This is a genomic window from Acidicapsa ligni (assembly GCF_025685655.1).
In the GTDB taxonomy this organism is placed as follows: Bacteria; Acidobacteriota; Terriglobia; order Terriglobales; family Acidobacteriaceae; genus Acidicapsa; species Acidicapsa ligni.
Genome location: NZ_JAGSYG010000001.1, coordinates 1,152,460 through 1,210,130 on the forward strand (window position 1 = coordinate 1,152,460; position 57,671 = coordinate 1,210,130).

The following is a 57,671-nucleotide window of genomic DNA, read 5'->3' on the forward strand; positions in this document are numbered from 1 at the left end:
CGAAGTTGAGGTAATCAACATCGGTGAGTGCTGCTGGGGGAGGTGGCGTAACAGTTATTGGAGTGCTGCTTCCGCCGCAACCGACTGCTGTAAGTGCAGCCGCAGAGCCTGCACCGACAAGGAAATTGCGCCTGGTTAGCGCGTTGAGTAATTCATCAATCTTTTGCACTGCCGTACCTCTTTCGCTTCGGGGGTTCACGAACATTTGCTGTTGATTGCCCGCTGCCGCAGGAAAGTAGACACGCACATCTTCACTTGCCTGGCAGGCAACTATCGGTCGACAAAATCTTGTAAATTCTGGGTGGTGCCGATGCGTTTACAACCTAGGAACGTAGGACAGGCTTAACCGGATGTAGACTCTGGCAATTTATTTTCAGGGGGGCAATTTTTCCGCCGCGAAGATTCGTAGTGGAATGCGTAGTCTTGATTTATCCACCAGAGTGCGATTGCGATACTTTCGATACTTTATTGATCGGTCAAATGTATGTTGAACTTGAGCTATATATAAGCGAGAGGTTAGTCATCCCTGGGATAACTAACCGCCCATCTCCTGAATGCTTTCTACATGCACCAACTTGATTCCTTCGTCGACCTTGCCCGTGACGCGAACAGATTTGTTCTCAAATTGCGATGCCTTCTGCTGATTGTCGAGGCGATAGACAGATCCGGAAGAGGCGCGCAGAACGAAGGTAGAACCATCCTTGACAATCGTGCCGTTCAGCGACCTGGATAAGGGTACGGAGCGATCCTGGACTGGCGACAGGACGATCGATCCATCGGTAACCGTTGTAATTGCCTGCGAGGGCCGGGCTGCCAATGCGGATACGGCGGGAAACAGCAGTGCGAAAGAGAGCGCCAGAATACTTCCAGCAGAAACGATTCGAAGGGCAGATTTTTGGGGGTGCATTGAAAATCACCTTCTTGAGATTTAAATGCTCCAATCCATTTTAGATTGCAGATCGGGATAGCGATGGCGATTCGAGAACCATACCGGCTTAGAGGGCTGGCCCCACGGGTCAATTCGCAGAGGGAATGGGATTCTCGGGTTGCGTGACTGATATCCTTCTTATTTAGGCAGACTCATGACAGACATGACACAACGCGCGACCCGTTCTCATCGATCTTTTGTGCTGGCAGCCTGGGTTTTGCTGTTAGCGGTATTTTTTGCGGTATACGCGGCGGCGCTTTTTACGCCTCCGCTGTTGGATGATGCAGATGCAACTCACGCACAGGCTGCGGCACATATAGCCGAGACCGGCGACTGGGTTACGCTCATGGTAAATGGCGTCCGGTATCTGGAGAAGCCTCCGCTGCCGTATTGGATCGCCGCAGTCTCATACCGCATCTTTGGCGAAAACACCTTTGCGACACATCTGCCCAACACGCTCGCCGTCCTGGGCTGCGCATGGCTGGCATGGCTATGGTGCCAGCGTGCCTGGGGAGACCGGGCAGCGTTATATGCAGCCCTGGGTACTCTGACGTCGGTGGGTCCGTTCCTGTACACACGGTTTGCGATTCCCGAGGCGATCCTGACATTTCTGCTGTTGCTGGCTCTCTATTGCCTCATCACCGGGCTTGAGAGTCGGCGCCCCGGACGCTATTACGTGGCCTGGGCCGCACTGGCGTTAGCCATGCTGACCAAGGGATTGATTGCGCCGGTTTTCTTTTTTGCCGCAGCTATACCGATGATGATGTTGAGCGGCCAGTGGCGACGTTGGCGTGAGCTCAAGCTGTATTCGGGCCTGGCATTGTTCCTGTTAATTGCGGCGCCGTGGCATATCCTGGCCGGACTGCGCAATCCTGACCAGGGCCACCCGGTGGGCAATATCCCAACCATGGGAAATGTTCACGGCTTCTGGTACTTCTACTTCCTGAACGAACACGTCTTCCGCTTCCTTGGGACGCGCTATCCACACGACTACAACCGTCTGCCGTTCTTGGCTTATTGGTTTCTGCACCTGGTATGGATCTTCCCCTGGAGCCTGTTCGTTCCGGCAGCCCTGCTGGTGGCCTGGAAGACAAGACATAGCTGGATGCAGCATCTGAAGCGCGATGCAGGACAGACTGTTGATTTCTACCTCGACAATTCAGGCCGCGAAGATCTGGCAAGCCATGTAATCCGGCTCAAATTTCGCTCGCGAACGGTCTGGTTGCTGGGCCTGTTCTCTGCCTTCACGCTGCTGTTCTTTTCGCTCTCGACCAATCAGGAGTACTACACCTGGCCTGCCTGGATCCCAATGATCATTTTGACGATGGGCGTACTGGCCAGCATTGAAGAAGCAGAAGAAGATCGCCGGGAAGGTCGCAGCCAGTTGCGGCTCGGTGGTACGGGTTGGTTGGTGACGGCGCATGCTTTGTTCGCTGTTGCCGGTGTGATCATAGCCGCAGCACTGGGCTGGGGGCTCTGGGAGTCGCGGAATCTGCCCTTTGTGTCGGACATTGGTTCGCTTCTCGCGCATCGTGGAGTAGGGGACTACTCGTTGTCGACCTCTCACCTCTTTGATCTGACAGGGCCTTCGTTTGCTGCACTTCGCCTGCCTGCAGGGATTGCCGCAGTCGCATTGCTGGTTGGCCCGCTGACCGGGTTGTTGTTGCGGTTGGCACACCGCAATAGGGCAGCGACAATCAGCGTAGCGCTCACTTCGGCGGTCTTCCTGATAGCGGCGCATATCGCCTTCGCCCGCTTCGAACCGATGCTGAGTTCCAAGCAGCTTGCCGATACGATCCTGCAAAAGGCCACGCCTGCGGATGAGTTTGTGATCCTTGGGGATCAGTCGGATGCATCTTCGATCATCTTCTACACGCATCGCTTCTTCGGGCATCCGGCAGAGCTGGTGATGGAGCAGTGCTCGCAGCATAGCAATGGCTCTTCTATGCTCTGGGGTTCCTGCTATCCCGATGCGCCGAAGATCTTTTTGAATGAAGATGAGCTGGAGTCGAAGTGGGGCCAGGGGCCGCGTCACTGGCTATTCGCGCAGGATAAGAACCGCAGCAAAGCAGAGCAACTGCTGGCAGGCAAGCTGATTCCCGTGCAGACGATTGCAGATAAAACGCTATGGACTGACAGACCTTTGCAGTAAGGCACCCATAATAAAAAATAAGCGGCGCTCCTGTCCGGGGCGCCGCTTTTGTTTGCGTATAAGTTCTTCGTTTATCGGGTTAGTCGGCAGCTTTCATCCTGCCGCCGGAGAGAAGCTGATAGACGCGGCCTCGCCACAGGATGCGGCTGGATACGTAGCTGGCAGCCCAGAAGCCGAAGCCCATCAGGTCCCTTATCGGGTAGAGCATGAAGAGCCCAAAGCTGCTCTCATCGTGTACTACAAGCCGACCTGCTGCCCATGCAATGGCAAGACGGGTAAGAATGCCCCATGTGAAAAGACTCGCGGCCAGGATGGGGTGGCCAAGCGCCAGAGCAGAAAACAGGGCCAGCAAAGCAAACGGCATGCTGAAGGTGAGCGCCGTGCCGAAATGCCCTTTGGGGCGAGAGAAGCGTGTGGATTTCATCCAGCGAACCTGGTGCTGGAGCGAGTCAGTAAAGCTTTCGTTGAGGATGATGTGATCGATGGCGTGATGGCTGAGAACTACGGTGTGCCCCTGTTGAAAGACGGAGTTGCCGAGCAGGTAGTCGTCGGAGCAGTAATCGCCTAAAACTCCAATGCCCTTAATGCTACTTGCCAGGGCGATGCCGCCTGCCGGGGCTGCCTGATCTATCTGCCCTATTTCATTTATCTGGCCCATCTCATTTATTGGACCCATTTGCTCGACACACTCGCGACGCACCGCCATCGTGGGGCCAAGAACAAATTTCATACCCTCAAGCAGGTTGGCAACGAGAACTCCAGCAGTCATTTCAACGGACATGCCCGTTGCTTCAAGACGCGCCCAGATCCCGCCCTGCGTGGCGACTCCGCGATAGAGGCAGGTCATGGCACCGACTTGCGGATCGGTAAACGGAGCAGCAACGGCGCGAAGATAATCCGGGGTGACGCGAACATCGGAATCACTGATGACGAGGATCGAGTTCGCTGCGGCCGCGGTCATTACTTCAAGAGAATGGACTTTGGCATTGATGTACTTAGGTTCGCCGGTGGAGTAAAAGCGCGTGGACACCTGGGGATAACGGGCAGCGACATGACGAGCTATTTCAAGGCCGGGATCGCGCTGATCGGCAGCGCAGAAAAGAATCTCAAAGTTGGATGAGGGATAATCCTGCTCGAAGAAAGTTGCGAGATTGTCTTCAAGGTCTGGCTCGATGCCATGCAGCGGCTTGAGCAGACTAAGCGGAGGCGTAAAGCTGGGTTTGCCTGGGGACGGCTGATTGCGGAGATGATGCCGCGTACCCGCCAGCACCAGGCCGGCGAAGACTGAGGAAGTGAGCAGACCAAAGCTGCCGAGTGCAAGTAAGAACAGGAGCATTCAATATCCGTAATATGAGGATACTTGTTTGTACGGACTATGGCTTTGGCTGAATACGCGCGGCCTGATTTTTCACAGACGTGGAGCCGGTCCGAACGATCATCGGCTTGCGCAGGGGCACCATCGCAGATTTGGACTGCGGTCCGGCGGCCCGGTTGATATGCGAGAGCATCTCAGAGCGAACATATTCGACGAAGCCCTGCATCTGGCGGTTCATCTCTTCCATGCGTTCGCGCATCTGCAGGATGATGGCAATCCCTGCGATGTTGACGCCGAGGTCGCGGGCCAGGTTGAGAATGAATTCAAGGCGCTCAAGGTCTTCGTCGGTATACAGGCGCGTGTTGCCCTCAGTGCGCGAGGGTTTGAGTAGCCCTTCGCGCTCGTAGAGGCGTAGGGTCTGCGGGTGAATCTCATACATCTCAGCAACCGCCGAGATCATGTATGCGCCTTTGGTTTTCCGTTTGGCTGTCATGGTTGTCTGCTCAAGTATGCACGGCATTCATTGCTGTTCATCGGAAACTTATTGAACTTCGTCCGACAATCAATGTAAATTGCCGGACAGTTAGCGTTGTTGATCTGCATTACAGCTTGTCGAACAAAGTTACACGTGGGTCTTGATTGTTGAGTTTAGCGAACTCGCGCATAATTTCGCGGCTGCGCTCGTCATTGAGTTGCGGTACGACAACTTCGACAGTCACGATCTGATCGCCGCGCTGTCCGGGTGCAGATGCGCTTTCGACGCCGCGCTCGCGCATGCGGAGTTTCTGGCCGCTCTGGGTGCCGGGTGGTATGCGCAGTTGAGCACGCCCATCGATTGTTGGTACATCGACTTTGGCCCCGAGAGACGCCTCGGCGATGGTGATCGGTACGTTTAGATGAATGTCGTCTGCAGCCCGCGTAAACACCGGGTTTGTGCAGATGCGGACGATGACGTAGAGGTCGCCGGGTGCACCTCCGTTCGTGCCGGCATTCCCTTTGCCCTGCAGGCGAATGCGCTGTCCATCGCGCGTGCCGGCCTTGATGCGAAACTCGATGGACTCAGTGCGATGCACTAGCCCTTCGCCTTGGCAGGTGGGGCAGGCGTTGGTGACGCGGCCTGTGCCGCCGCAACGAGGGCATTGGATGTTGAATTTCATGCGGCCGCCCATCTGCGTAACCTGGCCGGTACCGTTGCACTCGGGGCACTGTTTGGGTGCTCCTGAAGATGCCTGGCCGTGGCAGGTGGGGCAGACTTCCTGGCGGTGAATGTCGATGCGGGCGTTGCCGCCGCGAATGGCTGTCCAGAACTCGATGGGTGCTCGATATTCAAGATCGGTGCCAGGCTGCGGTCCGCGGGCCTGCTTCTGCTGGGCGGTTTGGGCCTGTTCGTTGCCGGAGAAGATTCCTGAAAAGATGTCGCGGAAGTTGCCCCAGGACTGGCTGCCCTGTCCAGTGGCTTGCCCTGGACCTCCGCTTTGAAAGCCGGAGAAGTCGAAGCCGCCGAAGTCAACCGGCGGTCCCTGGCGCGGATTGGCCTGTTGGCGCGCATAGGCCTCTGCCGTCGCGGGGTCGATCTGGTCGGAGTAGAAACCTACCTGGTCGTAGACCTTTCGCTTCTTCTCGTCCGAGAGGATGTCGTTGGCCTCGGAGATCTCTTTGAACTTCTCTTCCGACTTCTTGTCGTTAGGGTTTACATCGGGATGATACTTGCGCGCGAGCTTACGAAAAGCCTTTCGGATTTCATCCGAAGTGGCCGTTTTCTTCACGCCGAGAATGCCGTAGTAGTCCTTGTTTTGGGTAGTAGACATGTTCTGTTGAACTCGATTCCTTTTGGAGTGCCGTCAAGCGGCTTTCTGTTCGCCTTTTCCTTCATCGGCCATTGGCGCGATGGAGTGACTTCTTATCTGATCTGGCTCATAGATGTCTCATGCGATGCGTAACGCTTTCTGAACGGCTTCTGGTTCGCGATCGATGACCAGGAGATACGCGCGCGTTGGGCCTTCGGGAATGCGGCGGCCTTGCTCCCAATGGCGCAGCGTGTTGACGCTGAAGCCAAAGCAAATGGCGAACTGCTGCTGCGTCATATTAAGGCGCACGCGAATAGCCCGCACATCCACCTGCTCCGGAATATGCACCGCGAACGCATCCTGTTCCTGCGCTAAGACAAGCGCTTCTTCCAGGCCGCGACGTAGCTGGTCCGCGATAACTTTTCTCATAACTACACCTCGACTGCAGGGCCCTTCGTAACGCTCCGGCTGCTTAAGTCACTCTAGTTATTGTAGTGCATTGCACTAGGTATGGCAACGAGCTCTGAGCCATGAATTGCAAGCTGAAACCCCGGTCATTTCGCCGATTTCCTTCTCTTGTGAAACTTGGAGCAGCCTCACTTTACATGCAGGGATATGTGTCCGTGATATGTTGCCGATTATGAGGGTTTTGATGTTGAGTTACTTTGGCCGTGCTTGGGCGCGGATAGGTGTTCTATGGGCGCTTGGTTTGATGGCGGTTTGCGGGGCTAGTATGTCTGCGGCTGCGGCTCAGGTTCCAGTGGCGGAAGACCCGACTGCGCTGATGGTGTCTGCGGCGAAGTTGAATGGGTTGGTTGACGATGAGATGAAGCCGTGGCACTTGAAAGCCAGTTTTCAATTGTTGGATGAGAATGGCGCCAGTAAGGATCAGGGAACAATCGAGGAGTTCTGGGCAGGGGCACATAAGAACCGGGTGATCTACACAATCAATAGGCTTACGCAGACCATGTATGAAACCGAAAAAGGTGGAATGCAGTCAGGAACTGCGGGCCAGATCTCCAACTTGGTTTTGCAGGCGCAGGCTGGATTAGTTCAGCCGCTACCGGATGTGGGGATTATTCAACATCAGGGGTTCGAATTGCATGAGAAGGATGCAGGTGGCGCGAAGCTGAGAACGCTTGCAGCTAAGGGAGCACCAGGTTCTATCTCGTATCCCGGTTTTGTCGGCGTCACGTATTTTCTGGACACCGACAAGCCGGTCCTGCGCGTTCTTGCTACCGGTCGAGGCGCAATCGAGGTGGTGCGGAATAAGGTCGTGATTTTTCAGGGGCGTTACGTGCCTGAAGAGATTGTGATTGCTCATTCGGGCAAGGTTGCGCTGCGAGCGCAGGTCGACAAGATCGAATCTCTCGCAACTGTCGATGAGGCTGAATTTACGCCACCGGCGAACGCTGTAGCTTTGCCTAAGACGATCAATGTATCTGCCGATTTCGCAAAGGGACTTCTCGTCAAGAAGGAGTTGCCGGACTACCCGATGGCGGCCTTGCAGGAACGTATTCAGGGGACGGTAGTTCTGCAGGCGACGATCGGAACGGATGGGCATGTTAAGGGTCTGCGAGTCATTGTTGGGCCATGGGAGTTACAGCAAGCTGCGATGGATGCAGTCCGAAAGTGGGTTTATAAACCTTACCTGCTGAATGGTGAGGCGGTTGAGGTGAATACTACGATCAACGTTGTGTTCTCGCTTGGATAGGTCGTTAGAGTATTTGAATGTTGATGTTGGAGGGGGTTCAAGCAGATTCCCTGCGGGAATGACAGACAGAAAAGCAAAAGCTTTATCTCAAATTCCACTGAGTTGTCCTAAGGGATGGACCAAGGCCGAATCGAAGTGGACGATTGAGCCGATGCGCTCACCGGGCATCACTCCAGATCTGGCTAGCGAGTCAGTCTTTTACATCAGGAGCCGCTAAGCCTATCGAGTATCCCGAGAATTTTATAAGTTTCGGATTCGATCTTTTTGCCATCCAGGCTGACTGGCCAACTCAATTTTGCCTTGTCGCTCTTGAACTCCACTTGGATGTTGTCGGCTACGGGCATGCGGCAACTTCGATGATTCCCTGCAGCTCCGGCCATATGTTCTGCAAATTTGCTTTCGCAATTGACGACGACAAGCCTTCCGTCCGGTATTAGTAGCGTGAACGTTGCATCGTGTACCTTAAAAGTTTTCCCCACCGCTACATTGTTATAGATAGCGGCATAGTCATAACGATCCTCTTTGTCTTGGCGGTTCAATATCTTCACATCTGGATCCAGTAAATTATGAAAAGGGTTAGTCCACTTCGAGTTGGATCACCAGCTTCGCTCCCAGCGCTTCGGCCACCCTTCTCAGTGTTTGCATGCGAGGCTGAGTCTGTCCGCTCTCCAGTCGCGCGATCGCCGACTGAGTTGTTCCCGTTCGCCGAGCCAACTCCGCCTGAGTCCAGCCTTTCTGGAGCCGCATAGCTGCGATTTCGCCATGTAACCTGCGCTCGCCTGTCCCTCCGTTATGCATTCCTTTCAGCAGCTGTGCAAAGGCAGCATCCCGCTCCTCGCGCTGTCGTCTTGTCATAGTCATCGTGTAAGGAATATAGCGCCATTGCTATCAATTTCACGCAACACAAATTGCAGGCACAAAGGAGTAAAATTCGCTGCAAATCGATCCCGAATTAAATTAGAGGGTTGCATCGTGACCGTCTTGACAGCGGCGCACCGCCCGATAGAGCCAAGCAGGATGTTCTACGAGGAACAATGCGTGGAACATAGCAACCGGAAGCAATTCTGATCTTTCAGGCAAACAAAAGGGGTGGGCGACATTGCTATCGCCCACCCCTTTTGCTGCTTTTGTTTTTCCGCTGTTAGGCGGGATTGCCCGGACGGCTAGTCCTAGCTCTTCTTTTCTTCTACGTCTACGTACTCGGCGTCGATTACGCCTTCGTCCTTTTTGGGATCTACTGGCGGTTCGCCGGTTGCGGTTTCGCCTGTTGGGGCTGGGCCGGCGGCGTTGGCTTTGTAGAGGACTTCGGCCATCTTGTGGCTGGCGGCGGTCAGCTTCTCATTCTCAGCCTTAAGTTCGGCTGCGGATGGGGTGCCTTCGAGGAGCTTGCGGGCGTCGCTGAGGGCAGATTCTACCTCGGTACGCTCAGAGCCCTGAACCTTGTCGCCAGCTTCCTTCAGCATCTTGTCGATGTTGTAGACGAGGGAGTCGAGACCGTTGCGAGCCTCAATCTGCTCGCGCTGTTCTTTGTCCTCGGTTGCATGGGCTTCGGCTTCTTTCGCCATGCGCTCCACTTCTTCCTTGCTCAGACCCGAGCTGGAAGTGATGGTGATGCGCTGGTCCTTGCCGGTGGCCATGTCCTTGGCATTGACGTTGAGGATGCCGTTGGCGTCGATGTCGAAGGTGACCTCGATCTGTGGCACGCCGCGCTGCGCTGGAGGGATTCCGGAGAGCTTGAACTTGCCCAGAGTGCGATTCTGCGCGGCCATCGGACGTTCACCCTGAAGGACGTGAACTTCAACCTCGGTCTGCGAATCGGCAGCCGTGGAGAAGGTCTCGGACTTCTTGGTAGGAATGGTCGTGTTGCGCGGGATCATAGCCGTGGCCACGCCGCCCAGGGTTTCAATGGCCAGGGTGAGCGGTGTCACGTCGAGGAGCAACAGGTCCTTTACATCGCCCGCGAGTACGCCTGCCTGAACGGCTGCGCCGATGGCAACGACTTCGTCGGGATTGACGCCGCGATGCGGCTCTTTGCCGAAGAGTTCCTTGACCATCTCCTGGATCTTGGGCATGCGGGTCTGGCCGCCGACGAGAACGACTTCGTCGATCTTGCTGGCGGTGATGCCGGCATCGGCGAGAGCCTTTTTGGTGGGCTCAAGCGAACGCTGCAGGAGGTCGCCGACTAGCTGCTCCAGCTTGGAGCGGGTGAGTTTGCGGACGAGATGCTTTGGTCCGGTTGCGTCCGCGGTGATGAAGGGCAGGTTGATCTCCGTCTCCATGGTGGTGGAGAGCTCGATCTTGGCCTTTTCGGCTGCGTCCTTGAGGCGCTGCAGGGCCATTTCGTTGCCCTTAGAGCTGAGGTCGAGGCCTTCTTCGGCTTTGAATTCGGAGATGAGCCATTCGACGATGCGCTGATCGAGGTTGTCGCCGCCTAGGTGGGTGTCACCGTTGGTGGACTTGACTTCGATGACGCCTTCGCCGACTTCGAGGATGGAGATATCGAAGGTGCCGCCGCCGAAGTCGTACACGGCGATGGTCTCTTCCTTCTTCTTGTCGAGGCCGTAGGCGAGCGCGGCTGCGGTGGGCTCGTTAACGATGCGGCGGACATCGAGGCCGGCGATCTTGCCTGCGTCCTTGGTGGCCTGGCGCTGGGCATCGTTGAAGTAGGCGGGGACGGTGATGACGGCTTCGGTCACGGTCTCGCCGAGGTAGGCTTCGGCGGCCTTCTTGAGCTTCTGGAGGATCATGGCCGAGATTTCCGGGGCGGTGTAGGGCTTGCCCTGGGCATTGACGACGATGTGGTCGCCCTGCTGCTCAACCTTATAAGGAACCATCTTCATTTCATCGTTGACTTCGTCGTAGCGACGACCCATGAAGCGCTTGATGGAGAAGATGGTGTTTTCGGGGTTGGTGATGGCCTGGCGCTTGGCAACCTGGCCGACGAGGCGTTCGCCGCTCTTGGAGAAAGCCACGATGGAGGGGGTCGTGCGCGCGCCCTCTTCATTGGCAATAACTTTAGGCTCGCCGCCTTCGAGGACGGCGACGCAGGAGTTGGTGGTTCCGAGGTCGATACCGATGATTTTTCCCATGGTTGTGTTTACCTGCCTATGTAGATGGACTGCTGTACTTTTCAAGAATGACAGGTGAGTGACTTATTGTCAAGTTTAAGTGAGTGTGTTTGTGTTAGGTTGGCGTGGCTGGTTAGGGGTGATCCTGTTGGGTGGATGTCCCTGGTTGGGTTTATGCCTATGTTGCTTATTTTAAACGGGTTATGGTTTTGGTGATTCTGCTGTTTACTTTGATGCTGAATTGTTCGTGGAAGTCGGTTTTCTGGGTAGTGGGGTCTGGGGGTGATCTTGGCTTTTATTTCGGCTTCTGGGTGCATGGCAAAAGCAGATTCCCTTCGGGAATGACAGCTAGAAAGGCAAGTGCAAGTGCAAGAGCCGGAAAGGCAAGTGCAAAAGCCAGAACAGCAAGGGCAAGTGCAAAAAGCGAAGGCGAGGGCACGGGCGAGCGCGAAAGCGAAAGCAAATGATGAGGCTGGGGGTGCTGGCGGTTTAGTCGGTTGGGGGGAGCAGGGGGAAGAATTTGTCTTCGCGCTCGTTGTAGACGTCTATGTTGCCGGTCATGATGTCGTAGTACCAGCCGTGGACGGTGAGCTCGTGGCGGGCTACGGCGCGGGCTACTGAGGGCTGGGCGTGCAGGTTGGCGAGTTGGGCGATTACATTGCCTTTGATCAGGGAAACGAGTTCGGCGTTTTCGCCGTCGGCGGGGTTGAGGGGCTGGCGATGGGTGAAGGCTTCTTCGACGTGGCCCAGCCATCTGGCGGCTTTGGGCATGAGTTCGAGATCGGGTTTGCGCAGGGCGGCTTTGAGTGCTCCGCAGTCGGAGTGGCCGCAGAGGATGGCGTGCTTCACTTTGAGGGCTTCGACGGCGTATTCGATGGTGGCGGTGGCTCCATCTTCGTCGGTGGAGACGGGAATGACGTTGCCGGCGTTGCGGGTGATGAACAGGTCTCCAGGACCGGTCTGGAGGATGAGGTCGGGGAGGACGCGCGAGTCGGAACAGGTGATGAAGAGATATTGCGGGTTTTGCATCTCGGCCAGGAGATGGAATGTTTCGCGTTTGCGGGGGAAGACTTCATCGTGAAAGCGCTTGTGTCCTTCGAGTAATCGATCCATGTGCGGAACTCCTTCAGTGAGCCAACTTAGCCAACCTATCTTAACGGATGGATGCGGGAGGAGCGGGTAAGGGCGCATCTGAAATGAGACGGCCTCTCGGAGGCGGTGATTGGCGTGGTGGTTACTGGGATAGACTGATCGGAATTGCAGGCTCGATGGGGCATTGAAGCAAGTGGGACAAGGGGATTCGTGACAGAAATTACGGCGGCGGCTGAGGGCGATTTAAAAGCAGGGCATTTGCAGGCAGGGCATGGTCTGAAGCGGGAGTTGAGGTTGCGGGATCTGGTGCCGATGCAGATCCTGCTGCTGGTAGGCGTGAGTTGGGCGGGGATTGCGGCCAAGCAGGGTTCGACGCATCCGATGATCTGGATTGCTGGCTGCATCTTCTTCTTTTTGCCGCAGGTGGCGGTGGTCACGTATTGCGTTCGCCTGTGGCCGATCGAGGGTGGTGTCTATCAGTGGGCGAAGTTTGCGTTGGGGCCGCTGGTTGGTTTTCTTTCGGCGTGGAACTATGCGTTGTATGCGGTGCTGACTGTTTCGCAACTGGGCATTTTGACGGTAACGAGCTTGAGTTATGCGCTGGGGCCAAAGGCGGCGTGGATGGCGGATAGCCAACCGTTGACGTTTGCGTTTGATGGTGTGCTGCTGGCGGGAGTGTTGGCGATCAATGTGTTGGGGTTGCACTTTGGCAAGTGGGTGAGTCACTTCGGCACCGGGCTGATGATGTTGCTGACCTTGACATTTTTTGTACTGCTGTTCTGGCACCCATCGGCGACGGTTGTACATCCCCATGTGAATCCGCAGATGCCGTTTGCGTTTGGGTGGCCGGTGTGGTCGCTGCTGACGCTGAACCTGTATATCAAGGTTGCGTTCAATGCCTATAGCGGGCTGGAACAGGTGGCTGTCTTCGCAGGCGAGACGAAGAATGCCGGGACGACGATTGCGTTGTCAGCGTGGATTGCTGCTCCGGCGGCGGTGTTGATTTATGTGTTGATGACCGGGTCGCTGCTGACGTATGTGCCTGCGGGGAAGATCGATCTTGCAGGGGCGATTCCACAGACGCTGGCAGCGGCTTTTGGTGGCGGTGCAGGGGTCTGGATTGGGCGTGGAATGATCCTGGCGTTGTCGGCGTTTGCGTTCTGTTCGTATTCGCTGATCACGGCGGAGACGAGTCGCTTGCCGATGGTGGCGGGGTGGGATGCGATTTTGCCAACGTGGTTTACGAAGCTTAGTCCGCGGTATGGCACGCCGGTGCGGAGCCTGGTGGTGATTGTGGGGATTGCCGCGGTGGCTGCTGTTACTGCAAGTATGGGGGCGGGACGGCAGGAGGCTTTTCAACTGCTGATTACGAGTGGCCAGCTTTCGTTTGGGCTGTATTACTGCGCGATGTTTGCTGTGCCTTTGTTTACGGGCGCACGGTTTGGAAAGCGGCCGGGACTCTGGCTGAAGGCTTGTGCTGTTTCTGGCCTGGTCATTACGATAGTGCAGTGTGTATTGGCTACGGTGCCGATTGTGGATGTGAACAATACATGGGCTTATGCAGGTAAGGTTGCCGGGACGGGGTTGCTGATCAACCTTGCAGGCATTGGTATTTATTGGCGTGGACGGCGAGCGGTTGGGCGTTCAAGTGCACTTAGGGCGTGACAGGTAGATTGTCTTAGAGAAAGATTGGAGCGGATTAAAAGCATGAAGAAATCGTTGTTGGTAATTATCGGTTTGACGAGTGGCCTGGTTGCCGCTGGTATGACACAAGTTCAGGTACAAGCTCAGGCAGTAGATACGATTGACCCTGTGTTGCGCGGCCGCATCGATCGCATTGCATCGCAGGTGCTGGAGCAGCGTGGAGTGCCTTCTGCTTCGATTGCGGTGGTGAAGGGCGGAAAGATTGTTTACACGCATGCTTATGGGCTTGCGCATTTGAATCCGGATGTGAAGGCAACGTCGGAGATGCGGTATTCGATTGGGTCGGTTTCGAAGCAGTTTACCGCGGCGGCTATTTTGATTTTGCAGGAGCAGGGAAAGCTTTCGCTGGATGATGTGGTGGAGAAGTATGTGCCGGGGTTGACGCGCGGGAATGAAGTGACGATTCGGCAGATATTAAGCCACACATCCGGGTATCAGGATTACTGGCCGGAGGATTATCTGATGACTCCGATGATGAAGCAGGAGAGCGCGCAGCAGATTCTGGATACATGGGCGAAGAAGCCTCTGGATTTTGAGCCCGGGGCAAAGTGGCAGTATTCGAATACGAATTATGTGATTGCCGGCGAGATTGTGGAGAAGGTCAGCGGCCAGAGGTTGATGGAGTTTTTAGGCGAGCATGTTTTTCATCCGCTGGGGATGAAGTCGGTGTGGGATTCGGATGAGACGAAGCTGACTTCGACGGATGCTACTCCGTATGTGAGGGCGGCGCTGGGGCCGTTGCGACCTGCTCCGAAAGAGGGCCGCGGGTGGATGTTTGCGGCGGGTGAACTGGCGATGACTCCGCATGATCTGGCGCTGTGGGACGAGAGCCTGATTGCGCAGACGGTGCTGAAGCCGGAGAGTTATACGCAGATGTTTACCGAGGTGAAGCTGAAGGATGGCAAGGGCAGTCGTTATGGGCTGGGCGTCGAGGTAACGCAGCGGGATGGACGCCGGTCGATTGAGCATAGCGGCGAGGTTACGGGCTTTGTTTCAGACAACGAGGTGCTGGTGGATGATGGCGTCGCGGTTGCTGTGCTGACCAATCATATGGCTGGCGGTGCGGAAGAGATTGCTCAACTTGTGGCCTCCACTGTGGCGGGCGCGGGTGCGCAGACGGAGGCGGAAAAGCAGACGTTGGCGATCTATCGCGGGCTGCAAAATGGACAGATCGATCGGGGGTTGCTGGCTCCCAATTTGAATGACTATTTTTCCGAGCAGACGGTTGGGGATTTCAAAGACAGCCTTGCGCCCCTGGGAGAGCCGCTTACGTTCAAGCAGATGCATGAGGAGCTGCGTGGAGGCATGACTCTGCGCGTGTTTCGCGTGGTGTATCCGGGGAAGAGATTGAGTCTCAGTACGTACACTTATCCGGATGGAAAGCTGGAGCAGTTTCTGGTGTCTCCGGCGGACTGATGGCGCTGCGGTTCAGGGAGTGGTTGCGGGGAGATATTGCTTCCATTCGTCGCTCTCGGCGATCTTCCGGATGAGGGCAAATCTTCGCCTCATGAGGGCGTGGATGTCAGGCGAGAGAATCCACTGACCGACGAGGGCGCCTGCCCAGCCGAGTGGCATGGTGAATCGAAGTTCATCGTGCAGCAGGACGGCGCCGCTGGGCTGTTGGAAGAAGGCATGGTCGTGTTCGAAGGTGGCGAATCGGCCTGCGATCATGCGGTCGCGGAAGAAGAAGGGCGCCTGAAAGTCTTCGATGAGGCTTTCGTGATACTGGGGCAGGCCCAGATGCCATCCCTGCCAGCGCACGGTGTCTCCATTGACGACGAGGCCCGAGGTGCGTCCGCGGACCGGGCGCATGTGGAGTTCGCGTTGGACGATGGCGAGGCTGGTCGAGAGCAGGAAGCAGCGCTCGATGGGGGCGTGGACGGTGGTTTCGTGTTGCAGGGTGAAGAGGCGGGCCATGGTTTCAGTTTGCGCTACGAGAGTTGGATGCAAGGACGGACTACACTGGTCCTCGTTGCGGTTCTGAAAAGGGAAACATTTGGGAACTCACGCAACCCCTGAGAGCAGCTTCAGGCCCCTTCTCGCGTAGTGATCCCCTATTATGTTCTTCAAGTGCTCGTTGTTGGGAGAACCAATGCGCCTGAGTGTTGCAATTCTGTTGTTGCTACTGTCTGCAATGCCGTCGCATGCCGCAGACGCGTGCTTTACAATCCACGGTCGAGCGATCTCATATTGTGGCGATGGGCAGCTTCGGATTTGGCACATTGGAACGCATCACGAGTTTCAGCCGGACGATTCTTCCTGGGCTACCGTGGAAAAGTGGCTTGAGGCCGGTATTCGAGAGCCTGAAAAATCGCAGATGGCCTGCCCTGCAGGGTCGATTTCCCTGGTTGCGGATTTTGTGATCTGTCCGACCGAGCCTTTTAAGAAGGGATCCGTACAGACTGCAAAGATCGTCAGCGCGCAGAATCGGCACTATGTTCACGTTAAGTAGTTCTGTCGCTGCTCGGCGTTTCAAAACGGCTGCGCCGATTTGTATCGAAGAGGGTCCTTTACGGGACTGACACAATATTTTCGAAAAGGCGAATTTTCATGAAGTGCGCGAACTCGTCGCAGCGTGAGGCTTCGGAATTCTCCGAAAGATGAATTTGCCAATAACCCATCTAGCTAAGATGTGTGTATGAAATCTTTGTGGATTGCAGTGATTTTGGCGGTTTGTCCGCTCTGGGCGCCGTTTCGGGACTTCCCACCATACAAGATTTATCAAGGTCTTCTAGGCGAGGACAATCAGCCGATAAGTGGGGCGCGGCTTTGCGCGAATGAGGAAAAGTCTCATTGCTTCGCTCTGGCACATTCTCGCACGGGATCCGATGAAGATAGTTGGCTTTACTATGGCCTTCGTGCCAAATCGCAACGCTTAAAGTTGGCCGGCGGAGGGGGTGTAGTGCTCTTCAATGCCAATTCCGGCGGAGGCAGCGGCAGCAGTGACAGATATGTTTTGCTGCGTTCTGAGCCGGATCGGCAATTCAAAAATCTGTTGCCGGAAATTATCGTCACAAATCAGGCCGACGTCGCAGCGTGGAACCTGCCGACCGTCTCGTCTATGCCAGTGTTTTTAACAGCAGACTATCTTTGGGGAGCGATGGAAGGGCACTATTCGTCGCACTTCTTCGAGGTGCGGATATACGTTTACGATCCGGTGGCGGATCGGTACAAATTACGGCACAAGTATCAGACGGCACATAAGTATCCGGGCATCGATAACTGGGAGCAGGCACCTGAGGTTTTAGATAAGGAAAGAGGCAGGATTCTTGAAGTGTTGAAGGCGCAGTGAGCAGAGGACCTCGGCTAGTACCGCGATCTAGCAACTGTGCAACGACGAGGTAGCATTCTTCAAAATCGGAGTTTTCGGAAGCTTCCGATCGTGCCGCAAAGGGTAAGTTTCGGGACTATTCGAGGGCTGCGAAAAGCGCAGGCTTGCGTGTCCAGAAACTCTGTTCTCACAATGGGGGTATGAGATGCTATGCGCGTGTCGAGCCTCGTATCGACGCGCGTATCTACCGATGACCAGAACACCAGCAGGCAACTCGCCGCGGCGGGCTGTTCGATCAACGTGGGATTCGCGATACTGATATTGGCTTGTGGCGGTCTTGTGCTGAGAGTCAATTGTGCCTGGTTGGTCTTCTGCGGGGATGGGTGGTTCTGAATGCATCGGGTTCTTTTTACGGCGACTGCATTGTCTGTGACGCGGCTTTGCGTGATGAGAGATCTGCGCGCCGGCACGATCACTGCGGGCAATCTTGGCAAAGACGCGGAGAGCCGTGCATCGCGGCATGTTATTCCGAGCGGACGAAATCTACTGGATGCGGTTTTTGTCGAGCGTGCCAACGGGGAGCATCAAGCGGCAGTATTGATCTGCCATGGGATCGGTGAGGTGGTTGAGCACTGGGTTGGGGTGCAGCGGTTGCTGGCGGAGGCTGGCGTTGCTTCGCTGGTGTTTGATTACTCGGGGTATGGGGGCAGTTCGGGATGGCCGAGTGCCGCGCAGTGTGAGCGCGATGCGGTGGCGGCGTTTGCATATCTGCAGGCGCTGGTGCCGGAGATGCCGGTCTCGTTACTTGGGTTTTCATTGGGGAGCGGAATCGCTGCCGAGGTTTTGCCGCAAGTGAAGGCGAATCGCCTGGTGCTGTTTGCGGCATTCACGTCGTATCGAGCGGCGGCGCGGAGCCTGGGGGTTCCGGTGCGGTTGAGGTTCCTGGTGTCCAATATCTGGAATTCGATGGAGAATCTGGCGAGTTGTCCGGTGCCGGTGTTGGTGGTGCATGGGACTGGAGACGGGCTGTTTCCGGTACAGATGGCTTTGGATTTGCATGAGCGTGGCGGGGCAGACTCGGAACTGGTGATTGTGCAGGGATTGGGGCACAGCGAGCCGTTTTACCGGCCGGACCCTCAGTATTGGGGCATGATTGCCAGGTGGCTGACCAGGAAGCGGGCACAGGGCGCCCGATCGGACAGGCAGCCGCGATACACTTAGATTGAGACAATTATGTTTGAGAATTTGACAGATAAGCTGCAGCGCGCCTTTAAGCATTTGCGTGGACAGGGTGTGCTGACTGAAGAAAACATTGGCGAGGCGTTGCGGGAGATCCGTGTGGCGCTGCTTGAGGCCGATGTGAACCTGGGTGTGGTCAAGGACCTGATCGAGCAGATTCGCGTCAAGGCGGTTGGGACCGAGGTGCTGACGGCTCTTTCGCCGACGGAGCAGGTCATCAAGATTGTTCGCGATGAGCTGGTTGCGTTGCTGGGCAAGGACACGGCGCGATTCAAGTTTGCGTCGAAGCCACCTACGGTCATTCTGATGGCCGGGTTGCAGGGCTCGGGTAAGACGACGACCTCGGGCAAGCTGGCGGTATGGCTGAAGAAGGGCGGGCATCGTCCGCTGCTGGTGTCGGTGGACGTGTATCGTCCGGCGGCGCGTGAGCAGTTGAAGGTGGTGGCCAAGTCGGTCGACGCACGCATCTATGAAGGCGATACGAAGGGCGAGGCTCCGGATACGGATCTGGTTCTGCGGCTGGCGAAAGAAGCCAAGCGTGAGGCGATGATTCTGGGCTGCGACACGCTGATCGTAGATACGGCTGGCCGTCTGGGCATTGACGAAGAGTTGATGCAGGAGATGGAGAAGCTGAAGAAGCTGCTGGATCCGCAGGAGATTTTGTTTGTTGCCGACGCCATGACGGGTCAGGACGCGGTGAACTCTGCACAGGACTTTCACAAGCGGCTGGGGCTTACTGGCGTTGTGTTGACCAAGATGGATGGCGATGCGCGCGGTGGTGCGGCGTTATCCATTCGGCATGTGACGGGGCAGCCGATCAAGTTCATTGGCGTGGGCGAAAAGCCGGATGCTTTTGAGCCGTTTCATCCGGACCGCATTACAGGGCGCATTCTAGGCATGGGCGACATGATGACGTTGCTCGAAAAAGCCGAGGGCGCGCTGGATCGCAAGAAGAGCGAGGACTTCGCCAAGAAAGCGCTGATGGGCGATGGGTTTTCGCTGGAGGATTTTCGCGATCAGTTGAAGCAGATCAAGAAGCTGGGCTCGATGGAATCGATTTTGAAGATGCTGCCTTCGGTGGGTCCATTTGCCGGGTTGCAGGAGGCTTCGAAGAATGTAGATGAGAGCCAGTTCTCGCGGCTTGAGGCGATCATCAATTCGATGACCAAGAAAGAGCGGCTGAACGCGGATATCATCTCTGGTTCACGACGGAAGCGGATTGCGGCTGGGTCGGGAACTTCAGTACAGGATGTGAACCAGATGCTGCGGCAGTATGCGCAGATGAGCAAGATGTTCAAGCAGTTCGGCAAGGGCGGAATGGCGAAGAGCATGATGCGCGGGGGCATGGCTGGGTTGATGGGCGGTAAGCAGAAGTTTGGGCGGTAGGCATCAGGAATGACGGAACTATGACGGATCTCTCACTGACTCTGCAGGACCAACTCGACGAGATTACTGCGAATACACGGAAGCTGGTGCAGGCAGATCGGCTTGCTATCGGCGAGCGGGCGCTTGAGGAGTTATTTGCTACCGGTATTGAGGATCGGATTCTGCCGGTGGGGGCGCTGGCGCCGGAGTTTGCGCTGAAGGATTCTTCTGGGAAGCTGGTGCGGAGCGCGGATTTACTGGCGGTAGGGCCGTTGGTGATCAAGTTTTTTCGCGGACGCTGGTGTTCGTACTGCGTGACGGAGCTGGAGACGTATCGCGATCTGTATGGGCAGATTCGCGAGCGGGGTGGATTGCTGGTGGCGATCAGTCCGGAGACGCAGCGGCAGTCGGACTTTGCCGTGCAGCAGCACGGACTGTCGTATCCGCTGCTGTTTGATCCGGCGGCAAAGCTGGCGGAGCAGTTTGGGCTGGTGTACACCGTGCCTGAATATCACCAGCGATATCTGAAGTCGATCCTGGTAAACCTGCCGTTCTTGAACGGTGAGCATAGCTGGCGATTGCCGATGCCCGCGACATATGTGATTGGACACGATGGGCGTGTAGTTTTTGCTGAGGCTCATGCTGATTTTCGCGTGCGTCCTGAGCCGCAAGAAGCGTTGTTGGCACTCTTCGCTGAATAAACTTGAACTTATCCGAAGAAACCATGCGCACGACTTAGGCAATTACCTTTTCTGTGAGGGTAATTATCTTATTTAGCCCAATGTATTCAACGGTTTAAGTTAGATATCAGAGTTAGCTGGCTTCGTTTGACCCTGCCCACCACGCCTTGTTACAATCAAGTTGCGGGGTGGAGCAGCCCGGTAGCTCGTTGGGCTCATAACCCAAAGGTCGTAGGTTCAAATCCTACCCCCGCAACCAATCAAACCTACAATTGATGAAAGCCTAGAAGTGCTGACAGACTCCTAATAGTAAAAAGTGGAGTTTAGGTGCTTGGTTCTATCGTCTTGAGCACCATCTCCAAAACCTTTCCATTTGCCTCTCTCTTCGATGACGACATAGTCTGTCGGCAGATGTTCATCGTCTGGATGGAGGCATGACGCATCAATTCCTGTTGCACCTTCACCGAAGCGCCTGTCTCGTCCTGCCACGAACGGTACCCGCGTAATCGCATGGCAAGTAAACTTTGTCGCAGATAGTCTGTGGGAGGTGGTAGCAGATAAAAGTGATGGGTGTGGGCATTCTCGCCGCACTTGTTTTTGCCGGGCAGATTCTGATACGAAGTGCCGTTGCCTGCGAATCGCTTCAGCGGGCGTTCTTTACAGGGCTTCGAGGTAATTTAGTTCAGGCGATCCGTGTCTTTACTTTTTCTATGAGCTATTGCCAAGAGGTTAAACCTAAACATCCGCGCGACATCGTTCTAATTGTCAGATTTTTGTCTATGGGAGGTTCCCGTGTGCCTGACTGCGACGCGAGGGAACCGCCCATAGGCGTTGGGTTAGGTTGAATTAGAAGAGAATCTTGGCGCCAAACTGGATTTGACGGGGCTGATTGAGGGTACTGGAATTTATCGTTCCATACCCGTCCCATGCGCCTGGTTGATTGGGATTCGAGACGCTTGTGACTCGCTGAGGCGCCTGGTTCGCATTGCCACCGTTCAATCCGAAGATTGGAGTGTTGGTGAGGTTGAAGGCTTCCGCTTTGAACTGCAGCTTTGTTCCCTCGGTGAGTTTGAACATTTTCTCGAATCCGAGTGTTGTCTGCTGCGCCCACGGATTGCGAACGCTCTCTGTAGTGGGCAGAGCTGTGACGGTCGTATAGGGAGCGAAAGACTGGAAGCAGCCTGGGTTGGTGTTATTCAGGTAGCTTTCTGATGTGCGGTGTTGCGACACAATGTTGTAGTTTCCGCAGGTATAGGTGTAGTTGTTGGGATACGAGACAGCCGTACCGCCATCGTTAGTGAAGATCCACTCCAATTGCCAGTCGTTTAGAAGCTCTCCTACCAGGCCATGAGCACTGCTGGCTATCAATCCACCCTTGCCGATAGGCAGACCATAGAGCCCGCTGAATGCAAAGTCCCAAGGACGATCGGTTCCATCAATGGCCTTGTAGGGATTTGGATCGACTAGCCCGGCATTTCCGTTATTCAGGCGATTGGTTGCAGAGAGAGTCTTCGACCAGGTAAACGAAGTCAGCATGCTGAGCCCCTTGATCAGGGCTCCGTTGCCCGACAGGCGCTTCTCTAGCTTGGCGACCATCGAGTTGTAGTCCGTATAGCCTTGAGGGTCTGCATAATCATAGACGCCCCCTGACGGTCCCGAAAATTGCGGATACGGAGTCAACAGATACTGCTGCTGAATCGTTGGGCTGGAGGCGAGTTCTGTCGCAGAGGAAAGTACTCCATAGAACGGGTTAGGGACATTTTGTTGCAACAGGCCGGGATTGGCGTGGCCTGCAGCCCACTCAGCTGGAGTAAGAGAGTTGAGTTGAATCCCAGCACGCAGGCGGGTTGTGTGAGTGCCTACGTATTCGAGATCCCAGATAATTCCCAGTGGTGCTTCGCCCTGGAAGCCGAAAGAATACTGCTGTACCCGTGGAATCTTGCGATCTCTGCGGTCAAACGACTGTGCGCTACCTACGCCCGAAAGCAGGCCCTGCGTGTTTCCTGGAGGCGTGATAAAGCCGCCCGGATAGGGTGTACCGCTATTGAAGTAGGGGCTAGGGGTCAGGCCGCCGTCTGTTGAATCGGTGTAGTTGGTGGTTTGCTGCCAGGTGGATTGGGCTCCAAGCTCAATTCCCAGAGCAGTACCCAAACCGTAGCCACCACGCATCACAAGACGCGGGCTTAGTCCAAGCGATACACCTACCTTGGGCAGGAGGGTACCGAAATAGTTCTGGTATGCCGAGAGTTTGTTGCTGGCGAACTGTAGACCACCAAGGAGCGGGTTAGGCAGGTTGGGGAATTGCGCGTAGTCGATCTGATTTGTGAGGGGATTGGTGCAAGTGGTGCAGAAGCCCGCGGTAAGGCGGTCGTTGCGATCGTGCGGAGAAGACTCCGTCTCCCAGCGCAGGCCGAGATTGACCGTCAAATTGCGGCGGAGCTTCCAGTCATCCTGTACGAAGCCTGCGTAGTAGTTATAGCTCTCGTAAACCGATTCGAAATCCTGAATGGAGCCGTTTTCCGGAATACCAAGGAGTAACTCCGCGATTGCGTCGCCGTCATTGTTCCCCTGGTAGGGATTCTGCTGCGTAAGGCTTGACTGAAAGGTGAATTGACCGTTCGGCTGGCCGATACCTGTCGGTACGTCGTGGAAGAGCATGAACTCAGCGCCAAAGTGGAAAGTGTGAGATTTCAGGGTCCAGATCAGCGATGGTCCCAGATCGTAGGTTTCAAAGAGACTCGGCGAGACAGTATTGCCAATGATGTTGGCAGTACAGCAGTTGTAGATGTTGATCTCGGGAGGGAGATCGAGCGAGGTGGTCGGGATGGCGGGCATATTCAGGCCCAGGCTCTTGGCCGTGAAACCAGGGTACGCTCCAGTGGCGGCTGCACCGTCAGGGCTGACGTTCCAAGCGCGATTGAAGGAAAGACGTACGTCGGAGAGGATGTTCTGAGTGAAAGTGTGGGTCAGATCGAGAATCTGGGTCAGGGAAGAACGGTAGTTGTTGATGTTGCCCTGCGCAATTTCTCCTGGCAGACCAGAACCGTTCTGGAATTCTGTTCCAGACCACCACGCAAACATTGCATACAAGCGCGTTTTGTCAGTAAATACCTGATCTACCCTGGCGATAGGCATTTTGTATTGATATTTGCCTGGATCGACTAACACATAGTTGCTGGAGTAGCCGGGACGATTGGGAGCTGGATATAGCTTGGCAATATTCAGACCAATCGCGCTGAGTCGGTTCGCAGGGATTGTGTTGTTCGGGAATGGATCGCGCACATATTGGTTGCAGGGATTTTGACCTGCAACGGCGCAACGGGTTGTCTGGGGATCGTAGATATTGGTTTCGTTGACAGCTGCCAGGTAATTGGAAAGATTGACGCTGCCGTCCGGCCCAGGGAGCATGTCGGCCGTAAATGTTCCGGTCTGTGCGCTGGTTGGACGAATCTCGTTGTAGCCTTCGTAATTAAAGAAAAAGAAAGTCTTTTTCCGATAGACGGGGCCGCCTACCGTGCCTCCATATTGATGTTCGTTATGGAAAGGCTTCGGCAGACCTTGCTGGTCGTCCTGGTACATATTGGCGTCCAAAACCGCGTTGCGCCAGAAATCGTAGAGGGTGCCGTGGAAGTTGTCGGTACCACTCTTCAGCACAGTGTTGACAGTGCCGCCAGCTTCGCGGCCGTACGAGGCATCATACGTATTGGTCATCACCTTGAATTCGTCTACCGCATCGATGCTCGGAGCGATGTTCCAGGTTCCGGCGCCGCCGCCGCCTTGCTGGGATACTGGAGCGCCGTTCAATGTGAACTGATTGTAGTTGCCCGATTGACCGTTGATATAGATCTGGTTGGTTTCATCCCATCCGCGTGTGCCGGAGAAACCGACAGTGTTCTGTTTGACGCCGGGGGTGAGCGCGAGCAACTGATAGACTTGGCGCCCGTTCAGCGGCAGATTCTGGATTTTTTCAGGATCCATTACTGTGCCGACTGAGGCGTCTGCCGTGTTCAAACCGGCTGAGTTCGCCGCGACGGTTACCGTTTCGGAGGCTTGGCCAACCTTCAGGCGAAAATTCAGGGTGATTTTTGCGGCTACATCTATATGAACGCCGTCCTGGGTTTGAATGCCAAAACCGGAGGCTTCAGCTTGCACTGAGTAGAGACCGAGTTCGACGAAGGGAATTGTAAAATCACCGTCTCGCCGGGTGATCGCAGAATAGGTTTGCTGTGGACCTTTGGCTGTCACCTTCGCGCCCGCAATTGCGGCTCCAGATTGATCCGTCACCTGTCCAAAGATGGTTCCTCGATATTCCTGTGCTCTGCCGTTCAGGGCAAGCACGAAAAAAAACATAATGAAAAGACCTATGCGGGTACGCATATATGTCTGTCGTTCTGAATTGTGCATTTCCCAGCCTCCAAAAGTTCTACGTTACAGGTGCTTCGAAACGCCATAATTGGCATTTTCGTGAGGCAACTATAAGGATTGAAGAGAGGTAAAGTACTGAGGAACTCTGAAATATTTATGAAATCAATGCAAAAAACATGAAACTTGCCGATAACCAAATCGGATTTTACGCGGAATATATAAAAGTTTACCCCTGAATCGGTGAATTTAGGCTTTTTTGATCATTTTGATGCTGCAGAGGTAGAAGCCCCACGCGGCGATCTTTCTTCAATTTGGATCTCGCGATTGCCATTACCCTGCCAAATTCCACCCTACTGGATTGGAATGAATTTCAGGTTTAAACTAATGTTATTGTCTGCCTGCGCCGTGGCCTACGGTGCGGCATCATATTTTCCTTCCCCCAACCAATGTGCAAGAGGTTCTGCATTGAGTATTGCTCCAAATCATGGGAACTACTTTGATTTGGCTCCTACCATCGCTTACAGTGTTGACGGAATAGACATTGACATCGCTCGTGGCTGTGTCAAACGTCTGGGTACGGAGCATTACCCACGGCGTCAGACTTTTCATGTGCTTTTGTACCTGCTCAAAAATCATGGGCATCTGGTCTCCAAAGAAGAGCTGACCACTGAGATCTGGCAAGATACGGCAGTCACCGATAATGCACTAGCGCAGTGTATCGCCGAAATCCGAAAGGTTCTGGGCGACGACTCTCGCAATCCGAAATACATCAAGACTGTATCCAAGGCTGGTTATTGTTTCGTAGCGCCGGTGAAGGAATTCTTTGAGAGCAGATTCCCCCTCCAGGAGCTGCCCGGTGTATCTGTTTCCTCGCCTCTGGCTGAGGTCGCACAAATCTCTCCCGTGGTTCCAGAGGTCTCCCGACCGTCGAGCAAGCCCTCCATCTTCGTCTCATATTTCCCTCGCTCTCCCAAATCAACGGCGTATTTCCTGCTTATCATTTGCGTTTTGCTGCTGGTCGCGGGTTGGATGGTCTGGCTGCGCTTGAGGCCGGTCCCGATGGAAACGATGGTAGGGAATCTGAATAATCGCAGTCTGGCGGTGATGTACTTCGAAAATGAAACTCAACATCAAAACTATGACTGGCTGAGGCAAGGCTTTACGGACATGATGATTACCGATCTGTCCCGTTCAGGACAGCTTCATATCCTCAGCCGCCAGCAGTTATCACAGCTAGTGGGCTCAGAGGGAAAGGATGCGGAGGTCTCGCCAGATCAAGCCATGCGAATCGCGCAGTCGGTGCGCGCTGCGGACTTTGTCACGGGCAGCTTTGCCGAGATTGACGGGCACTTCCGAATCGATATTCAGCTTCACGATACGAGGAATGGACAGATCGTTTTTGCCGATCACAGCATCTTCGAGCATTCTAGTGAACTTTTGAGCCAAGTCGATGTACTCGCGGAACACCTGTCCAACGCCATGGAGTTGAATTCTGTTCCAAAACCCAATCTCGGCGAAGCAATGACGAAGAATGTTGAAGCCTATCAATACTATTCTCTCGGCGTGCAAAAGGCGCAAGAGTTCGAGAATGCCGAGGCTCTGATCCTGCTCAAGCAGGCTGTGGAATTCGATCCACAGTTTGCCATGGCCTATGCCAGAATCGGTTATACCTATGCTCTCTCCGATATTGCCCCAGAAGAAGGTCGGCCATATTTAGAAAAAGCTCTGCAGCTCTCAAGTCATCTTTCAGAAAAAGATCGTCTCGATGTCAGCGCCTGGTATGCCATAGCCAGAGCCGACTACGGCACGGCCATGCAAACGCTCAACAAGATCAACCAGCTTTATCCAGAGGAAATCGAGGCCTATTGGCGTCTGGCGCGACTTCTGCGTGCCGAAGAACGGCCAGAAGAAGCTATTGCTGTTCTGCGACGCGGCATTCAGGTGAACCCAAGTGACAAAGACCTCAACAACACGCTGGGGTTTGTCCTGCTAAGTATGCATCGCTATAGCGAGGCGATCGCTGCTCACCGGCACTATGTTGAGTTGGCTCCCAATGAGCCGAATGCCCACGATAGCCTCGGCATGTCGTATCAGCAATCCGGTAATTATGCGACAGCCCTCTCCGAATACAATAAGGCTCTCGCGCTCGATCCGGACTTCGAGCCTTCGATTGTCCATCTCGGCGACGCCTATTATCAGACCCAGCAATACGGAAAAGCCATCAATCAATATCTGCGTTATATCCAGGTAGCCCACACAACAGGCGCACGCGCATTGGGTTATGGCAATCTCGCAGCAGTCTATTTTGCGACAAACAGAATGGGTGATGCGGAACAAGCCGCGGCTAAGGAACTCAAAAATGACCCTAGATTTGTCTGGAATTCTCTGGTCATCGCCCTGAAGAAATCTGACGCAACGACAGCAGGCCGTCTGGAGCGCGTTCTGTTCAAGGAGATTCCCAGCCAGGAGCGCGGCGCACCCGGCAATCAGAGAACCCGATTCTATTATCAGGGCTACATCGACATGCAGAGTGGAAAGACCCAGAAGGCGTTGGAGGATTTTAAAGCCGCGTTGCAGCATCTCCCGCCGAGTTCAAGCATGGACTCCTATGAAGACTGCCTAGCGAATGCCGAACTGCAGCTTGGGCATTATCAGGAAGCAGAAACGGAATACAAGCGGATATTGCAATTTGACCCAAACTATCCGTTAGCCCGCCATCATCTGACGGAGACGGAAGCGCATCTGGACAATCAAAAGAACGATATATCGAAGTAAAGACATACTACAGATTGCGTGCCACACACCTCTTCTTTTATTCCAGTTTGCATCAATTCCACTGATGTTGAAACCCATTAAAGAATGACTCGTTGTGGTTGGTTGCCTGTAACTCCGCAATAACTAGCGAAGCTAAATTAAGTTTTGAACCTTGCCCGTCAATGGCTAGGTTTTTAGTTCCTTTGATTAACAGGTGGTTTGCGCTTGAGGGTTTTGGCGCTATGAAGTTGTAAGTGGCTGTTGGGAAAATTATCGCTGTGTGTGCCTGGTCACAATGTCTTATCGTCTCCGCTGGCTGGGCGATAGAGTCTCCGGAGGTTGGCCAGGATGCCGGTGTCGGGATGCAGGAAGCTCACGCTGCCGGGCACGATCACGGAGATATGCGTTCCGGATTCAGGGGAACTGAGGATCGTCAGTTTTCCCTGGATGCGTTCAGCGCGCTCGCGCATGCCTTGCAAGCCATGATGGCCCTCTTTTCCCTTTGTGGCATAGGCTGGATCGATGCCGACCCCATTGTCCCGTATACGGATCGTCAGGCTCTGGCTGTAGGTCAGGTCGATGTTCAGACGGCTTCCGCTGGAATGGGATTTTGCATTCTGGATAGCTTCGGCTCCGATTCGGTACAGTTCATCGCGAACGATCGGGTGCAATTCTCGTGCACTTCCAATGACTGAAACCGAGATTGTCATCCCGTCGGGCACAGTTCCACTTTCAGCAACCTGTCGTAGTGATGGTCCAAGCTCGTTTTTCAATGTCGTCGAGGACCGCAGCGAGTTCAGTGCAGCGCGGCCTTCCGCGATCGCCTGCTCCAGCCAGCCGGAGACTTGGCCTAAGGCGCGGTGCATCTTCTCTGCGTCCAGCGGTTCCTCAAGACCGTCATCAACGACGAATTTGCTGCCTTGAATCGTCTGAAGAAAGGTATCGTGGAGTTCTCGTGCCATGCGCGTGCGTTCTGAGAGTCGTTCGTCAAAGCGCGCGGCGCTCGCTCGCTCCATTTGCCAGACACGGATTCGATAGAGGCTCCATACGCTGACAATTCCGAGAGCGATGCACAAACCAAGAAACCAGTGTGTCTGATACCAGGCTGGCTCGATTGTAAAATCCACGGAGTCGCCCACTTCATTCCAGACTCCGCCGTCGTTGCTAGCGGTGACGTGGAAGCGGTAATGACGTGGACTAAGGTTGGTGTAAAAGGCTTGGCGACGCGTTCCGACATCTTGCCATTCCTGGTCGGATCCTTCCAGCTTGTAACGAAAATGAACGCGTTCTGGAATGGATAGATTGGGTGCGGTGTATTGAATCTGGACGTTCGTAGTACCTGCTGTGAAGGTGACCCGGCCTGCACCTTCATGAGTCTGATTGCCGGAATCGACCGATCGAATCATCACGGATGGCGGAGTTGTATTGCGCAACAGGTGTTTCGGATCAATCTGAAAGATTCCTCCCATCGTCAGGAACCATAGTCGTCCATCTGTACTCTCCACTAACGTGGGGACTGGTCGAAACTTCACGCCTTTGCCCGAGAGACCGTCCAGAACACCGAAGTTTTCGCAATGCATGCGATAGGTGGGATCCGTGATGGCGCGGCCAACCTCGGCAGCGGATATGTGGACGATGCCGGGCTCGGCATTCATCCATAAGTCACCATTCGAAGTTTCGACGATGCCGGTTATGTTTACGAATGCATCGTTTTCGTCGGCGAGCAGCGGCTGAAAACGGTCATTCCTGAAGAGAGAGAGTCCACGCTCTCCGCCTACCCAGAGATGCCCAGCCCCTTCCGCCATCACCTGGCCACTTGTAATTTGAGGCCCGTCCGTGGTGGAGAACCTTCTGACGTGATCTCCATCGAGTACGGCCATTCTTAATGTGTCTTCTTTGCCCTCCGGATAACCAAACCATATCCGGCCGCTGGAGTCGGGGAAGATGAACATGACGCTTGCTCTCGGCAGGCCCTTTTGATTGCCTAAGAGGGCCCATACGCCATCCTTGAAGCGGTACACTCGGCCCTGGATAATCGCGACCCACAGCCCTCCGAAATGATCCAGGACAACGGCCTGAACACCCTGCGGAGGGCTTTGCTTTGGGAAGGGGTATCTTGCCAGCCGGCCCTTGGTGTAGCTGGAAATTTCACCATAGCCGCCCATCCACAGGGTTCCATTTGGGTCACGATCAGCGGCGGAGGGATTCATATCGAGGGGTTGGCTCGTTGCTGTCAGTCCGTGGAGATGAAGCAGGTAATGATGTGGATAGCCTTCGCGGAAACTCCAGACATCTCCATTGGTACCTTTAGTCAAAGGCGTATAGCCGCCAAAATCGGTGATTGGTACAACATCGGACTCACGGAAACGGTCCACTCCAAGATTTGAGGAAAACCAGAGATTGCCGTCGCGGTCTTCCATCTGTGCAGGGCTCGTGGCTTCACCGGTCAAGCCGTCTGCCTGGGTAAAGCTTTCGAAGGATGGCTTTTTAAAAGGGGAGGGCTTATTTGTTTCCAGAGGTTTTGGATCGCGTACGCGAAAAAGGCCGTCCTTGCTGGTGGAATTAATCCAAAGGCCGCCTGCATGATCGACCAGGACGGTGCTTCCACCCATGATTTCATAGACCTTTGGAAGGCGCTTATCCTCTATTCCCGACTCTGGGGACATAGGTCGGATCAAATGAAGTTTTCGAATCCTTGAGGTACCTTCGTCCTGAGCCGCCCACAAGGTTCCATCGGGGGTTTGCCCTATGGAATTGATATAGCCTGCGTGGTCTTTATATATGCGGAAAGTTGTTTCGCCTCGAGGAAGGAAGAACAGCGTGTCTGCTGAAGAGACCCAAAGGGTTCCGGCACGATCGACAAAGAGTAGCTGGGCTGACTTCGCAACAAATCCGGAGTCCTTCTCAATGCGATGCCAGCGCGATCCGTCAAACCTGACGAGTCCAGCAAGAGTGCCCGCCCAGAGAGTGCCTTGTTGATCGACTATGAATTGAAGGACAGTAGTTGTCGGCAGTCCTTTTGACTGATCGTAAACGACGGCATGCCCATCCTTCAGGAAGACTGCTCCGCCCCAGTTGAGGCCGATCCAGAGGCCCCCATCGGGTGTAGCCATGAGAGCTCTAGCATCGCCAACGTGGGAAGTAACATCGGCGGGCAGCGAATAGGGTTCGAAGCGAATTCCGTCGAAGCGATAGAGGCCATCGTAGGCGGCCATCCACAGAAAACCGTCCGTCGTTTGTGCAAATCCGAACATCGGCGAAGGCGCGCCGTCTTTTGCTGTCCACCTCGAATGTTGGAATTGAAAGATAGTTCGCTCGCTCCGTTGTGCAGGCAGTGTCCTGGAGCAAACGATGCTGAGTAGCAGAATCAGGATTATCTTCGCAACGGAGATCGGTTGCATCATGGTCGGAGGAGACGCAGGCCCTGATGCCAGCGCCTTCACTCGTACCGATCGTTGAAAAGTCGTCAATGTTGCCCCTCAGTTTATTCCTGGAAGCGAGGTAGTCAAAACTCTAATTGGGAGACTGTAATTTGATACTATTTGCAGTCAGACTTTGGGCAGACTACGTCGAGTGGCAAGAGTGGCCACCCATCCCGAAGATCCTCAGTATCATAATTGTAATGGTCTATTGTTTCGCTGAAAATATCTGTTCACGCCGATGACGGTTCGTATCGAGATTACATCTTAAATAAACGATGATCGTTATTCCTCTATCTATGCTGAATAGCGGCTCTTCTGCTCTTCCATCTGCTTGAGTGCCTGAAGGCTTCCAAGCCCTCTTCGTGAATCGGGACGCTTTCTCGTGCGCGTTTGGAGTTATATCCTGGGGAGGTTGGAGAAGCGGTGTTTATATTCGAGGCTCTTTTAGTTGCCAGTAATTTCCCTACTGCCAGGTAGATCTACAAAGAGAAATTAGTCACGACGTGAATCCTGTAAGAAGCTAGAGTGTGCAGCCTATTCCTTATTCCGAGGCCTTCTCGGCTAATATCGCAACCACTGCGATATTTTTCAATAGTTGATCGGGAATTCCGTGACGCTGCATGAGCCAGTCAGGGGCATTCCATGAGAGAAGAGTTTCCTTATTTTCTCCCTCTGCAACGAGAATACGGAGGGGCAAATCGAGTGCAGCACTCGGCGATGCAAGCATCAATGGTGTTCCAGCTTTGGCGTTTCCGAAGATTAATAGTTTTGTTGGAGGCATCTCGATCCCGGCTTTCAGCGCTTCGCCTGAATGATCTATTAGACAAAAGAGCTTGATGCCCTTTTCCTCTAGCAGGCTTTGCAGGCGTACAACAGTTTCGTCGACTGAATGACGGCTTACGAGCATCTGGATACCTTCACGCATGCTGAGACTCCTTGAAATTAAAAGCAATACATACAAATCAACTTCAGTTTAAGCCTTGTCGTTGCTTTGCCTGGATTTTTGTCTCATGGGACGATCTACACTTTTGCGAGCAAGGGGATGCGTTCTACGAGAAGGCTTGCTCTGCAGAGAATGGCTCCCACCTTAAATGAAGTGGGAGCCATTCTTGTGAAATGAGTTTGCCTGAGTGGTATTTAGAGCTGCAGGCGGATCTTTGCCTTGGTGAGTACGGTTGAGATGCATAACATCAGTGCTGTAAGGATCAGGGTTTTAATTACCCCGGGTAATCCGTAGTCCCAGCCCTGGAAGATGACCAGGCCGCCCAGAGTTACATCGAAAAGATCCGGCAGCAGATAGGTCAGCAGTGTGTTTGAGCCTGCAGATTTGACTGGTAGCGCCCAACGGGTATGCTTGTGGACATCGCAGATCCAATAGAGCAACAGGAAGCACAGTGTTGCTGCACCGGCTGAGTAAAGGCCCCATGTTGGGGTGGCGCGAATCTTGGAGATGCCAAGTGGTGTCAGCAGAAATCCGCTGAGAAACAACAGGGCAGCGAATCCCAATGCTACGGTTGCTTTTTGCTTGAATGTTTTTGCGAACGAATCCGTGAGGAAGATTTGCGAAGTTACAATTCCTGCGAAGACGAGCAGGCAGAAGCAGCCTGAGTTCCAGGGCCAGTAGTAGAAGGGCAGTTCTTCTGTGAAGCTCGTCCAATGCGCCATGGTGGTTGCATTGAGTGCGGTCATGATGACGAGCCACGCGAACGGAGCCCAGCGCCATTTGCGTGTGGGAATGTAGAGGATGGCGGCGGCAAAGTAAGTCCAACCAATGAGGCCGAGTATCTCCCAGTATCCAAAATCAAGCCACGCTGTATTGCCGCTGCGAGTGGTACGTCGGAAGAGCACAAACATGGCGACCATCAGGATGAGGCCGACGACCTTCATTGCTTTGAAGAGCGACTGATACGAACTTGCCCGCGGGTAGACATTCCAGAAAAGGATGGCTCCGAGGAGTGTAAGCGTGAGCCAGAGATTGCCGCTGACGTGGGTAAGTGTGGCGTTTACTCTGTCGAAGTTGGCGAGGGCCATCCCGAGAACTATGAGCGCAAAGGAGCGCGCCAGGATGTGCATCCATAACTGGAATTGCGTGTCGCCTTTGGAAATGCGATGACGGATCGCCAGTGGGAACGAAAGTCCTACGATGAAGAGGAAGAACGGAAAGACCATGTCGACATATGTCATGCCGTTGACGTTGCCGGGTAGATGATATGTCCACCAGGGAAGGCCTTTGACCTCGGAAAGAAAGTTGACGAAGATCATGACCATGATCGTGAGGCCACGGAAGATATCAACGGAGGCGATGCGCGCGCCGGTTCCGGTCGATGCGCGATCCGTATCTGGAAAGGGTACGGTGGTGGTGGGAGTCGCCATGGTTAGTTTGTCCCCTTTGTTGATGTGCTGTTTTGCAGCCCTGCGTTGATGGCATTGAGAAGAGCATGGTCTGCGGTGTCTCCAGCGTAGTCCCAGAACATGATGCCCGACAGGTCGTGACTTAAAACGTACTTGCATTTCAATGCAAGGGATTCGGGGTCTTCATAGGAGACCCATGTGCGTGTACTGGCGTTATAAAGATAGGGTGCGGAGGAAGCGCTATCCCAATAGCGGGTGTAGCCATTCTTGAGCAGAGTGCCGACGACGTCGTGATAGTTGGACCAGATGTTGGTCTTCTTGCCGGGCTGATAGAGTCCGTGATTGGTGTCACCTACATCGGACCAGGTGTGTCCGTAAAAGGGAACTCCGAGAACGATCTTGGATGCCGGAACACCTGCTTGCTCATAGAGCTTGACAGAATCATCTGCAGAGATGTGTTTGGGATCAGCGGGGTTTGTGAAGAGCGGCGCGTGATGGCCTGTCGTCGTGTCAGAATCAGGCTCGTAATAGTCGTAGGCCATGAGATTGACGGAGTCGAGGTAGAGCTGGACCTTTGCCATCTCGGTATTGTCGAGAAACTCTTGTGAGCTTCCAGCGGCAATCGATGTAATGAGATGACGATGCAGAAGCTTCTCTTCCTTATCGAAGCGCTCGCGGAGTTCTTTGAGTAACAGCGTGAAGTTTTGTTTATCTACGGGGCGATGAACATTGCCATTGCCGACGAGAGATGGGTATTCCCAGTCGATGTCCAGGCCGTCAAGATTGTTATCGCGAATGAACTGGACTGCGCTGTCAATGAACAGCTTGCGGCTTGCTGGTGTGAGCACCATGTCAGAGAACGGACTGGACCATGTCCATCCGCCGACGGAGATTACGACTTCAAGACTGGGATTCTTCTTCTTGAGGTTGTTGAGAGCCTGAAAGTTTTCGCGATCATGCGCGAAGCCTTCGATGATCTTGCCGTTCGCGATGTTTGCGAACGCATAGTTGACGCGTGTAAGCGATGTTCCGACGACTTCATCGGGGCCGAGCAACTGATCTTTAGCGAAGACATAGGCTATGATCACTTTTTTGGCGGGCGTTGCGGCGAGAGCAAAAGGGGCTGCGAGGGTGCATAGAACGAGTGATTGGATAACTATGCGGACAGCCCTGCGAAGAAACAGGCGAATAGGCAGGCGAGCAAGCGGGTGAGCTACGGTGCGAACGGCATTCTTCATAAAAGATGCTCCAATACTTACGGCCCATTTTACGCGCCTATTCAAATGTGAGGGACGAGAATTTATCTTGTTCTTGGTGGTGTCATTTCGAGCGCCCAAATTGCAGTCGGACGCATGTACATGCCGGCGCGGAAGTTGCCGGTAACATCCCATGCCTCGGGTGTTCGGAACCAGTAGCCTTTGCTCTCGTAGATGACATGATAGAGGCCATGCGTGGTCTTGTAAGCTTCGTCTTTCATGCCTTCGCTCATGAGCAGGCCAGCGTAACCGAGCGTCGTTCCGGCCCAGACTTCCTTGCCTTGTTCGTTGTCGAAGATAGAACCGTCGGCGTTCATGCCGTTGGCTGCACCCATATCTCCATCGCCGAATTTGCGTACGTTGTAGTCATAAATCTTCTTGAGTGTGGAGACCTGCATCTCATGCGGAACGATGTCGCCAAGACCTGTGAGATTTGCATACCATTGGCCTGCTAGTTGGTCTGCCTGGATGGCGTTTGTGGCACCGCTGCTGGTGTCGTAGCGGAAGTATTCACCGTTCCAGAGCAACGAGATATAGGTCTTCTGCCCTTTGAGAAAGAGTGCGTGGTACTCGGTAGCCGTCCTGGTGTCGCCGAGTATCCGTGCGGTCTCTTCACCTGCACGCAGGGCCGCGAGCCAGAGTCCGCCGGAGTAGGCGCTGACGCCTTTCACAACCCATGAGTCATAGGTCTGATCAGGATAGCCGCTATTTTCGGGTACTCCACCACCGTGATCGAACTGACGAAGATACTCGATGGCATCTTTCACTGCGGGCCATGTTTCGCGTAGGAAAGCCGCGTCGGTTTTGCCTGTAAGCACGTAGTCGCGATAGACCATGAGAACGAATTTGGAGTTGAGGTCTTTCCAGTCATTCGTGTCTTGCCAGCCAGGTTCGTTTACGGCAACAAAGGGGTCGGCCTCAGGCACTCCGAGATCATGCGGGACGGCACCGATCTTCTTGCGCTTATGACTGACCGGCGTGCCTGTCTCTGCTGTCTTGGCAACCCACAGCCCTTGCTCGGGCCACTCTTTAGGAACAGTGTCGGCGAATTCGCGGAGCACTTGCTTGTCTATCTTTGGCCAGAATTTCAGCAATGGAAGCGATGCGTAGAAGCGTACATCAAGCGTGGCGTAATATGCGTAATCGAAGCACTCCAGCAATGCGAACGAGGGCTCGGTCTTGGGATTGGAGCCCTGCTGCCTTCCCCAGAAAGTACCGCCATCGGTGAGTGCGTACAGTTCGTTGAAGAGCATGCCTCGATACCAGAGTGGCTTGCTCTCGTCGTTGATATACGGCGCTTGCCATTTGTCGATGGATTCGCTCCACGCGGTTGCATTGAGCAAACCATCGCGCGCGATCTTCCATGCGCTCTGACCAGATGTGCCGTAGAAGTCTGTGTAGCGGCGATCCCACTTGCGCCCTTCGCCAAACTCGACAACAGGGAAGTCCCAGGCAATGACCATGGGAATAATTTTGTGTTCGCCGGGTTGCAGCGTGAACCGGAGAGTAATTGCACCCGCCAGCTTTTCTTTATCGCTGACCCACGACTTCTGATCGTTGGCGAGGCGGCCGTCTTTTGCAAAGGGAGCCCAAACTGCTTTGCCATCTCCGGCTGCCAGAAATGTCGTTTGATAACTGACTTCAACTCCCGGAGAATCGAGTGCGGCAATTGCGAACTGACCATCCCATTCATTGGGCGATGAGCCTTCGTGATTTCTGCCGAAGACGATGCCTTTCATGGTGCCGGCAGCACCGGCAGGCTCGCTCTTGAATTCGTTGTGGTTGCCCTGATTGGGAGTACCTTTGAAATCGCGGGTATAGGTGCGAAACCATCCTGCCATGTTCGTCCAGGAAAGAAGGACAGAGACAGTTACCGGCTTGTTGGTGGGGTTGTCAGCGTGCCAGCGGTACACGGCTACGGGATAACTCGACTCGCGATAATTGTCGGGAGTTATCGGAGAGAATTGTTCGAGTACAACATGCGCGGGGAACTTATCCCACTTATAGTCGTACCAGGATTTTGGATAAAGCGCGTTGTAGTCGCCAGCGCCAACCGGGTAGTTCCATTGCCAGCTTGATAGTTCTCCATTGTGGGGATGATCGGTCATCAGAACGCGTGCAGTGCCTTGCGGTTCGCCTTCCGATTGCTGAAACATAGCGAACTGATTGGCGTTGACGGGCTCATATTTATGCACACCAGCCTTGATATGCCAGCGGGCGAAATCTCCTCGATAGGTGCGCGAGAATGTGCCTGCGCCGAAGCCTCCAACTGGTACTCCCTGCCAGTAGCCATCATCAATGTCACCTGGGACGCGCGTCACTCCGGGGTTCTCTAAAGGCAGGCCAAGTGGGCGTTTCCACGCTGCTTTTGGAATCTCATTTTGAGCGAAGCTGATGGAGGCTGTTACGAAAGAAAAAGCACAGGCAATAAGAGCAACAGTGAATCGCTTCAAAAGACCTCCCCGAATGAGAGCGGCCGCTGAGAAAAGAGCGGCCGCTTGGTGCAAAACTCTATGGCTTGTTCGACGAACCAAGCCATAGGATGGAGTTTTCAATGAGCTTGTTTTGAATTGGGCTGGTCATGATTTTGCTGCCGTGTCCCATGTTCATGTAAATCATCTTGTACTTCGTATTCGTCCACACGACGGGCAGATCGCCACTGAGGAGAACATCCTTAAATCCGATGGGATAGTTCTCTGGATCGAGCGTTAGAAGCACCTTCACGTTGGGACTGAGGCGAGGGCTGGGCTTCCAGATGTACCATTCGTTCGCCGGGGAAGTGAAGGTTTTCGGAAGGCCTTTTGCGATTGGATGATTTGGGTCATCGACGATTAGCTTTGCTGGTAGCGGTGGCCAGCTATTGGTGTAGAAGACGGCTCCGCCAAGGAAGTCAACGAACCACGGCCACTTGGTGCTTTCGTCGTTGTATCCAGCAGCGTGGAAGCCGAGCCATGCGCCGCCATTGGCCATGTATTTTTCAAAGCTGTCGCGTTGCGCCTGAGTATGCGGCGAGTCATCGAGCCACAGCACGAGCTGATACTGCTTCAGCGTAGTGTCGTTGAGATCGTCCCAGTTGGTCGAGGGAGTCAGTTCAAAGTGATCGCGTGGGGCGATGGACTTTAAAAAAGCCAACCCGTCATTCGCGAAGTCAACATGATCGGCTTCGACGTTGGTGGAGTAAAGAGCCAGTACGTGAAATGCATCATGATTTGCTGGCGCAGCATACGAATGAAAACTGAAGGCCAGCGCCAGGGTTGTGCAGAGGGCAGCAGTAAGAATGGAACGCTTCATTGGCCGGCCGCCCAAAGAATGGAGTTGTGAAATAGCGCGGTGTACGCCGGGTTTTGAAAGTGCTCCGGCCGATGGCCCATAAAGATGTAGATATTGCGAGCCTTCTTGTGTTCGTTGGTCCAGACCACTGGGTGATCGCCCATCTTGATCTTGCTGTCAGGCGTGTAGGTGTTTTCGTCTACGCTGGCAAGCACATGCACATTCGGCCGGGGATCTTTGTCGTAGGTGTAGAACTCTTCGTCCTTGATCTCGAAGGAAGAGGGAAGCCCTTTCATCGCGGGATGAGCCTTGTCTTCGACGTTGACCTTGCCGGAAACAAAGGTCGCGATGTAGTCCTTGAATCGAATGCCGCCCATAAAGTCAGAGAACCACGGCCATATCTTGGTGCCGTCAAACTCTCCGAGAAGAGTTGCGTGATGGAAGCCGATCCAGCCGCCGCGGCCTTCATCGATGTATTTCTGAAAGGCAGCAACGGCAGTGGGCGTCCACATGTATGGTGGGTAGTTCAATTGAATGAAGAGCTGATATTGCGAGAGAAATGCATCGTCGATCTTATCGGTGTTCTCAATGTAATCAATCGTGAAGTTGTCTTTGATCGCTTCCTGTGCAAGCCATATCTTTGCCGCATCGACAAAAGGTTTATGTATGCCGCCTGCTTCAGCGATTGCAATTACTTTGAATTTAGGCTGCTGAGACTGAGCCTGAAGACCGCGTGAACCGGCCAGGACAAGCATGAGCAGGAGAATGGCGATGTAGACGCGACGGAAAGCGCTGGATGATTTGAACAATGACGACAGTGGGAACACGGATACGTTACTCCCTTACCTCTGGTGTGCAACTGCGGAAAAGTCAGACATCGCGGAACAGGACAGAGGTCTGTTTCGCTGAGCGTGAGACTTGATAGGGTAGCGCTTTTGCTAGTTTGCAAGATCAGGAGCCGTGATGGCTACTGTTATCGTCTGCACTTTTGCAAGCTGGCAATGCGGCGAAAACATACTTGCGAACGATTACAAAGTATCTTAGGATGAATTGATTCGTCAAGAGAAATATGTGTCTGTGAGGTTTCACGATGACGCTACGCCTTCGCCGGAATTCAAGGTCCGCTAGTCTCTCCCGCTTTGCTTCTTTCTCTCTCATCATGATGTTTGGAATAGCCGCAGTTTGCACTGCGCGTGCTGAGGTAAGTGAAGCGCGTGGAGAATTGATCAGTCCAAACTCCATCGTTGCCAATTCTGTCACGGGCAAGATTTATGCAGTCGATTCGAAGAATGGTGTGGTGACTGTGATTACCGCTGCCAGTGATTCGGTGGCGACAATCAAAGTCGGAGATGCGCCTGTTTCGATTGCGATCAACGGGGCCACGAACACTGTCTACGTAGCGAATGAAGGCAGCGGCACTGTCACTGTGATTGATGGCGCGACGGACTCGCCGAAGGCGACCATCCAAGTGGGAGCGCGACCTTACTCGATTGCGACGAACGCCGGCACGAACAAAATCTACGTATCGAACACGTTCAGCAACCAGATCACAATCATTGATGGCGCAACCAACGCCACAAGCAAGATCAAGGCTGGTTCGGCTGATGTCATCGCTGCGGATGCCAAGGCAAATAAGATTTATCTGCTTGGATACGAGGGCACGAATCTTACGGTGCTGGATGGTGCGACCAATGCGATGTCGAAGATTCAAACGGGCGGTCACGTCTGGAGCCTTGCGATCGACGAGGGAGCGGGCAAACTCTATGTGACGCATGTAGGGAATGACAGTCTGCAGGTGATAGATATTGCAACTGGCGGCAGCACTTCGATCAAGACGGGAGCGTTTCCATGCGCTGTCGCGCTGAATCCGGCAACTGGCAAAATTTATGTTGTAGACAACGGAAGCGATAACGTGACGGTAATTGACTCCAGGAAAAACACAGTAATTGCCACGCTGAAAGTTGGAGTGAGGCCACAGGCGCTTGCTATCGATGCAAAGGCAGACAAAATCTATGTAGGCAATACGCATGGAAGCACCGTTACGGTGATCGATGGTAAAAGCAACTCCGTTGTAGAAACATTAGCCGGAGGGCTGCATCCGTATGCGTTAGCAGTCGATGCCGGTACAGGTAAAGTTTATGCAAAAGACTTCGGTGATCCGAATGCAACGGAGACTTCCGCGAGACTCGGCCTCGATTTAAAGCCTGCGAAGTAATTTACGAATCAGGAATTAGAAAAAGAGCTGTGCCTGAGCGATTCAATGCGAGGCACAGCTCTTTACTTATTTGGAGTGAGGGAGGCTGACCGCGTATAGATACCATGCTGCATGTGGCAACCATTCTTCCGCCCAGCGCCAGTCTTCATCTTTACCGGTGACCGCAAAACCTTCGTTCCAAGCGATGCCATCTTCATCGTCGAGTGCTGAGGTTATTCCATTCACGATTGCGCCGGGGGCGTTAGTGTACTTGTAAGACTTGAAGAACATATAAGCGGCCTGCCCGTGTCCCGCGCCACCCATCATGCTTGCGTCAAATGGATTACGACCGAGTATCCAGTGCAATTGGTTCCACGCATATGACTCAAGTTGCGTCTGGAATCCAGGGTCTTCGGTGTAATACGGAACGGCCAATCGTGCTGCCGAGGCCAACGAAGCAAGACGCGCGTTCTCTCCCTGCCACCACGGTGCGGCTTCCGTATCGTGTGGGAAGAAGAAGGCCGTACGCACCTGACCGTTGCCCATCTTCACGAGTTGCCTCGCGTAGTCGAAGGGATTGTTGATTTCGGCAGTTACTGCCAGCTCAGATGCAAGGGAACGCTTTACTGTTTGTAGAGCTCTGGTGCGCTCCTCCGGGCTGGCGATCTCTGCATACTGCAGAAGACTCACAACCGGCAGGCCTGCATCAGAGGGATGAAAGAACGGACGTGTGGCGTCATCTGCGCGCCAATAGTCGCTATGCCCCTGGGCAGTGATCAGACGTAGCATGAGGCTGTTGGCGCGGCTGGTTGCGGCGCTGCGATATTGCTCATCGTGCGTTGCACGGTACAACTCTGTTGCTGCCATGAGCGCGCAGTAATCGTCGAGGATATTTTCTTTGCCGTCGTTGAGTAGTTCACGATTATGTGACTGCAGGAAGGCGAAGGCTGTTTCAGCAGTCTTGAGATAAGTGCCGCGGGGAAAGTCTCCATCGACGGGCATCGTACTTGCCAATGCGAGTGAGGCAATGGCCATACCGCCGCCGGCGCGGAAGCTGGCTTCATACGAATGTGGTCCATCGGAGGTCCCGATGCGTTCGGTTGAATCAGTGGCGCTTTTCTTGATTTGCGTGCGCCAGTTTGGATTGCCGATGGCACGATCTTTGGCGAGCTTCTCGCGGCCAGGTCCGGTGATGCTTTCGTAGAAGGATCCTTCTGGGCGTTTAAGACGTACGAGATAGTCGGCGCCAAAAAGCCCTTCATCCAACATGCGGCGCTCATACTCGGTGAAGTTGTCGTCCCTGCGAGCGATCAAGGCCTGATAACTTTTGAGCATCGTCCACGCTACGAGCGGAACCTGCTGCGGATTGAAATAGGATGTTGGATTTTGGTGCGAGAGATGAATTCCGTAATCGCCTGTGGCGTCATACCAACCGCCATGTGCGTCAACAAAGCCGTGGCCATCGGGTGATGGCAGATGACTATCGGCGCGATCGATATCACCGCTGGAGCGCTGCCCTTTGAAATAAAAAACTACGTTGGAGAGAGTGTTGCGTTCAAGCACATCGTCATCGATATCGAAAGAACAGGACGCCACTTCACCGCTATCGGTCCTGGTGCTGATTGCGTAGTGACCCGGCTTTTGCCATGAAGAGAAGTCTGCGCTCCAGTAGGCATGATTGCCCCAGTTCTTTACTGAGTCAGCGCTTGTGAGATCGCCCTTCAGAACTGGCTTATCGGTATCAGTATCGATAAGGATGAACTGCTTTGGTTGCTCATGGCCAGTGGTCTGGATCAGCGCGATTTTGGGGGCATGCGTCTCGTAGCCTACCTGGTCGACCAGGACTTTGACCTGCGCGACGCAGGCGCTGGGCAGAAGGGCTACGCATGTTGCGGTCAGGAGTAGTTCAGGAATGCGCACGATGATTTTCCTCAAAGAATTGTTCCGAATTAGAGAGTCTGTATTAAGCCTGCAAATAAAAACTCGCCGCAACCAATGGTACCGGTTGCGGCGAGTGGGTGAACAACAAGTCAAGTAATTAGAACTGATACTTGAGTGAGAGTGAGAGTGAGCGATTGCCGTTGACAGTGCCGGTGATCTGACCGAAGTTGCTGTCGGTCATACCGCTGTCTGGCGCAGCATAGTCGGCGATGTTGAAGAGGTTGAATGCATCGACGCGGAAGGCAATTTTGTTTTCACGCCATACGCCAAATGTCTTGGCGAGGGACATGTCGATGTTCTGGAAGCTGGGAGCACGAAGTGAACCGGGCCGCATTTTTCCAAAACCAAAATTAGACTGTTCCTGGTAGACGCAAGGTAGACCTTGGCCATTAACGGTTTGATCGGGACCGCAGGAAGCTGAGAGCACGACCGGTGTTGACACACCGTTTACAAGTTCATTCTTAGTTACGGGTTGGACCTCGGTACCGTAATAAGCGCTGATGGACCGGTGGACGGGGTGGAGTGGGTTAAGTTGGTTAGGTCGAGCAGCGCCAGTATATGCGTTCACCGTGCTCGAATAATGAGCAGGGGAAGAGACTGTTACTGGGAAGCCAGAATAGTAGACGTCGGCACCGCTGAGCTTCCAGCCTCCGAGCAGGGAGTTGGTGTAATAGTTCCAGTGTGAACCGAACATCTTGCCCTGGCCAAATGGCAACTCGTAAACGCCAGTGACCGAGATATTATGACGGGTATCCGAACCTGCAGGACCCCATTCATTGGTCATGTCATAAGCGTTCTGCTGATAGTACTGGCCGCTTCCGATGTTACTGACGCCGTAGAAACCGATGTCATCCGTTAACGACTTGGAGTATGTGTAGTTGGCAGTCAACTCCAGACCAGCTTTATAGCGCTGGCGGAAAATCGCCTGCAGGCCGTTGTAGTTGCTCGCGGATTCTGTACCGGTGATCTTGATCACGCCGCCCTCGCCCACGATGTTGTCGTAGGGCCCAGGGACGCCAATTGCGGGATCTTGATTACCCCAGTAGGGATCAGTGAGATGGTGGCCAAGAATGCCCACATAGCCGACCTGGAGGGATGAAGTCGAGGTGATTTCATACTCTGTCGTCAAGCTGAATTCCTGGGTCATGGCCGCTTTGAAGTTCTTTGGCCACACATAGAAGGTGGTGGTCGGAACTTGAGCCGTTGGGAAGCCATTCGAAGCCTGGAAAAATACTCCGGGCGAATAGCTTATGACGTTTCCTTTTTTGTCTGCCGTTCCAACCGGGTTTGTGGCGATCTGTTCAAAGTCGGTGTGGAAAGGTGGGTTCTGTGTCAGACGAAGGTTGGCGCCGGTACCTTCGATGTAGCTGGAGATACCATAACCACCGCGGATTACAGTTTTAGGGGTGGGCTGGTACGCAAATCCAACGCGAGGCTGGAATTGCGTGTAAGTCGGATCATATAGAGCGCGGCTGTTGCCATCGACGCCGGCATAGATGATCTGCTTGGTCTGCATGTTGATGTTGGCTTCTTTGTTGTTGACTTCATAGATCGGCTGGTCAAACTCCCAACGGAGACCGATGTTGATAGTCAGGTTGCTCATCGCCTTGAAGTCGTCCTGTGCGAAGATGCCGTCGCGCCATTGACGCTGGCCGGTTCTTCCAGTAACGGCGCCAATCTGCACGTCCTGTACGCGGTCAACCAGGAAGTCAGCAAACGGATAGGGCGTGCTGCTCGCATCGAAGGGGCTCGAAGTAAATTGACCGTTGTAGTTGAAGGCTCCCAATTCGCCATCGTTGCCAGGATAGAAGCTGTTCTGCTGATAGCGAAGGAATTCACCACCGAACTTCAGGAGATGGCGTCCCTTCTGCCAGGTGAGGTAGTCAGAGTATCCGAAGATGTTGTCGATGAAAATTTCGGGCGATGGGTTGGTACCGAAGCCATCGGGGTGGCCCGCGCCGCCGGTGCCATTCATGTTCTGCGAACTAAAGCCAGCAGTCTGTTGCGGGTTGCCGGGAATTCCAACGAGCTGATTGCCGGTGAGTCCGAAGATGCCGCTGGGATCAGTCGAAACGCCGTTATTAAAGCGGATGCGACCGTAGTTGGCAGTAAACAGATTCACGATGCTGGGAGAGAAGGTGTGTCTCCAGTTGGTATCGAAGAAGTGGTCAGGGTAATTATTGGCAATTGGGAATTGTACCGGGAGCGGATCGGTAGTTTGACCGTCCTGAGCATAGCCCTGAGAGTATCGAAAGGCGAAGCTATCGCTGTCCTTGAGCTTCCAATCGATCTTTACATCCCCCTGATCATTTCTGCTGAATGAACCTGTCGGGCCGACGAAGTTACCTTGGATGCCGAGTGGGTCATTGGCGTTAGGAGCATGGTTCGGTAGCGGGTAGGCCTTGGTATTGCTGAACAGATATTTCGCTACCGGGTTAGTGATCGGGATCTGGTTGTTGACATATGGAATAGGCTTGCCATCTGGACCAAGGTGCTGGGTATCGTAAAGCTGATATCCGAGCGAAGAGAGGTCACCGGTGCGGAAAGCTGCCGGAGCTACATCAGCGGTGGTTACACCAGCTCCGTGATAGCGAAGAGCCAGGTAATCGATGAAGAAGAACAGTTTGTCCTTGAAGATAGGACCGCCGAATGTGCCGCCAAACTGCGTATTGGTGTATGGGTTCTTAGGCAGTGGAACGATGTTGTTGTCGTTGCCCCAGCTGTTCGCATCGAGATTGTAATTATGCAGGAATGCGAAGACGCTGCCGTGGAACTTGTTGGTACCGCTCTTCATAACTGCAAGAATCGTGCCGCCGTTGACATTGCCGAATTCGGCGTTGGCGTTCGATGAAATAACGCGGATCTGTTCCAGGGCATCTGGGCTTGGGTTGTAGCCCAGTGTGTTGTTGATGTTCTCGTTAATTTCCTGGCCGTCGAGTAGATAGTTGTTTGATTCCTGACGGTTGCCATTCACGGAAACTTCGTTGCCTTGGTCAACGGCGCGTTCATTGGAGTCGCCTCCACCGAAAGAGCTAAAGCCCGGCGCGACAGCGCCCGGTGTATACACGGTCAACTGAGTAAAGTCACGACCATTGAGCGGAATGCTGTTGATTGTGTTTTCGGTGAAAGTTTCGCCGAGTGTCGGGCTCTCTGTATTGAGGATCGGCTGCATCTGCTCATCGACTGTTACTGTGGTCGCGGCCGAGCCTACGGTCAAGGGAATATCAATCTTGGCTGTCTGATCAATTTCCAGAGAGAATGGGCCGTAATCTGCTTTGTTGAAGCCGGGTGCTTCTACAGATACTTTGTACTGGCCGATCTGCAAGAAGCGGATGCTGTAAATGCCAGAGCCGTTTGTTGTCGTGGAGGTAGTTACACCTGTCGCTACATTCACAGCGTTGACTTTTGCTCCAACTACTACGGATCCTTTGGCGTCTGTGACCACACCGGTGAGAGAGCCTGTGATGGTCTGTGCTTGAGCGTGAACAAGACATAGCATCATCAGAACTGACAGAATCAGTCCACCGATGCCAGGACTTCGTAAGGGATTCTTCCAATTGCGCATGTGGCTCCTTGGGATAAGTGAAGTTATGCAGTTTTGAAACGCTGAAAACCCTGGCCGCTTTTTGATTAGGACTAATCATTAGCTGCAAGTGGTTGATCATTTGACGGCTAAATGAGCAGATTCCAGTAAGCGAACAATAGCGCGTTCGCATTCTTCACACAAGAAAAAAATGAAAATTTATTTAGACGTTGATGAATTACTTGTTCCAAAAAGAATCTCAAATGCGGAAGTGCCAGAAAAATCGTCGTTTAGAGATTTCAAAAAGCTGACAGAAAATTGAGATGAATGCTCGACAATCGACTGTCTTAGGCCCTGCAGTGGGGTAGTTATTCGCTCGAATGAAGGCGTCTTCAACGTTAGCGATAACTCTTTTTGAGGGCTTGGGCGATAGGTAACGTACTTGAAATAGTAATAATGGAAAACATCTTAGTTATCGATAAAGCTATTGTGTGCGGGAATGCATATCTGATCATTCGGAGGGCAAGAGATCAATTCTCTGATTATTTTGTAGCATTCAGCACTGAATGTCATGTAGAAATGCATATCAATCTTTGACTCTCCGGGTAGATGCTCGATCATGCCAACCCAACTGAACGACCGTGTAGAGAAGATCATGAAGTTCCTTCTGCGAACGGGGACTGCTTCTATTGAAGAGATTCTCGCGGAAGTGGGTTCCTCGGCACCCAGCATTCGCCGCGATCTGGTGTTTCTAGAAAATCGCGGACTTATCCGGCGCACTCATGGCGGGGCCACGCTGCTTGAGCCCTTGCTGTATGAGCCTTTTCGTTATGATCGATTCTTTCAGGCGCGAGAGCAGCGGTTTGCCAATGAGAAACGCCGCATTGGGCTCGCAGCGGCGGAGATGATCGAGGAGCATGAAACTATCGGGCTTACGGCGGGCACTACTGCGACATCTGTCGGCCGCAGTCTTCGTCATCGCAATCATATTCAGGTCGTGACGAACGCTATCAACATTGGGATGGAGTTATGCAATCAACCCGGCATTCGCACTTATCTAACTGGAGGGACGATTTCTTGGGAATGGTCTTTCTCGTTAGCCGGGAATGCAGCGCTCAACTTTTTGAATGATGTGTACATGGACAAGGTTTTCTTAAGTGTGATCGGGCTAGACGTCGAGAGAGGGGCTACAACACTTGAGACAGATGAGGCGCTCGTCTTTCGCAAGATGCTTAAGCAGTCCAAGCAGGTTATCGTAGTCGCGGACTCAAGCAAGTTAGGCGAAGTTAGTCCCGCGTTCATCTGCCCCATCTCGGAAGTACATACGTTGATCACAGATACAGGCGCAACGGACGAGACTGTGGCTGCCTTTACGAACCGAGGGGTAAAGGTCGTTCGGGTCTAGCGTAGCGTCTTTGCTTCGTGCTCCTGCGCTGTGTCGAGCGCGAGGCGAATGGCTCCCATCAATTGCGCGTCTGCTCCAAGAGTACTCAACAATAACTGCGGCTGCACTCTGGTGCCCCACTTATGCAGAATCTCTTGCGTGGCATCCCGCAGAGCTGGATGAATACCAACGCCACCGCCGAGAACAAAGAGGGGGCAGTTCAGCACCAAGGAGATGTTGTAGATGGTGTTGGCGAGTAGACGTGCGGTTTGATTCAAAATTGTCTGGGCAAGAGCATCCCCCTGTAAAGCATGATCAAAGATCTGCGTAGCGGTGAGTTCCTGCGGTAGAGCGGTGCTGTCCGCGCGCCAAAGGCTGCGCCATTGATCCTTGATGCCTTCGCCCCCGATGATGGTTTCGAGCGCGCCTGGCTGGCCCAGATCTGCAGGCCTCTCCGGGGTACCGGGAACGAGCATGTAGCCGATCTCACCGGCCGTCCAACTCATGCCGCGAAATGGACGGCCATTCAGCATAATGCCTGCACCAACGCCAGTGCCGATAGCAAGGAAGACAAAGTCGCGGGTGCTTGCCCCGGCGCCAGCCCAGCTTTCACCAATCGCCGCGAGGTTGACGTCGTTATCTACCGCTGCGGGAATACCAAGCGCATCTTCAAGCAAGGCGCGGAAGGGAACATCGCGCCAGCCCATCAGGTATGAGGTCGCGATAACGATGCCATCGTCAACATTCGTGATGCCGGGTGCTCCTGCGCTGATGGCTCGCAGAGAATTACGGGACGCACCGACTTGTTGCAGTAGATGATCAACTCCGTCACAGATCAGTTCGACTACTCGTGATGCCTCGCGAATGCCTACGGTTCCTGTGGACCACCTGGCAACGATTGTGCCGGACATGTCTGTGAGTGCAAGACGCAGGTTGGTCCCGCCTATATCTACGCCTACGACGTAGCTGTTCTGATTCGTGTGGTCTATCTGTGTCAAAGAAACGTCATGCAATTGCGTCATTCTAAAAATGCCTCGTGCGGTTCGGGCGCGATCTTTACATCTTCGCGGTGCGAATTGATAGCCGGGTTATTCCGTAATCGTATTGGGTCTGACGCTGATGCTCTCAAGCTCGCGCCCTGCGGTTTCGGGGACAATGAAGCGCACGAAGATTAGCGTGAGAATGCAGAAGACGCCGTAGATGGCAAATGTCATCGCATTTCCTGCCGTCTTGATCAACGATAAGAATGTGAGTGACACGAGGAAGTTCGATGCCCCCGAGCCAAGTGTGGCAGCCGCTACTCCGCGACCGCGTACACGCAGCGGAAAGACCTCTGACGCGAGAATCCACGCAATGGGGCCCATGCTGAATGCGAAGCAGGTGATGTAGACCATGAGGCATGCTGTTGCGACAATGCCAAGCGATGAACCAAGCGCTGTCTCATTGTGAAAGGAATATGCGAGCACAAAGAGCGAGGCTGTCATGCCTCCAACGCCGACATAGAGAAGTGGCTTGCGCCCAACTCGATCGACAAGCACCAGGGCAATGATCGTTGCCAGCACATTCACTGCAGCAACAAGGAAGGTGGCAAAGATGGCACTCTCGTTTGACTTGATGCCTGCAAGCGAAAAGATCTGCGGGCCGTAGTAAATGATCGTATTAATGCCGGTTACTTGCTGCAGGACAGTAAACCCAACCGCGATCAGCAGTGACTTGCGAACCGCTGGGCTCCAGAGTGCGCGCCAGCGTGTTTCCACTTTCGCTAGCAATGCGGTGCGAATGTCATCGAGCAATAACGCCGCGCCGATTTCATCGGTATAGCTACGCAGAACAGCTTGTGCATCGGCAACTCTGCCCTGTGCATACAGCCAGCGAGGGCTCTCCGGTAGCGTGAGTATCAGTACGAGAAACAGCGCTGCAGGCACGGCGCCAATTCCAAACATCCATCTCCATGCGTGTGCTCCCGCGAGCCAATAACCGACGAGGTCAGCGAGTGCAATACCAATCGTGAGCGCGAACTGATACAGGCCGATGAGCTTTCCCCGCGATTGTGGCGGGGCAAGCTCAGAGACGTACACAGGAGCTGTGACGGATGTGAATCCGATGGCTACTCCAAGCAGTGCGCGGGCAACTATGAGGGTGGCTACATTGGGCGCAAGCGGCGCAAGGATGGAACCGATGATAAAGATCGCACCGCCCCATACAAGCGTGGAGCGCCTGCCGATGCGATCGGCAACCGTGCCTCCGACGACAGCACCGGTCATTGCGCCAACGAGCACGATGCTTACGACCCACTCTTCCATGCGAGTCGAGAGTGCAAAAGAATCGCGAACAAAGATCAGCGCGGCAGCAATGATCCCCATATCAAAGCCGTAGAGAATTCCTCCAAGGCCAGCAATGAAAGAGACTCGCCAGAGAAAGCTGCTGTTCACCTGTGTTTGTGGAATGACGATGGAATCCGACAAGGTCTTCCTCTTTCGCGGGGCAAAGTTAGATGCTTGAATGATTGCTTCTTTACTTACTGTTCCATCACTCCATATTGAAAACGAGGCGGCAATCTGCAACCCATTCGCTCGACCATTGCCAGCGTGAGGGCCTGCGGTACGAGCAACGAAGTTATGCCCTCCCAGGGCTCAGGTACGGCGTCTATATGGACAGGGAAGAGTTGCGCGGTGCGATCATGCTGCTTGTTTGAAACAAGCACGACTTTTCCGCCGCGACGATTGCACTCCTGCGCGAGTTTGACGCCTAGCTCGGCAGCTCGCCCCAATGCAAAGATGATTGCCACATGTGTTCCATCCACATCGAGATTGGGGCCATGTTTGAATCCCGCGCCGGTGTGCGGGGCAGCACGAAATCCACTCATTTCGCGGATGCATAGCGCACTCATGATCGCTCCGCCGTAGGCCGCACCTCGCCCGATAATCTCGATATTCGCTGCGCCCCGGCAGAACTCATCCAACTCTCCGCGCATTGCAAAGATTGGGTCGAGGTTGCGGGCAAATATTTCGGCAACACTCTCGGCATCTTCCGCCCACGGAAGGCCAGCTATTTCAGAGGCGAGAATAATGGCTGCTGCAGTGGAGTTTGTGTATGTCTTGGTTGCGTTGCCGTACTCCGGGCCTGCGAGGATGGGGATCTTGTTTTCCGCAAGCTTCCAGCATGTACTGGCAGGATTGTTGCAGATAAGTCCACGCGGCCGGTCGCCGCCTTTTTTGAATAGCTCGACTAACTCAGCGCTCTCGCCGGATGTCGTAATCAAGATGGAAAGCGCGGCTTCATTCCATATCGGCTGGGCGTAATGTAGCCACTCGCCGGCATCGACAGAAAACGATTGTCTACCATGGGATTGCAGCAAAATAGAGCCGCTGATCGACGAGCAATAAGACGCGCCCATGCCGATGAAAAGTATCGGCCCAGCCGTATTGGCAAGCGTGCTGAATTTCTTCAATTCAGCACGAATCTCTGTATCTTCCTTGTAATTGCGAACCAGGTCGCGCAACCTTGCTGGCTGTTCGCGACATTCGATCTCGAGTATCTGGGTTCCGTTGGCTGCGAGTAGTTCTTTTGAGGGCTCTATGCCTGAGATCCAACGTGGTGCCGCTTTCGTTACTTCTTCCATCACTGATTCCTGGTCCTGCTGCGTTTCGTTTTTGGTTAGGATGTCTTACGATTTCGTAAAAACGAGTTTGGCGCAAAATGCTGCGACGATGTATGCGCCGGATACGTATACTTCGTAATGATTCTTTAGTATCCTTCCTTGGTAGCCCGAAAGCAAGGACAACTTCGCAAATATGAGACTTAAGGGTAATTGCGAATGCGACAAGTAACAGATTCACTTGCTTTAACTGTTAGGCTGGTTTCCCGAGGCAATTTGAGACAACGATCCATTCCAATTGGAAGACCCTCCGTGCTACGGCACGCAAATGCGCAGACGATTCTTAAATTGTTGCGTCAGGCTGGTTCCTGTTCGCGGGCAGACCTGGTTCGCGCCTCGGGTCTAAGCGCGCCCACGGTCACAAACGTAGTGAAGGATCTGCTTGCTGAAGATCTGATCGAGCCACTTGGGGAAGGGGAATCCAGCGGCGGTCGCCCGCCGGATATGATCCGCTTCAAAGCGGAGCGCGGTTGCATTCTGGCCGTGGAAATTGCAGCGGACAGACTCTCTTTTCTACTCACCGACCTGGACGGAAAAGAGCTCGATTCTCATGATTTTTTGCTGGCAAAGCAAAAGACGACTCCAGAGGCAGTCTGCGGCTATATCGGGGATTCGGTGCGTGTGCTGCTGCGACAGCAGAAAAAGACGCGTGAGCAACTGCTGATGCTGGTAGTGGGCGTCCCGGCAATTACCAACGTAGCTGACGGGATTGTGCTCTCGATCAGTACTCTCGAAAATTGGCGGTCGGTACCCTTGCGGACCATGTTGAGCAAGGTCGTGGGCTGCCAAGTCATTATCGAAAACGACACCAATCTTGCCGCCCAGGGAGAGCGTTATTCAGGCGCTGCGCAGAACGAACGGGACTTTATCTTCATTCGTATCGGCACCAATGTTGGGGCGGGTATCGTGCTGGGTGGCCACATTCATCATGGTTCGCAATGGTCTGCTGGAGAGATCGCGTACCTGCGCTTACCTTCGATCCTGCGCAGGCAGCCAACGTTGCATGAGTTTGGCGAACTGGAGACTGTTCTCACCACCTCAGGGATTCTCAAAAGCTGGCACGAAGCGGCTACGAAGTCTGCAGATGGTTCTACGCCTCGGAAAGCTATCACGGTGAAGGAGATTCTGGATTTTGCGCAGGTCGGCGATGTGTGTGCTGAGAAGATTGTGCAGCAAAGAGCGGACATTGTTTCTGACGTGGTGGTCAATCTTTCGCTGGTGCTCAATCCGAGCCTGATCGTGCTAGGCGGTGAGGTGGGGAGCCATCCGACACTGATTGCATCTGTGCAGAAGCAGCTCGAGAGCAGCGAATTTGCAGTGCCCAGGGTGGCGGCCAGCGAGCTCGGCGACCGGGCGGCGCTGTGGGGCGCGATTGCCCTTGCGCTGGAGGAATTGTCGTCGGTACTGCTTCCGCTTCCAACGGCCTGATGCGCTGTCCATGCGAAATTCTTGACAGCCTATCTGCCGTGTGATTGATTAGTAAGCATATCGACTTAGTTTTGAAACATTAGAAACTGAGGCCGCAAGTTTAACGGAGGAATTTTGTCGCACTCTACGAGAGCTCTTCGAATTGGCGTACTACTGCTTTGTATTGCCGCCTCCGTTGTTTCTGTCGCTCAATCCACTGCGCAAAACGGAACTCCGGATGCGCATCCAAAGAAGCATTTGTTGGTGCTCGGAGAAGAGAAGGGCTATCGGCATGAATCGGTTTCGCATGCCATGGCGACCATCGAGCGGCTGGGACATGAGAGCGGCTTATGGGAGACTACGATTCGCACGGATACCGAAGTGCTGACCAAGAAGAAGCTGGAATACAACGCGAAGAATCTCAATGATTTTGACGCGGTCTTCTTCTTCACTGGTGGCGACCTGGAGATGGATGCAGAGCAGCGGGCTGCGCTGTTGTCTTTTGTACATGATGAGGGTAAGGGATTCGTGGGCGTACACAGCGCGGCGATTACGTTCACGCATTGGCCAGAATTCGTGGATATGGTCGGCGGAACTTTTGATGAGCATCCGTGGATGACCTTCAACGCGCCGATTGTGGTTGAGGATCCTAAGTTTCCGGGCATGCAGCAGTGGCCGCATTCCTTTGTCCTGCGCGATGAGATTTACCAGATGAAAAGTTTTTCGCGGGATAAAGTACGTGTGTTGATGCGGTTGGATGCGAGCAAGCTTGATCTTGCCAATCCGCGGGTGCATCGTACGGATAGAGATTTTGCTGTTACATGGGCCAAAATGTATGGGAAGGGCCGTGTGTATTATTCAACGCTCGGTCATCCGGAAGATAATTGGGATGATCCGAGATTGCAGCAGATGTATGTCGAGGCGATCAAGTGGTCCATGGGATTGGTTGATGCGGATGTAACTCCGCAGCCTGCGCCTGCTTCGAGCGGCCTGACAAAGTAATTGAGTTTGTAACGTCTACGTGGGAGTTATTGTATGAGCGAAACTTTTGTTGTGAGCCGAATGGGTGCGATGTATACGCCCAAACTTCATAAGCATGGACTTCATAAGCCAGGATTTGTTGTTGCGATTCTGATGTTGCTGATGTCGCCCTCTCTGTTTGCGCAACAGCATCCTATTCTTGCGTTGGGAGCGCCTGCGCCGGACTTCGCATTGCCCGGCGTGGACGGCAAGACTCACAAGCTCAGCGACTACGCCAGCAGCCCAGTGCTTGCGGTTGTTTTCACCTGCAATCACTGTCCGATTGCGCAGGTGTATGAGCAGCGTATTCAGCAGCTCTATAACAATTACGGCAAGCGTGGCGTGGCTGTTGTCGCAGTCCAGGGCAACGATCCCAAGGCTCTGACGATCGATGAATTGGATTCCTCGGACACCAGCGATACGTTGGCAGAGATGAAGATTCGCGTGAAGTACAAGCATCTGACTTATCCCTATCTATATGACGGCGATACTCAGGCTGTAACGCGCGCTTACGGTCCACAGGCTACTCCGCATATCTTCATCTTCGATAAGACGCGACACCTGCGCTATCAGGGGCGGATCGACAATAACTACCGCGTGGAAATGGTGAAGACGCAGGATGCACGCAACGCCATCGATGCTTTGCTGGCGGGTAAAGCGGTTGCGGTTGATCACACCGGAACCTTCGGCTGCTCGACCAAATGGGCAGAGAAGGCGGCGATGCGGGAAGTGGCTGAAGAGAAGCTGAATGCACAGCCGATTCATCTGGATACAGTGGATGCGGCAGGGCTCAAGAAACTGCGGGCCAATGCTGGCGGCAAGGTTACTCTGATCAGTTTCTGGGCAACATGGTGCGGATCGTGCATCGCGGAATTTGCCGATATCCAGGACACATATCGCATGTATAGCGATCGCGATTTTGACCTGGTCACTATATCGGTGAACATGCCGGATGAAAAGGCTGGGGTGATGCGTATGTTGCAGAAGAAACATGCAACCAGCCACAATCTGATGTTCGCTACGGATGATACGAGCGGATTGCAGGCGGCATTCGATCCTAAATGGCAGTCGGCTGTCCCATACACGATTCTGCTCGGACCCGATGGCAAGGTGTTGTACAAGACGCTGGGATCGGTGGACTTGCTTGAGCTGCGAAGAAAGATTCTCGCGACTGTTCCTGCGGAGTATGCGGGCTTCAGTAAGTATTGGGCTGCTGAGTAACTGGTATCGATAAACAAAGCTAAACGCATGCTACGGGCGCCACGGATATTTCTCTGCGGTGCCCGTAGTGGCGATTGCTTCACGCTGGTTTCTGAGCCTGGGCCTGGGCCCGAGAAGTGGCATGGGCGGAAGCGATGCTGCGAAGAGCGGGCATGACTGCGCCGAGTGCGATTGGCGCTGCATCCCTGGTCCCGAGTGTGAAGTACACGCTACGGTAGTGCCGATAAAGCTGTTCGTAGATGAGGGCGGATGCAGGGTCCGGCTCGACCGTGCGCAGCGGAAGGCAGACTGCTTCCTGAGCGGCTTCAATCGTGGGATAGACGCCCGCGGCCAGCAGGGCAAAGATGCCGGATCCAATGCTGGTCGGCACTCCTGCCGGCACGAGCACTGGCTTGTTAAGTACGCTTGCATAGACCTGATTTAAGACTTCGTTTTTTTGCGGAATACCGCCGGCGTTAATGACGCGATCGACGCGTACTCCATGCTCTGCCATGCGTTCGAGGATGATGCGGGTATGAAATGCTGTGCCTTCGATGGCTGCGAACAACTCGTCCTGGGCGGTGTGCAGCAGATTCCAGCCGAGCGTGATGCCGCCCAGCTCTGGATTTACAAGCACGGTTCGGTCTCCGTTATCCCAACTCAAACGCAATAAGCCGGTCTGTCCAGCGCGATAGGTTCCGAGTCCACTGGAGAGTGCGGCGACGGTGCTTCCTGCGCGACGAGCAATGGCTTCGAAGATATCTCCTGTTGCGGAAAGCCCTGCTTCGATGCCCGTATAACTTGGATGGACGCTACCGGGTACGACTCCGCAGACGCCAGGGACCAGTTCGGTCTCCCTGGCCATGGCGATGATGCATGTGGATGTGCCGACGACGTTGACCACATCGCCCTCGCGGATGTGCGAGCCGATGGCGTCCCAGTGTGCGTCAAAGGCGCCGACCGGGATCGGAATTCCTGCTTGCAGGCCCATTTTCACAGCCCATTCCGAGGAGAGATGTCCAGCAATGTTATTAGAAGTGAGAAATTCGCCGCCCAGTTTTTCGCGCACTCCTGCCAGCAGCGGATCGACAGAGAAGAGGAATTCCTCCGCTGGGTAGCCGTCCCATTTCGGATTCCAGAGCCACTTGTGGCCCATCGCGCAAACGCTGCGCTTCAGTCCCGAAACTGAGGTTACTCCGGAGAGTGTGGCGGCAACCATGTCGCAATGTTCCAGAGCGGTTGCGAAATGTTCGCGCTTGTCGGGATTATGGCGCAACCAGTGCAGCAGTTTGGCAAATCCCCACTCATGCGAATAAACGCCGCCGCACCAGTCAATCGCTTCAAGGCCTGCAGCATGAGCCCTGGCTGTGATCTCTTCAGCTTCTGCCTTTGCGCGGTGATCGCACCATAGATAGTAGTCGTCAAGCGGCTCGAGATTTTTATCGACAGGAATGACGCTGGAGCCAGTTGTATCGAGGGCCAGGGCGACGATATCTTCGCTTGCCACGCCGGTTTGCTCCAAAACGGAATGAGTGGCCTGCACCAGGGCATTCATCTGGTCATAGTGCGACTGCGTTGCAAAATCGGGATCTTCTCGGCGGCGGTTGAGCGGATAGTCGGCGGAAGCAGTACCGATTGGCCCTTTCTGACTGTGAACGAGGGTTACGCGGACACTCAATGTGCCAAAATCAACGCCGATAACGATAGGCATGGAGCCTCCAGTAAACGATTTCTCAAAACTACAGAAAGTCTAATCGATCCACGCGAGGCTGCTATCGCAAAGCTGGCGATGACAGCCATGAGAATTCCCTAAATGAGGCTCAGAGTAGAGAGTGCATGAGGATTCAGAACGAATAGATTCCGGTAATGATTACTGGAATGCGCATTTGAGATTCCTAACTAGCCATTGTGGGAACGGAAAGTTGCAGACAAGATTGTGTGGAGGGGTATTGCTTCGTTCGCTGTCTCCCCGGATACGCGACAGGCTAAGGATTGCGATAGGGCGTATCTGATTTAGAAATCCCTCTAAATTCTGTAGCTGCTGCAACTGGAGAGCAGCCACTCTGGCCCAGGAAAGTTAGCAGGACTCACGATGAAATCATTTCCTGAACGATCGCCCAAAATATCAACTCGATTGAATCTGTGCCATCTGTATCGCGCAGGCTTTACTGTTGCCATGCTGCTTTCTGCTCAGACTGCTCTTGCTACTGGACAGGGTTCCAGGCAGGCATCTGGACAGACGATCCTGGAGATTGTTTCCGGTGCTACCCAGCAGGCTCCTTACATGTCTGTGTTTCCGGCTCCGATTGTGGTTGGGGTGATGGATCCTATCTCGCATCACGTTCTTTCCGGAGTGAGGATCGACTTTCATCCGAGCGCTGAACTTACGCTTAGTTCAACCTCGGCGATGACGGATCGCGATGGTCTGGCTTCGGTGACGGTTACTGGGAGTGTCTTAGGCAATTTCAATGTGAAGGCGGAGATTGCCGGTGATCCGGAATCGAGCGTGGTCTTTGATCGCCTCTCCGTGGAAAAGGCCCATCTGACGATCGTCCCGGCCAATATGCAATCGATGGCGGGAGTGGTGCCAGAGATGACTGAGTACACGATTCGGGGCTTGGTGAACGGAGAAACACTCGTCTCGGCACAGGTTTCAGGCACAGCCTCTCTGACTACGACAGCCAGAGTCAGCAGTCCGGAAGCCAACTATGCGATCAAGGGTGATGTCGGTACGCTCTCAGCGCCGAACTACGATTTCGTGCCAGGGTTCGGCGTCCTCGTGATTTCGCGGGGGGCAAACTCGGCGGTACAGCAAGCCGATTCAGCTAACGCCAATCTAGATGTGAAGTACATCTCGATTGCGGATGAAGATGAAAATGTAGTGCGTCAAACATTGGTCGGACAGGCTGCTATGGCTAGACCAGCTTCCCTGATTACTGCTGGTGGTCGTGGTGTGGGAGAGGAAAATCGGGTTCAGGCCGCCGGTGAGCTAACCCGCTCTGTGCCCGCCAAGACAGAAGCGCTTTCCTCCCAGGCAAAAGTCAAAGTCGGTACTTTGAGCCAGCCCCACCTCGAAACAAATGCGGCTCATGTCGGAGATGTACGGCGGGCTTACGCCAATCAGCCTCTAGGGGCGGCTGCCTCGACGAAGGTCAGCCACCCGGATTCCAGTGGAAAAGTTCAAGCGGCTGCGCTGCTCCGAGTTCAGAGCTCGCAGCCCGCTTACCAGGCGTCGGATAAAGCTTTGGTCGTACAAAAAGCATTTCCTCCGTCGAAGTAACTCGAACAATTCAAGCTTCGCCGACAACCTTCGCGTCGGCGGAGCTTATTTTTTTTCAAGCCTGAAGGCAGCACCCTGGAAGTCGCCTTTCAGTTGCAGGTTGACGCCGTGGTTCATCCACCAGGCCCCGGACGCCACTACGGGGGTGCCTTCCACCGTGTTGCCCTCAATACTGCTCAGGGTGTATACGGCTCCGGGATCGAGACCCAGCAGCTGCAGTCGAGGGAAGGTGCGACCCTCCTGCGTAGAGTGCACAAATCCGAAGAAGACGGCTTGCGATTTATCGGTCGAGACGGTCTCAGTGGCAGAGAACTCGCTTCCATTCGTCGG

The 57,671-nt window shown here is 54.1% G+C and carries 43 protein-coding genes and 1 tRNA gene (2 of these 44 only partly in view); 18 read left to right on the forward strand and 26 right to left on the reverse strand.

The genetic code is table 11. The features are described from left to right. Positions 1 to 169: the 5' end (the start) of a ferritin-like domain-containing protein gene (locus tag OHL19_RS04595; protein ID WP_263356408.1), read on the reverse strand. 716 nt of this gene lie to the left of the window's left edge; only the first 169 of its 885 coding nucleotides appear in the window; the start codon lies at positions 167 to 169; its stop codon lies beyond the left edge, outside the window. 366 nt (positions 170 to 535) lie between these two features. After that, positions 536 to 907 carry a DUF5818 domain-containing protein gene (locus tag OHL19_RS04600; RefSeq protein ID WP_263356410.1) on the reverse strand — a complete coding sequence of 124 codons (372 nt, stop codon included), beginning with the start codon at positions 905 to 907 and terminating at the stop codon, positions 536 to 538. 175 nt (positions 908 to 1,082) lie between these two features. Here OHL19_RS04600 and OHL19_RS04605 point away from each other — a divergent pair, with 175 nt between their 5' ends. Beyond that, positions 1,083 to 3,080 (forward strand): ArnT family glycosyltransferase, encoded by a 1,998-nt coding sequence (locus tag OHL19_RS04605; RefSeq protein WP_263356412.1) that lies wholly within the window; start codon positions 1,083 to 1,085, stop codon positions 3,078 to 3,080. A 79-nt stretch (positions 3,081 to 3,159) separates the two neighbouring features. On the opposite strand, the gene OHL19_RS04610 is transcribed toward OHL19_RS04605, so the two are convergent. From OHL19_RS04610 to OHL19_RS04625, 4 genes are all read right to left on the reverse strand, one after another. After that, positions 3,160 to 4,416, reverse strand: a complete 1,257-nt coding sequence (locus tag OHL19_RS04610) for a glycosyltransferase (protein ID WP_263356413.1) — start codon at positions 4,414 to 4,416, stop codon at positions 3,160 to 3,162. Between the two features lie 37 nt (positions 4,417 to 4,453). Further along, a complete protein-coding gene (locus OHL19_RS04615) occupies positions 4,454 to 4,888 on the reverse strand; it encodes a MerR family transcriptional regulator (protein WP_263356415.1) in 435 nt (144 codons plus the stop codon). 109 nt (positions 4,889 to 4,997) lie between these two features. Beyond that, on the reverse strand, positions 4,998 to 6,203 hold the full coding sequence (locus OHL19_RS04620; RefSeq protein WP_263356416.1) for a J domain-containing protein: 1,206 nt from the start codon (positions 6,201 to 6,203) through the stop codon (positions 4,998 to 5,000). A gap of 117 nt (positions 6,204 to 6,320) precedes the next feature. Beyond that, positions 6,321 to 6,611, reverse strand: coding sequence for a helix-turn-helix domain-containing protein (locus OHL19_RS04625; protein WP_263356417.1), 291 nt, complete (start codon positions 6,609 to 6,611; stop codon positions 6,321 to 6,323). Between the two features lie 223 nt (positions 6,612 to 6,834). Between OHL19_RS04625 and OHL19_RS04630 the strand changes: the two genes are divergently transcribed. Next, positions 6,835 to 7,896, forward strand: a complete 1,062-nt coding sequence (locus OHL19_RS04630) for an energy transducer TonB (RefSeq protein WP_263356418.1) — start codon at positions 6,835 to 6,837, stop codon at positions 7,894 to 7,896. Positions 7,897 to 8,099: 203 nt separating this feature from the next. On the opposite strand, the gene OHL19_RS04635 is transcribed toward OHL19_RS04630, so the two are convergent. From OHL19_RS04635 to dnaK, 3 genes are all read right to left on the reverse strand, one after another. Next, a complete protein-coding gene (locus OHL19_RS04635; protein WP_263356420.1) occupies positions 8,100 to 8,444 on the reverse strand; it encodes a hypothetical protein in 345 nt (114 codons plus the stop codon). A 28-nt stretch (positions 8,445 to 8,472) separates the two neighbouring features. Then, entirely contained in the window at positions 8,473 to 8,751 is a 279-nt protein-coding gene (locus OHL19_RS04640) for a helix-turn-helix domain-containing protein (protein WP_263356421.1), read from the reverse strand. A gap of 314 nt (positions 8,752 to 9,065) precedes the next feature. Beyond that, positions 9,066 to 10,985 carry a molecular chaperone DnaK gene (gene dnaK, locus OHL19_RS04645; RefSeq protein WP_263356422.1) on the reverse strand — a complete coding sequence of 640 codons (1,920 nt, stop codon included), beginning with the start codon at positions 10,983 to 10,985 and terminating at the stop codon, positions 9,066 to 9,068. A 131-nt stretch (positions 10,986 to 11,116) separates the two neighbouring features. Between dnaK and OHL19_RS04650 the strand changes: the two genes are divergently transcribed. Continuing rightward, on the forward strand, positions 11,117 to 11,431 hold the full coding sequence (locus tag OHL19_RS04650) for a hypothetical protein (protein WP_263356423.1): 315 nt from the start codon (positions 11,117 to 11,119) through the stop codon (positions 11,429 to 11,431). 22 nt (positions 11,432 to 11,453) lie between these two features. Here the strand turns inward: OHL19_RS04650 and OHL19_RS04655 are convergent, their stop codons facing one another. Then, positions 11,454 to 12,077: a carbonic anhydrase gene (locus OHL19_RS04655; RefSeq protein WP_263356424.1), complete on the reverse strand. Its 624-nt coding sequence runs from the start codon at positions 12,075 to 12,077 to the stop codon at positions 11,454 to 11,456. 189 nt (positions 12,078 to 12,266) lie between these two features. Here OHL19_RS04655 and OHL19_RS04660 point away from each other — a divergent pair, with 189 nt between their 5' ends. Further along, positions 12,267 to 13,721: an APC family permease gene (locus OHL19_RS04660; protein WP_263356425.1), complete on the forward strand. Its 1,455-nt coding sequence runs from the start codon at positions 12,267 to 12,269 to the stop codon at positions 13,719 to 13,721. 42 nt (positions 13,722 to 13,763) lie between these two features. Next, the gene (locus tag OHL19_RS04665; RefSeq protein WP_263356427.1) at positions 13,764 to 15,176 is read left to right on the forward strand and encodes a serine hydrolase domain-containing protein; all 1,413 of its coding nucleotides are present in this window, start codon (positions 13,764 to 13,766) and stop codon (positions 15,174 to 15,176) included. Positions 15,177 to 15,188: 12 nt separating this feature from the next. Here OHL19_RS04665 and OHL19_RS04670 read toward each other — a convergent pair whose 3' ends face one another. After that, positions 15,189 to 15,677, reverse strand: a complete 489-nt coding sequence (locus OHL19_RS04670; RefSeq protein ID WP_263356428.1) for an SRPBCC family protein — start codon at positions 15,675 to 15,677, stop codon at positions 15,189 to 15,191. A gap of 175 nt (positions 15,678 to 15,852) precedes the next feature. On the opposite strand from OHL19_RS04670, the gene OHL19_RS04675 reads away from it, so the two are divergent. The 6 genes from OHL19_RS04675 to OHL19_RS04700 all read left to right on the forward strand — a co-directional run bounded on the left by OHL19_RS04675 (position 15,853) and on the right by OHL19_RS04700 (position 20,574). Continuing rightward, on the forward strand, positions 15,853 to 16,212 hold the full coding sequence (locus tag OHL19_RS04675; protein WP_263356429.1) for a hypothetical protein: 360 nt from the start codon (positions 15,853 to 15,855) through the stop codon (positions 16,210 to 16,212). A 186-nt stretch (positions 16,213 to 16,398) separates the two neighbouring features. Next, on the forward strand, positions 16,399 to 17,052 hold the full coding sequence (locus OHL19_RS04680) for a hypothetical protein (RefSeq protein WP_263356431.1): 654 nt from the start codon (positions 16,399 to 16,401) through the stop codon (positions 17,050 to 17,052). 372 nt (positions 17,053 to 17,424) lie between these two features. Further along, a complete protein-coding gene (locus tag OHL19_RS04685) occupies positions 17,425 to 18,252 on the forward strand; it encodes an alpha/beta hydrolase (RefSeq protein ID WP_263356432.1) in 828 nt (275 codons plus the stop codon). A 12-nt stretch (positions 18,253 to 18,264) separates the two neighbouring features. Continuing rightward, entirely contained in the window at positions 18,265 to 19,656 is a 1,392-nt protein-coding gene (gene ffh / locus OHL19_RS04690; protein ID WP_263356433.1) for a signal recognition particle protein, read from the forward strand. Positions 19,657 to 19,676: 20 nt separating this feature from the next. After that, complete coding sequence (locus OHL19_RS04695; protein WP_263356434.1) at positions 19,677 to 20,336, forward strand: peroxiredoxin-like family protein; 660 nt, start codon at positions 19,677 to 19,679, stop codon at positions 20,334 to 20,336. A gap of 161 nt (positions 20,337 to 20,497) precedes the next feature. After that, positions 20,498 to 20,574 (forward strand) — tRNA-Met (locus tag OHL19_RS04700). A 587-nt stretch (positions 20,575 to 21,161) separates the two neighbouring features. Here OHL19_RS04700 and OHL19_RS04705 read toward each other — a convergent pair. Then, complete coding sequence (locus tag OHL19_RS04705) at positions 21,162 to 24,719, reverse strand: TonB-dependent receptor (protein WP_263356435.1); 3,558 nt, start codon at positions 24,717 to 24,719, stop codon at positions 21,162 to 21,164. A 426-nt stretch (positions 24,720 to 25,145) separates the two neighbouring features. Here OHL19_RS04705 and OHL19_RS04710 point away from each other — a divergent pair, with 426 nt between their 5' ends. Beyond that, on the forward strand, positions 25,146 to 27,455 hold the full coding sequence (locus tag OHL19_RS04710) for a tetratricopeptide repeat protein (protein WP_263356436.1): 2,310 nt from the start codon (positions 25,146 to 25,148) through the stop codon (positions 27,453 to 27,455). Positions 27,456 to 27,724: 269 nt separating this feature from the next. Here the strand turns inward: OHL19_RS04710 and OHL19_RS04715 are convergent, their stop codons facing one another. The 7 genes from OHL19_RS04715 to OHL19_RS04745 all read right to left on the reverse strand — a co-directional run bounded on the left by OHL19_RS04715 (position 27,725) and on the right by OHL19_RS04745 (position 38,561). After that, complete coding sequence (locus OHL19_RS04715; protein WP_263356437.1) at positions 27,725 to 30,904, reverse strand: sensor histidine kinase; 3,180 nt, start codon at positions 30,902 to 30,904, stop codon at positions 27,725 to 27,727. 493 nt (positions 30,905 to 31,397) lie between these two features. Further along, positions 31,398 to 31,781, reverse strand: a complete 384-nt coding sequence (locus tag OHL19_RS04720; protein WP_263356438.1) for a DUF302 domain-containing protein — start codon at positions 31,779 to 31,781, stop codon at positions 31,398 to 31,400. 212 nt (positions 31,782 to 31,993) lie between these two features. Then, on the reverse strand, positions 31,994 to 33,229 hold the full coding sequence (locus tag OHL19_RS04725; RefSeq protein WP_263356439.1) for a DUF5009 domain-containing protein: 1,236 nt from the start codon (positions 33,227 to 33,229) through the stop codon (positions 31,994 to 31,996). 2 nt (positions 33,230 to 33,231) lie between these two features. Next, positions 33,232 to 34,446 (reverse strand): glycoside hydrolase family 18 protein, encoded by a 1,215-nt coding sequence (locus OHL19_RS04730; protein WP_263356440.1) that lies wholly within the window; start codon positions 34,444 to 34,446, stop codon positions 33,232 to 33,234. Between the two features lie 62 nt (positions 34,447 to 34,508). Further along, the gene (locus OHL19_RS04735) at positions 34,509 to 36,917 is read right to left on the reverse strand and encodes a non-lysosomal glucosylceramidase (protein WP_263356441.1); all 2,409 of its coding nucleotides are present in this window, start codon (positions 36,915 to 36,917) and stop codon (positions 34,509 to 34,511) included. Between the two features lie 58 nt (positions 36,918 to 36,975). Continuing rightward, on the reverse strand, positions 36,976 to 37,755 hold the full coding sequence (locus OHL19_RS04740; protein ID WP_263356442.1) for a ThuA domain-containing protein: 780 nt from the start codon (positions 37,753 to 37,755) through the stop codon (positions 36,976 to 36,978). Further along, positions 37,752 to 38,561, reverse strand: a complete 810-nt coding sequence (locus OHL19_RS04745; RefSeq protein ID WP_263356444.1) for a ThuA domain-containing protein — start codon at positions 38,559 to 38,561, stop codon at positions 37,752 to 37,754. The genes OHL19_RS04740 and OHL19_RS04745 overlap by 4 nt, the downstream gene beginning before the upstream one ends. A 263-nt stretch (positions 38,562 to 38,824) precedes the next feature. Here OHL19_RS04745 and OHL19_RS04750 point away from each other — a divergent pair, with 263 nt between their 5' ends. Next, positions 38,825 to 39,949 carry a YncE family protein gene (locus OHL19_RS04750; protein ID WP_263356445.1) on the forward strand — a complete coding sequence of 375 codons (1,125 nt, stop codon included), beginning with the start codon at positions 38,825 to 38,827 and terminating at the stop codon, positions 39,947 to 39,949. A 66-nt stretch (positions 39,950 to 40,015) separates the two neighbouring features. Here the strand turns inward: OHL19_RS04750 and OHL19_RS04755 are convergent, their stop codons facing one another. Further along, on the reverse strand, positions 40,016 to 41,848 hold the full coding sequence (locus OHL19_RS04755; protein ID WP_263356446.1) for a glycoside hydrolase family 9 protein: 1,833 nt from the start codon (positions 41,846 to 41,848) through the stop codon (positions 40,016 to 40,018). Positions 41,849 to 41,966: 118 nt separating this feature from the next. After that, complete coding sequence (locus tag OHL19_RS04760; protein WP_263356448.1) at positions 41,967 to 45,434, reverse strand: TonB-dependent receptor; 3,468 nt, start codon at positions 45,432 to 45,434, stop codon at positions 41,967 to 41,969. Between the two features lie 577 nt (positions 45,435 to 46,011). Here OHL19_RS04760 and OHL19_RS04765 point away from each other — a divergent pair. Next, the gene (locus tag OHL19_RS04765; RefSeq protein ID WP_263356449.1) at positions 46,012 to 46,797 is read left to right on the forward strand and encodes a DeoR/GlpR family DNA-binding transcription regulator; all 786 of its coding nucleotides are present in this window, start codon (positions 46,012 to 46,014) and stop codon (positions 46,795 to 46,797) included. On the opposite strand, the gene OHL19_RS04770 is transcribed toward OHL19_RS04765, so the two are convergent. From OHL19_RS04770 to OHL19_RS04780, 3 genes are all read right to left on the reverse strand, one after another. Next, entirely contained in the window at positions 46,794 to 47,798 is a 1,005-nt protein-coding gene (locus OHL19_RS04770) for an ROK family protein (protein WP_263356450.1), read from the reverse strand. The two genes, OHL19_RS04765 and OHL19_RS04770, sit on opposite strands and share 4 nt — an antisense overlap. A gap of 66 nt (positions 47,799 to 47,864) precedes the next feature. Beyond that, complete coding sequence (locus OHL19_RS04775) at positions 47,865 to 49,241, reverse strand: sugar porter family MFS transporter (RefSeq protein WP_263356451.1); 1,377 nt, start codon at positions 49,239 to 49,241, stop codon at positions 47,865 to 47,867. A gap of 53 nt (positions 49,242 to 49,294) precedes the next feature. After that, on the reverse strand, positions 49,295 to 50,398 hold the full coding sequence (locus OHL19_RS04780; protein WP_263356453.1) for an SIS domain-containing protein: 1,104 nt from the start codon (positions 50,396 to 50,398) through the stop codon (positions 49,295 to 49,297). A gap of 288 nt (positions 50,399 to 50,686) precedes the next feature. Between OHL19_RS04780 and OHL19_RS04785 the strand changes: the two genes are divergently transcribed. The 3 genes from OHL19_RS04785 (at position 50,687) to OHL19_RS04795 (ending at position 54,082) form a co-directional block, all read left to right on the forward strand. Beyond that, positions 50,687 to 51,862, forward strand: a complete 1,176-nt coding sequence (locus OHL19_RS04785) for an ROK family transcriptional regulator (RefSeq protein ID WP_263356454.1) — start codon at positions 50,687 to 50,689, stop codon at positions 51,860 to 51,862. A gap of 114 nt (positions 51,863 to 51,976) precedes the next feature. Then, entirely contained in the window at positions 51,977 to 52,843 is an 867-nt protein-coding gene (locus OHL19_RS04790; RefSeq protein ID WP_263356456.1) for a ThuA domain-containing protein, read from the forward strand. 33 nt (positions 52,844 to 52,876) lie between these two features. Next, positions 52,877 to 54,082, forward strand: a complete 1,206-nt coding sequence (locus tag OHL19_RS04795; RefSeq protein WP_263356457.1) for a redoxin family protein — start codon at positions 52,877 to 52,879, stop codon at positions 54,080 to 54,082. Between the two features lie 79 nt (positions 54,083 to 54,161). On the opposite strand, the gene OHL19_RS04800 is transcribed toward OHL19_RS04795, so the two are convergent. Continuing rightward, complete coding sequence (locus OHL19_RS04800; protein ID WP_263356458.1) at positions 54,162 to 55,772, reverse strand: ribulokinase; 1,611 nt, start codon at positions 55,770 to 55,772, stop codon at positions 54,162 to 54,164. A gap of 381 nt (positions 55,773 to 56,153) precedes the next feature. Here OHL19_RS04800 and OHL19_RS04805 point away from each other — a divergent pair, with 381 nt between their 5' ends. Further along, positions 56,154 to 57,341, forward strand: a complete 1,188-nt coding sequence (locus tag OHL19_RS04805; protein WP_263356459.1) for an MBG domain-containing protein — start codon at positions 56,154 to 56,156, stop codon at positions 57,339 to 57,341. Positions 57,342 to 57,386: 45 nt separating this feature from the next. On the opposite strand, the gene OHL19_RS04810 is transcribed toward OHL19_RS04805, so the two are convergent. Beyond that, positions 57,387 to 57,671, reverse strand: the final stretch of a protein-coding gene (locus OHL19_RS04810) for an alpha-galactosidase (protein WP_263356460.1). Its footprint extends 1,974 nt past the window's final position; the window shows 285 of its 2,259 coding nt (coding positions 1,975-2,259); the start codon falls outside the window, past its right edge; it ends in the stop codon at positions 57,387 to 57,389.

Bases quoted from the DNA above. Each gene is read 5' to 3' on its own strand.
- OHL19_RS04725 (WP_263356439.1), bottom strand. From the start codon at position 33,229: ATGGCGACTCCCACCACCACCGTACCCTTTCCAGATACGGATCGCGCA.
- OHL19_RS04605 (WP_263356412.1), top strand. From the start codon at position 1,083: ATGACAGACATGACACAACGCGCGACCCGTTCTCATCGATCTTTTGTG.
- OHL19_RS04720 (WP_263356438.1), bottom strand. From the start codon at position 31,781: ATGCGTGAAGGTATCCAGATGCTCGTAAGCCGTCATTCAGTCGACGAA.
- OHL19_RS04770 (WP_263356450.1), bottom strand. From the start codon at position 47,798: ATGACGCAATTGCATGACGTTTCTTTGACACAGATAGACCACACGAAT.
- OHL19_RS04800 (WP_263356458.1), bottom strand. From the start codon at position 55,772: ATGCCTATCGTTATCGGCGTTGATTTTGGCACATTGAGTGTCCGCGTA.
- OHL19_RS04750 (WP_263356445.1), top strand. From the start codon at position 38,825: ATGACGCTACGCCTTCGCCGGAATTCAAGGTCCGCTAGTCTCTCCCGC.
- OHL19_RS04805 (WP_263356459.1), top strand. From the start codon at position 56,154: ATGAAATCATTTCCTGAACGATCGCCCAAAATATCAACTCGATTGAAT.
- OHL19_RS04675 (WP_263356429.1), top strand. From the start codon at position 15,853: ATGCGCCTGAGTGTTGCAATTCTGTTGTTGCTACTGTCTGCAATGCCG.
- OHL19_RS04695 (WP_263356434.1), top strand. From the start codon at position 19,677: ATGACGGATCTCTCACTGACTCTGCAGGACCAACTCGACGAGATTACT.
- OHL19_RS04765 (WP_263356449.1), top strand. From the start codon at position 46,012: ATGCCAACCCAACTGAACGACCGTGTAGAGAAGATCATGAAGTTCCTT.
- OHL19_RS04680 (WP_263356431.1), top strand. From the start codon at position 16,399: ATGAAATCTTTGTGGATTGCAGTGATTTTGGCGGTTTGTCCGCTCTGG.
- OHL19_RS04760 (WP_263356448.1), bottom strand. From the start codon at position 45,434: ATGCGCAATTGGAAGAATCCCTTACGAAGTCCTGGCATCGGTGGACTG.
- OHL19_RS04740 (WP_263356442.1), bottom strand. From the start codon at position 37,755: ATGAAGCGTTCCATTCTTACTGCTGCCCTCTGCACAACCCTGGCGCTG.
- OHL19_RS04630 (WP_263356418.1), top strand. From the start codon at position 6,835: ATGTTGAGTTACTTTGGCCGTGCTTGGGCGCGGATAGGTGTTCTATGG.
- OHL19_RS04610 (WP_263356413.1), bottom strand. From the start codon at position 4,416: ATGCTCCTGTTCTTACTTGCACTCGGCAGCTTTGGTCTGCTCACTTCC.
- OHL19_RS04655 (WP_263356424.1), bottom strand. From the start codon at position 12,077: ATGGATCGATTACTCGAAGGACACAAGCGCTTTCACGATGAAGTCTTC.
- dnaK (WP_263356422.1), bottom strand. From the start codon at position 10,985: ATGGGAAAAATCATCGGTATCGACCTCGGAACCACCAACTCCTGCGTC.
- OHL19_RS04665 (WP_263356427.1), top strand. From the start codon at position 13,764: ATGAAGAAATCGTTGTTGGTAATTATCGGTTTGACGAGTGGCCTGGTT.
- OHL19_RS04685 (WP_263356432.1), top strand. From the start codon at position 17,425: ATGCATCGGGTTCTTTTTACGGCGACTGCATTGTCTGTGACGCGGCTT.
- OHL19_RS04600 (WP_263356410.1), bottom strand. From the start codon at position 907: ATGCACCCCCAAAAATCTGCCCTTCGAATCGTTTCTGCTGGAAGTATT.
- OHL19_RS04640 (WP_263356421.1), bottom strand. From the start codon at position 8,751: ATGACAAGACGACAGCGCGAGGAGCGGGATGCTGCCTTTGCACAGCTG.
- OHL19_RS04625 (WP_263356417.1), bottom strand. From the start codon at position 6,611: ATGAGAAAAGTTATCGCGGACCAGCTACGTCGCGGCCTGGAAGAAGCG.
- ffh (WP_263356433.1), top strand. From the start codon at position 18,265: ATGTTTGAGAATTTGACAGATAAGCTGCAGCGCGCCTTTAAGCATTTG.
- OHL19_RS04795 (WP_263356457.1), top strand. From the start codon at position 52,877: ATGAGCGAAACTTTTGTTGTGAGCCGAATGGGTGCGATGTATACGCCC.
- OHL19_RS04705 (WP_263356435.1), bottom strand. From the start codon at position 24,719: ATGCACAATTCAGAACGACAGACATATATGCGTACCCGCATAGGTCTT.
- OHL19_RS04730 (WP_263356440.1), bottom strand. From the start codon at position 34,446: ATGAAGAATGCCGTTCGCACCGTAGCTCACCCGCTTGCTCGCCTGCCT.
- OHL19_RS04615 (WP_263356415.1), bottom strand. From the start codon at position 4,888: ATGACAGCCAAACGGAAAACCAAAGGCGCATACATGATCTCGGCGGTT.
- OHL19_RS04780 (WP_263356453.1), bottom strand. From the start codon at position 50,398: ATGGAAGAAGTAACGAAAGCGGCACCACGTTGGATCTCAGGCATAGAG.
- OHL19_RS04670 (WP_263356428.1), bottom strand. From the start codon at position 15,677: ATGGCCCGCCTCTTCACCCTGCAACACGAAACCACCGTCCACGCCCCC.
- OHL19_RS04620 (WP_263356416.1), bottom strand. From the start codon at position 6,203: ATGTCTACTACCCAAAACAAGGACTACTACGGCATTCTCGGCGTGAAG.